The organism is Streptomyces sp. NBC_00370, from assembly GCF_036084755.1.
In the GTDB taxonomy this organism is placed as follows: domain Bacteria; phylum Actinomycetota; class Actinomycetes; order Streptomycetales; family Streptomycetaceae; genus Streptomyces.
The window spans coordinates 6,728,037-6,785,707 of the sequence record NZ_CP107968.1 but is presented as its reverse complement, the minus strand read 5'-3'; the positions used below and the strand labels follow the sequence as shown (position 1 = coordinate 6,785,707).

General features: G+C 70.7%; 47 protein-coding genes (1 of these 47 only partly in view). 24 read left to right on the top strand and 23 right to left on the bottom strand.

Going from position 1 to position 57,671, the window contains the following annotated elements:
• Positions 1 to 45 precede the first annotated feature (45 nt).
• The 5 genes from OHS57_RS30300 (at position 46) to OHS57_RS30280 (ending at position 5,187) form a co-directional block, all read left to right on the top strand.
• Positions 46 to 675 carry a nucleotidyltransferase family protein gene (locus tag OHS57_RS30300; protein WP_328583946.1) on the top strand — a complete coding sequence of 210 codons (630 nt, stop codon included), beginning with the start codon at positions 46 to 48 and terminating at the stop codon, positions 673 to 675.
• Positions 676 to 888: 213 nt separating this feature from the next.
• On the top strand, positions 889 to 2,520 hold the full coding sequence (gene aceB, locus OHS57_RS30295; RefSeq protein WP_328583945.1) for a malate synthase A: 1,632 nt from the start codon (positions 889 to 891) through the stop codon (positions 2,518 to 2,520).
• Between the two features lie 116 nt (positions 2,521 to 2,636).
• Positions 2,637 to 3,212 (top strand): TIGR03086 family metal-binding protein, encoded by a 576-nt coding sequence (locus OHS57_RS30290; protein WP_328583944.1) that lies wholly within the window; start codon positions 2,637 to 2,639, stop codon positions 3,210 to 3,212.
• A gap of 181 nt (positions 3,213 to 3,393) precedes the next feature.
• On the top strand, positions 3,394 to 4,203 hold the full coding sequence (locus tag OHS57_RS30285) for a chitosanase (RefSeq protein ID WP_041992416.1): 810 nt from the start codon (positions 3,394 to 3,396) through the stop codon (positions 4,201 to 4,203).
• Positions 4,204 to 4,413: 210 nt separating this feature from the next.
• Positions 4,414 to 5,187 (top strand): chitosanase, encoded by a 774-nt coding sequence (locus OHS57_RS30280; RefSeq protein WP_328585205.1) that lies wholly within the window; start codon positions 4,414 to 4,416, stop codon positions 5,185 to 5,187.
• 27 nt (positions 5,188 to 5,214) lie between these two features.
• On the opposite strand, the gene OHS57_RS30275 is transcribed toward OHS57_RS30280, so the two are convergent.
• The 7 genes from OHS57_RS30275 to OHS57_RS30245 all read right to left on the bottom strand — a co-directional run bounded on the left by OHS57_RS30275 (position 5,215) and on the right by OHS57_RS30245 (position 11,104).
• A complete protein-coding gene (locus OHS57_RS30275; protein WP_328583943.1) occupies positions 5,215 to 6,555 on the bottom strand; it encodes a nucleobase:cation symporter-2 family protein in 1,341 nt (446 codons plus the stop codon).
• Positions 6,556 to 6,904: 349 nt separating this feature from the next.
• On the bottom strand, positions 6,905 to 8,281 hold the full coding sequence (locus OHS57_RS30270; RefSeq protein ID WP_328583942.1) for an 8-oxoguanine deaminase: 1,377 nt from the start codon (positions 8,279 to 8,281) through the stop codon (positions 6,905 to 6,907).
• A 181-nt stretch (positions 8,282 to 8,462) separates the two neighbouring features.
• Positions 8,463 to 9,386 (bottom strand): factor-independent urate hydroxylase, encoded by a 924-nt coding sequence (pucL, locus tag OHS57_RS30265; RefSeq protein ID WP_328583941.1) that lies wholly within the window; start codon positions 9,384 to 9,386, stop codon positions 8,463 to 8,465.
• 3 nt (positions 9,387 to 9,389) lie between these two features.
• On the bottom strand, positions 9,390 to 9,797 hold the full coding sequence (gene uraH, locus OHS57_RS30260) for a hydroxyisourate hydrolase (protein WP_041992405.1): 408 nt from the start codon (positions 9,795 to 9,797) through the stop codon (positions 9,390 to 9,392).
• A gap of 4 nt (positions 9,798 to 9,801) precedes the next feature.
• The gene (uraD, locus tag OHS57_RS30255; protein ID WP_041992402.1) at positions 9,802 to 10,353 is read right to left on the bottom strand and encodes a 2-oxo-4-hydroxy-4-carboxy-5-ureidoimidazoline decarboxylase; all 552 of its coding nucleotides are present in this window, start codon (positions 10,351 to 10,353) and stop codon (positions 9,802 to 9,804) included.
• Between the two features lie 95 nt (positions 10,354 to 10,448).
• A complete protein-coding gene (locus tag OHS57_RS30250) occupies positions 10,449 to 10,823 on the bottom strand; it encodes a helix-turn-helix domain-containing protein (RefSeq protein WP_041992400.1) in 375 nt (124 codons plus the stop codon).
• On the bottom strand, positions 10,823 to 11,104 hold the full coding sequence (locus OHS57_RS30245; protein ID WP_328583940.1) for a thiamine-binding protein: 282 nt from the start codon (positions 11,102 to 11,104) through the stop codon (positions 10,823 to 10,825). The genes OHS57_RS30250 and OHS57_RS30245 overlap by 1 nt, the downstream gene beginning before the upstream one ends.
• A gap of 233 nt (positions 11,105 to 11,337) precedes the next feature.
• Here OHS57_RS30245 and rhaI point away from each other — a divergent pair, with 233 nt between their 5' ends.
• The 3 genes from rhaI to OHS57_RS30230 all read left to right on the top strand — a co-directional run bounded on the left by rhaI (position 11,338) and on the right by OHS57_RS30230 (position 16,274).
• Positions 11,338 to 12,504 carry an L-rhamnose isomerase gene (gene rhaI / locus OHS57_RS30240; RefSeq protein WP_328583939.1) on the top strand — a complete coding sequence of 389 codons (1,167 nt, stop codon included), beginning with the start codon at positions 11,338 to 11,340 and terminating at the stop codon, positions 12,502 to 12,504.
• Positions 12,505 to 12,616: 112 nt separating this feature from the next.
• On the top strand, positions 12,617 to 14,656 hold the full coding sequence (locus tag OHS57_RS30235) for a bifunctional aldolase/short-chain dehydrogenase (protein ID WP_328583938.1): 2,040 nt from the start codon (positions 12,617 to 12,619) through the stop codon (positions 14,654 to 14,656).
• Positions 14,657 to 14,846: 190 nt separating this feature from the next.
• A complete protein-coding gene (locus OHS57_RS30230) occupies positions 14,847 to 16,274 on the top strand; it encodes a rhamnulokinase (RefSeq protein WP_328585204.1) in 1,428 nt (475 codons plus the stop codon).
• Between the two features lie 48 nt (positions 16,275 to 16,322).
• Here the strand turns inward: OHS57_RS30230 and OHS57_RS30225 are convergent, their stop codons facing one another.
• Together OHS57_RS30225 and OHS57_RS30220 are read right to left on the bottom strand one after the other, a co-directional pair.
• On the bottom strand, positions 16,323 to 17,333 hold the full coding sequence (locus OHS57_RS30225; protein ID WP_041992387.1) for a LacI family DNA-binding transcriptional regulator: 1,011 nt from the start codon (positions 17,331 to 17,333) through the stop codon (positions 16,323 to 16,325).
• Positions 17,334 to 17,384: 51 nt separating this feature from the next.
• A complete protein-coding gene (locus tag OHS57_RS30220) occupies positions 17,385 to 18,887 on the bottom strand; it encodes a hypothetical protein (protein WP_328583937.1) in 1,503 nt (500 codons plus the stop codon).
• Between the two features lie 149 nt (positions 18,888 to 19,036).
• Between OHS57_RS30220 and OHS57_RS30215 the strand changes: the two genes are divergently transcribed.
• The 3 genes from OHS57_RS30215 to OHS57_RS30205 all read left to right on the top strand — a co-directional run bounded on the left by OHS57_RS30215 (position 19,037) and on the right by OHS57_RS30205 (position 22,548).
• The gene (locus tag OHS57_RS30215; RefSeq protein WP_041992381.1) at positions 19,037 to 19,876 is read left to right on the top strand and encodes a TIM barrel protein; all 840 of its coding nucleotides are present in this window, start codon (positions 19,037 to 19,039) and stop codon (positions 19,874 to 19,876) included.
• Positions 19,877 to 19,961: 85 nt separating this feature from the next.
• Positions 19,962 to 20,852 carry a 2-hydroxy-3-oxopropionate reductase gene (locus tag OHS57_RS30210; RefSeq protein WP_041992378.1) on the top strand — a complete coding sequence of 297 codons (891 nt, stop codon included), beginning with the start codon at positions 19,962 to 19,964 and terminating at the stop codon, positions 20,850 to 20,852.
• Positions 20,853 to 21,090: 238 nt separating this feature from the next.
• Complete coding sequence (locus tag OHS57_RS30205) at positions 21,091 to 22,548, top strand: catalase (protein WP_041992375.1); 1,458 nt, start codon at positions 21,091 to 21,093, stop codon at positions 22,546 to 22,548.
• Positions 22,549 to 22,871: 323 nt separating this feature from the next.
• Here the strand turns inward: OHS57_RS30205 and gcl are convergent, their stop codons facing one another.
• Positions 22,872 to 24,641 (bottom strand): glyoxylate carboligase, encoded by a 1,770-nt coding sequence (gene gcl / locus OHS57_RS30200; RefSeq protein WP_041992372.1) that lies wholly within the window; start codon positions 24,639 to 24,641, stop codon positions 22,872 to 22,874.
• Positions 24,642 to 24,882: 241 nt separating this feature from the next.
• On the opposite strand from gcl, the gene OHS57_RS30195 reads away from it, so the two are divergent.
• The 3 genes from OHS57_RS30195 (at position 24,883) to OHS57_RS30185 (ending at position 26,517) form a co-directional block, all read left to right on the top strand.
• Complete coding sequence (locus OHS57_RS30195; RefSeq protein WP_328583936.1) at positions 24,883 to 25,620, top strand: hypothetical protein; 738 nt, start codon at positions 24,883 to 24,885, stop codon at positions 25,618 to 25,620.
• 20 nt (positions 25,621 to 25,640) lie between these two features.
• On the top strand, positions 25,641 to 26,147 hold the full coding sequence (locus OHS57_RS30190) for a GNAT family N-acetyltransferase (protein ID WP_328583935.1): 507 nt from the start codon (positions 25,641 to 25,643) through the stop codon (positions 26,145 to 26,147).
• Between the two features lie 148 nt (positions 26,148 to 26,295).
• On the top strand, positions 26,296 to 26,517 hold the full coding sequence (locus OHS57_RS30185; protein WP_328583934.1) for a hypothetical protein: 222 nt from the start codon (positions 26,296 to 26,298) through the stop codon (positions 26,515 to 26,517).
• Here OHS57_RS30185 and OHS57_RS30180 read toward each other — a convergent pair.
• Positions 26,481 to 28,133 (bottom strand): AMP-binding protein, encoded by a 1,653-nt coding sequence (locus OHS57_RS30180; RefSeq protein ID WP_328583933.1) that lies wholly within the window; start codon positions 28,131 to 28,133, stop codon positions 26,481 to 26,483. The genes OHS57_RS30185 and OHS57_RS30180 overlap by 37 nt on opposite strands.
• Complete coding sequence (locus OHS57_RS30175; RefSeq protein ID WP_328583932.1) at positions 28,130 to 29,827, bottom strand: AMP-binding protein; 1,698 nt, start codon at positions 29,825 to 29,827, stop codon at positions 28,130 to 28,132. Before OHS57_RS30175 ends, OHS57_RS30180 begins: the two co-directional genes overlap by 4 nt.
• Before the next feature lie 105 nt (positions 29,828 to 29,932).
• On the opposite strand from OHS57_RS30175, the gene OHS57_RS30170 reads away from it, so the two are divergent.
• The 3 genes from OHS57_RS30170 to lysA all read left to right on the top strand — a co-directional run bounded on the left by OHS57_RS30170 (position 29,933) and on the right by lysA (position 32,643).
• The gene (locus tag OHS57_RS30170) at positions 29,933 to 30,760 is read left to right on the top strand and encodes a helix-turn-helix transcriptional regulator (RefSeq protein ID WP_328583931.1); all 828 of its coding nucleotides are present in this window, start codon (positions 29,933 to 29,935) and stop codon (positions 30,758 to 30,760) included.
• 150 nt (positions 30,761 to 30,910) lie between these two features.
• Positions 30,911 to 31,309: an SAV_915 family protein gene (locus tag OHS57_RS30165; RefSeq protein ID WP_328583930.1), complete on the top strand. Its 399-nt coding sequence runs from the start codon at positions 30,911 to 30,913 to the stop codon at positions 31,307 to 31,309.
• A complete protein-coding gene (lysA, locus tag OHS57_RS30160; RefSeq protein WP_328583929.1) occupies positions 31,306 to 32,643 on the top strand; it encodes a diaminopimelate decarboxylase in 1,338 nt (445 codons plus the stop codon). Before OHS57_RS30165 ends, lysA begins: the two co-directional genes overlap by 4 nt.
• A gap of 38 nt (positions 32,644 to 32,681) precedes the next feature.
• Here lysA and OHS57_RS30155 read toward each other — a convergent pair whose 3' ends face one another.
• From OHS57_RS30155 to OHS57_RS30135, 5 genes are all read right to left on the bottom strand, one after another.
• Positions 32,682 to 33,797: a winged helix DNA-binding domain-containing protein gene (locus OHS57_RS30155; RefSeq protein WP_328583928.1), complete on the bottom strand. Its 1,116-nt coding sequence runs from the start codon at positions 33,795 to 33,797 to the stop codon at positions 32,682 to 32,684.
• Positions 33,798 to 33,862: 65 nt separating this feature from the next.
• The gene (locus OHS57_RS30150; protein WP_328583927.1) at positions 33,863 to 34,528 is read right to left on the bottom strand and encodes a 4'-phosphopantetheinyl transferase family protein; all 666 of its coding nucleotides are present in this window, start codon (positions 34,526 to 34,528) and stop codon (positions 33,863 to 33,865) included.
• Positions 34,525 to 35,400: a metallophosphoesterase family protein gene (locus tag OHS57_RS30145; protein ID WP_443042992.1), complete on the bottom strand. Its 876-nt coding sequence runs from the start codon at positions 35,398 to 35,400 to the stop codon at positions 34,525 to 34,527. The genes OHS57_RS30150 and OHS57_RS30145 overlap by 4 nt, the downstream gene beginning before the upstream one ends.
• 207 nt (positions 35,401 to 35,607) lie before the next feature.
• Entirely contained in the window at positions 35,608 to 36,429 is an 822-nt protein-coding gene (locus OHS57_RS30140) for a hypothetical protein (protein WP_328583926.1), read from the bottom strand.
• The gene (locus OHS57_RS30135; protein ID WP_328583925.1) at positions 36,429 to 37,709 is read right to left on the bottom strand and encodes a VWA domain-containing protein; all 1,281 of its coding nucleotides are present in this window, start codon (positions 37,707 to 37,709) and stop codon (positions 36,429 to 36,431) included. Before OHS57_RS30135 ends, OHS57_RS30140 begins: the two co-directional genes overlap by 1 nt.
• Before the next feature lie 237 nt (positions 37,710 to 37,946).
• Here OHS57_RS30135 and OHS57_RS30130 point away from each other — a divergent pair, with 237 nt between their 5' ends.
• Positions 37,947 to 39,155 (top strand): lactonase family protein, encoded by a 1,209-nt coding sequence (locus OHS57_RS30130; protein WP_328583924.1) that lies wholly within the window; start codon positions 37,947 to 37,949, stop codon positions 39,153 to 39,155.
• Between the two features lie 100 nt (positions 39,156 to 39,255).
• Here the strand turns inward: OHS57_RS30130 and OHS57_RS30125 are convergent, their stop codons facing one another.
• The gene (locus tag OHS57_RS30125) at positions 39,256 to 39,735 is read right to left on the bottom strand and encodes a lamin tail domain-containing protein (protein ID WP_328583923.1); all 480 of its coding nucleotides are present in this window, start codon (positions 39,733 to 39,735) and stop codon (positions 39,256 to 39,258) included.
• A gap of 338 nt (positions 39,736 to 40,073) precedes the next feature.
• Here OHS57_RS30125 and OHS57_RS30120 point away from each other — a divergent pair, with 338 nt between their 5' ends.
• Positions 40,074 to 41,102, top strand: coding sequence for a LacI family DNA-binding transcriptional regulator (locus OHS57_RS30120; RefSeq protein WP_328583922.1), 1,029 nt, complete (start codon positions 40,074 to 40,076; stop codon positions 41,100 to 41,102).
• 298 nt (positions 41,103 to 41,400) lie between these two features.
• Here OHS57_RS30120 and OHS57_RS30115 read toward each other — a convergent pair whose 3' ends face one another.
• From OHS57_RS30115 to OHS57_RS30095, 5 genes are all read right to left on the bottom strand, one after another.
• Positions 41,401 to 42,555: an XdhC family protein gene (locus tag OHS57_RS30115; protein WP_041992338.1), complete on the bottom strand. Its 1,155-nt coding sequence runs from the start codon at positions 42,553 to 42,555 to the stop codon at positions 41,401 to 41,403.
• Between the two features lie 72 nt (positions 42,556 to 42,627).
• Positions 42,628 to 44,088 carry an NCS2 family permease gene (locus OHS57_RS30110; protein WP_328583921.1) on the bottom strand — a complete coding sequence of 487 codons (1,461 nt, stop codon included), beginning with the start codon at positions 44,086 to 44,088 and terminating at the stop codon, positions 42,628 to 42,630.
• A gap of 132 nt (positions 44,089 to 44,220) precedes the next feature.
• Positions 44,221 to 46,674: a xanthine dehydrogenase family protein molybdopterin-binding subunit gene (locus OHS57_RS30105; protein WP_328583920.1), complete on the bottom strand. Its 2,454-nt coding sequence runs from the start codon at positions 46,672 to 46,674 to the stop codon at positions 44,221 to 44,223.
• Entirely contained in the window at positions 46,674 to 47,321 is a 648-nt protein-coding gene (locus OHS57_RS30100; protein WP_328583919.1) for a (2Fe-2S)-binding protein, read from the bottom strand. The genes OHS57_RS30105 and OHS57_RS30100 overlap by 1 nt, the downstream gene beginning before the upstream one ends.
• Positions 47,322 to 47,323: 2 nt before the next feature.
• Positions 47,324 to 48,214, bottom strand: coding sequence for an FAD binding domain-containing protein (locus OHS57_RS30095; protein WP_328583918.1), 891 nt, complete (start codon positions 48,212 to 48,214; stop codon positions 47,324 to 47,326).
• A gap of 316 nt (positions 48,215 to 48,530) precedes the next feature.
• Between OHS57_RS30095 and OHS57_RS30090 the strand changes: the two genes are divergently transcribed.
• The 5 genes from OHS57_RS30090 to OHS57_RS30070 all read left to right on the top strand — a co-directional run.
• Entirely contained in the window at positions 48,531 to 50,339 is a 1,809-nt protein-coding gene (locus OHS57_RS30090) for a PucR family transcriptional regulator (RefSeq protein WP_328583917.1), read from the top strand.
• 322 nt (positions 50,340 to 50,661) lie between these two features.
• Positions 50,662 to 51,441 (top strand): hypothetical protein, encoded by a 780-nt coding sequence (locus tag OHS57_RS30085; RefSeq protein WP_328583916.1) that lies wholly within the window; start codon positions 50,662 to 50,664, stop codon positions 51,439 to 51,441.
• A gap of 467 nt (positions 51,442 to 51,908) precedes the next feature.
• On the top strand, positions 51,909 to 53,201 hold the full coding sequence (locus tag OHS57_RS30080) for an MFS transporter (protein WP_328583915.1): 1,293 nt from the start codon (positions 51,909 to 51,911) through the stop codon (positions 53,199 to 53,201).
• Positions 53,198 to 56,584 carry a non-ribosomal peptide synthetase gene (locus OHS57_RS30075; RefSeq protein ID WP_328583914.1) on the top strand — a complete coding sequence of 1,129 codons (3,387 nt, stop codon included), beginning with the start codon at positions 53,198 to 53,200 and terminating at the stop codon, positions 56,582 to 56,584. Before OHS57_RS30080 ends, OHS57_RS30075 begins: the two co-directional genes overlap by 4 nt.
• On the top strand, positions 56,581 to 57,671 hold the start of the coding sequence (locus OHS57_RS30070) for a type I polyketide synthase (protein WP_328583913.1). Its footprint extends 2,014 nt past the window's final position; 1,091 of the gene's 3,105 nt are visible here — the first part of the coding sequence; its start codon is at positions 56,581 to 56,583; its stop codon lies beyond the right edge, outside the window. Before OHS57_RS30075 ends, OHS57_RS30070 begins: the two co-directional genes overlap by 4 nt.

The window sequence follows — 57,671 nt, the reverse complement described above, 5'->3', positions numbered from 1 at the left end:
CCGAAGTTCACGGCCGGCCGGGGGCCCATGCGATAGGCAGTTCCCATGACAGAGAACAACGCCGAGGAACACCCCGCACCCGTCGCAGGACTGCTGCTGGCGGCCGGCGGCGGGCGCAGGCTGGGCGGCCGGCCCAAAGCACTGCTGACCCACCGCGGCCGGCCGCTGGTGGAGCACGGCGCGCTCGCCCTGCGCGCGGGCGGCTGCGGCCCGGTGCATGTGGTGCTGGGAGCGGCGGCCGACGAGGTGCGCGAGCGGGCCGTACTGCCCGGCAGTGTGCTGCTCGACAACCCGGACTGGGCCGACGGTATGGGCTCGTCGCTGCGCGCTGGGCTCGCCTCGCTCGCCGGTACGGGGGCGCGAGCGGCGGTCGTCCTGCTGGTGGACCAGCCGGGCATCGGCGCCGCGGCGGTGGCCCGGGTCGTCGCGGCGTACCGCTCGCCGGACTCGCTCGTGTCGGCCGCGTACGCCGGGCGGCGCGGCCATCCCGTGCTGTTCGGTGCGAACCGCTGGACGGCCGTCGCCGCGGATGCGCGGGGCGATCGCGGGGCACGCGACTATCTGCGGGCCAGGGAGAGCGAGATCGTCCTCGTCGAGTGCGGGGATGTCGCCGAGCCGTTCGACATCGACACGGAGGAAGATCTGTGGCATCTCGACCGGGACCACCATGAGTGAGGGGGCTGGCACCGAGCGCCACACTCCCTCGACCCGGAGAATCTCGACATCAACAAACCATTGAAGTTCCACCATGAGGAAACTACTATCCACTGGTCAGAAGCGCCCGACACCTCGGACGGCGCCGACGGCCGACCCCGGCGCCCCGGCACCCCGTGCCGTCCGAGCCGCCGGCCCGACCGCACGGACCGTTCGCCGAAGGAGTGACCACTCATGTCCGCACCAGCGCCGTCACCGCTGGCCATCGTCGCGACCGAGCCCCTGCCACGGCAGGACGAGGTTCTCTCCGAGGCGGCCCTCACCTTCCTTGCCGAGCTGCACCGGCGGTTCACGCCCCGCCGGGACGAGCTGCTGGCACGCCGTGTCGAGCGCCGGGCCGAGATCGCCCGTACGTCGAGCCTCGACTTCCGCCCCGAGACCGCGGCCGTCCGCGCCGACGACAGCTGGCGGGTCGCCCCCGCACCCGCCGCGCTCAACGACCGGCGGGTGGAGATCACCGGGCCGACCGACCGCAAGATGACCATCAACGCCCTCAACTCGGGCGCGAGGATCTGGCTCGCGGACTTCGAGGACGCCTCGGCGCCCACCTGGGAGAACGTGGTCACCGGGCAGCTCAACCTGATCGACGCCTACGAGCGCAGGATCGACTTCACCGACCCGTCGTCCGGCAAGTCGTACGCCCTGAAGCCGGCCGGTGAACTCGCCACCGCCGTGATGCGCCCGCGCGGCTGGCATCTCGACGAGCGCCACCTGCGGTTGGACGATGTCGCCGTGCCCGGCGCGCTGGTCGACTTCGGCCTGTACTTCTTCCACAACGCCAAGCGGCTGATCGACCTCGGCAAGGGCCCGTACTTCTACCTGCCGAAGACCGAGTCGTATCTGGAGGCCAGGCTCTGGAACGAGATCTTCGTCTTCGCCCAGGACTACATCGGCGTCCCGCAAGGCACCGTGCGCGCGACCGTGCTGATCGAGACGATCACCGCCGCGTACGAGATGGAGGAGATCCTCTACGAGCTGCGCGACCACGCGTCCGGGCTCAACGCGGGCCGCTGGGACTACCTGTTCTCGATCGTCAAGAACTTCCGTGACGGCGGCGCCAAGTTCGTCCTGCCGGACCGCAACGCGGTCACCATGACCGCCCCGTTCATGCGCGCCTACACCGAACTGCTCGTGCGCACCTGCCACAAGCGCGGGGCGCACGCCATCGGCGGCATGGCGGCGTTCATCCCGTCCCGGCGCGACGCCGAGGTCAACAAGGTGGCCTTCGAGAAGGTCAAGGCCGACAAGGACCGGGAGGCCGGCGACGGCTTCGACGGCTCCTGGGTCGCCCACCCGGACCTCGTCCCGATCGCCATGGCCTCGTTCGACGCGGTCCTCGGCGCGAAGCCCAACCAGAAGGAGCGGCTGCGCGAGGACGTCTCCGTCGCGGCCGGCGACCTGATCGCCGTCGACTCGCTCGACGCCAAACCCACGTACGACGGGCTGGTCAACGCCGTCCAGGTCGGCATCCGTTACATCGAGTCCTGGCTGCGCGGCTCGGGCGCCGTCGCGATCTTCAACCTGATGGAGGACGCGGCGACGGCCGAGATCTCCCGCTCGCAGATCTGGCAGTGGATCAACGCGGGGGTGGAGTTCGACCACGAGGGCCGGACCGTACGGGCCACCCCGGAGCTGGCCCGGGAGATCGCCGCCGCCGATCTCGCGGCGATCCGCGCCGAGGTCGGCGACGAGGCGTTCGCCGCCGGGCGCTGGCAGCAGGCGCACGACCTGCTGCTGACGGTCTCGCTCGACGAGGACTACGCGGACTTCCTCACGCTCCCCGCGTACGAGCAACTGCGCGGCTGAGCCGACCCGGCACTCAGCGAGGCTGCCCCGGTCCGGCCAGGACCGGGGCAGCCTCGCGATGAGTTTCGCCGGCTCCGCCGGTCTACCCCTGCATGGAGACGAACACCGATACGGACATGATCGACCTGAAGCCCGTGTGCGACGAGGTCGCCGGGCTGCTCGACGGCGTCACCGACGACCAGCTGGGCGGGCCCACGCCCTGTCCCGACTACGCCCTACGGGACGTGCTGACGCATCTCCTGGGGCTGACCGTCGCGTTCCGGGACGCCGCGCGGAAGGACCTCGGGCCGACGACCGACAACACGCCGGGGAACGTCCTGCCCGTGCTCGGCGCCGACTGGCGCGCCGTGCTGGCGCGGCAGCTCGACGAGCTGGCCGCGGCCTGGCAGTCGCCCGACGCCTGGCAGGGCGCGACCAGGGCCGGGGGCGTGGATCTGCCGGCCGGGGTCGCCGGGGTGGTCGCCCTCAACGAAGTGCTGATCCACGGCTGGGACGTGGCACGCAGCACGGGGCTCGGGTACGCGCCCGACGAGGCGACGCTCCAGGCGTCCCGCGCCCTGCTCACCCCCGACGACGCGATGGGACCGAACAAGAACAGCCTGTTCGGCACCCCGGTCGAGGTCCCGGCGGACGCCCCGCTGCTGGACCGCGTCGTCGGACTGAGCGGCCGCAGGCCGGACTGGAAGCCGTAACGCCGGCGGGCGGCGGGGCGGAGCGGCCGACGGCAGGGCGGGGTAACACAGTTCACTCTCCGTCCACCACTCATAACGGATGTTCATAGGTTACTCACGTACGCTCGTGGCCTGATCGGCGCGAGGGCCTGTCCGACCCTGATCCGCCGGATAGGCCCTAGGCACGCGAAAGGCACGACACGTGATCCACCCGCTCCGCCGTTTGCTGCTCCTCCTGTTCGCACTGGCGCTCACCGCGTGCGCCGCCTGCACCACCGCCTCGGGCGCGTCCGTGGGGCTCGACGACCCGGTGAAGAAGAAGACCGCGATGCAGCTGGTGTCCAGCGCGGAGAACTCGTCGCTGGACTGGCAGGCGCAGTACCGCTACATCGAGGACATCCACGACAACCGCGGCTACACCGCGGGCATCATCGGCTTCTGCACCGGCTGCGGCGATCTGCTCCAGGTCGTCCGGCGGTACACGAAGGCCGAGCCCGACAACCCGCTGAAGCCGTTCATCCCCGCGCTCACCGCGGTCAAGGGCAGCGACTCGCACGAAGGTCTCGGCGATCCCTTCGTCAGCGCCTGGCGGAAGGCGGCGGCGGATCCCGCGATGCGGGCCGCGCAGGACGCCGAGCGGGACCGGCAGTACTTCAACCCGGCCGTCGGCCAGGCGAAGGCCGACGGGCTCGGCGCGCTGGGGCAGTTCATCTACTACGACGCGTTCGTGATGCACGGCGCCGAGGACTCCCCCGGCTCGGTCGGCTTCAACACCCTGCGCGAGCGCGCCATGAAGAAGGTCAGGACCCCGCACGACGGCGGCGACCAGACGGCGTATCTGAACGCGTTCCTGGACGTACGGGTCGACGCGATCCGCCACGAGCCGACGCACGCCGACACCAGCAGGATCGACACGGCGCAGCGGGTCTTCCTGAAGCAGGGCAATCTGGATCTCGACACCCCGCTCAGCTGGAAGGTCTACGGCGACAGCTACCACATCGCCAAGCGCTGAGCCGACCGGCTCATTCACATCTCTTTACGTAGAACAGCTGTACGCCGTCTCCAAAAGTTGGTAGGAAAGCTTCCTAACAGAACAGCGGAAGCCCAACTCCCCCCACAGGAGGCACAGGTGCACACCCCCCACAGCAGCACCGCACGTCGGCTCAGGTTCCTCCCGCACATCGCGCTCGGCCTCGCGCTGGTCGCCGCCCCGGCCACCGCGATGGCGGCCACGGCGCCCGTCCCGACGGGTACCGTCACCGCTGTGACCGCAGCGAACCCGGCAGCAGCGACCGGCCTCGACGACCCCGCGAAGAAGGACATCGCGATGCGGCTCGTCTCCAGCGCCGAGAACTCGTCGCTGGACTGGCAGGCGCAGTACAGCTACATCGAGGACATCGGCGACGGCCGCGGCTACACCGCCGGCATCATCGGCTTCTGCTCGGGCACCGGCGACATGCTCGATCTGGTCGAGGCGTACACGGCGGACGAGCCGGACAACCCGCTGGCCTCCTATCTGCCGGCGCTGCGCGAGGTCGACGGCACGGACTCGCACGAAGGTCTCGACGGATTCCCCGAGGCGTGGCAACAGGCCGCCGACGACCCGGCGTTCCAGACCGCGCAGAACAACGAGCGGGACCGGGTGTACTTCGACCCGGCCGTCAGCCGGGCCAAGCAGGACGGGCTCGGCACCCTCGGTCAGTTCATCTACTACGACGCCATCGTGATGCACGGCGACGGCGGCGACGACACCAGCTTCGGCTCCATCAGGGAGCGGGCGCTGGCCCAGGCCGAGACGCCGGCGCAGGGCGGTGACGAGGTCACGTACCTCAACGCCTTCCTGGACGCCCGGGTCTGGGCGATGAAGCAGGAGGAGGCGCACTCGGACACCAGCCGGGTGGACACCGCGCAGCGCGTGTTCCTCGACGCGGGCAATCTGAATCTGGACCCGCCGCTCGACTGGAAGGTCTACGGCGAGAGCTTCCACATCGGCTGACGCCTCGTCAGCAGGCCGTCGGTGTGCTCAGCCCTGCACGGTGCTGAGCACACTGTCGGTTTCCGGTACCGGCGGTGAACTCTCCTTCGCACCAAGGTGGTTGAAGGCGAGATTGAGCGCGATGGCGACGACGCAGCCGGTGCTGATGCCCGAGTCGAAGATGACCATCAGGTCCTTCGGGAAGGCGTGGTAAAAGTCGGGGGCCGCTATCGGTATCAGTCCGATGCCCAGCGCGACGGCCACGATCAGGGCGTTCTCGCCCTTCTCCAGGGCGGCGGAGGCCAGGGTCTGTACCCCGCTCGCCGCGACCGAGCCGAACAGGACGATCCCCGCGCCGCCGAGCACCGGCAGCGGTACGAGCGCGATCACCGACGCCAGGACGGGACACAGCCCGAGCAGCACGAGAATGCCGCCGCCGGTGGCGACGACGAACCGGCTGCGCACCTTCGTCATCGCGACGAGCCCGATGTTCTGCGCGAAGGCGCTGCACATGAAGCCGTTGAACAGCGGACTGATCGCGCTGCCCACGGTGTCGGCACGCAGCCCGCCGAGGATGGTCCGCCGGCCGGCGGGCCGCTCGACTATCTTGCCGAGCGCCAGCATGTCGGCCGTCGACTCCGTCATACAGACGAGCATGACGACACACATGGAGACGATGGCGGCGGCCTCGAAGTGCGGTGCGCCGAAGTGGAACGGCGTCGGGAAGCCGACGAGGCCCGCGCCCCTGATCGCGTCGAGGTTGGTCATCCCCAGCGGTACGGCGATGAGCGTGCCGGCGACCAGACCGAGCAGGATGGCGATCTGCTGGAGGAAGCCGCGCAGCACCTTGCGCAGCACGAGCACGATCAGCAAGGTCAGCCCGGCCATGCCGAGATCACGCATCGAGCCGCGGTCGGCCCCGGCGGCCGAGCCGCCCTGCGCCCAGTCGAAGGCGACGGGCAGCAGCGAGACCCCTATCAGGGTGATGACCGTGCCGGTGACGACCGGTGGGAAGAAGCGCACGAGCTTCGAGAAGTACGGCGTGACGACGAGCCCGAGCAGGCTGGCGACGATGATCGCGCCGAAGATGACGATGAGTCCGTCGGCTCCCCTGTCCTTGCCGATGGCGACCATCGGGGTCACCCCGGCGAACGAGACGCCGTTGACGAAGGGGAGCCGGGCGCCGACCTTCCAGAACCCGAGGGTCTGGAGCAGGGTGGCGATGCCGGCGGTGAAGAGACTCGCGCCCATCAGAAAGGCGGTGTCCTTCGCGTCGAGACCCACGGCGGGCCCCACGATCATGGGCGGGGCGACGACGCCCGCGTACATCGCGGCCACGTGCTGCAGTCCGCTGGTGACCATCTTGAGCGGCGGGAGTGTTTCGTCCACCGGATGTGTCTTCGGAGGCTGTTGGTCCGCGGATGGCGCTCCGGGGGATGGTGTGTCGGGGGATGGTGTGTCGGCGGGCGGTGTTTCGACGTGCTGTGTCCGGTCTGCCACGGGGATGTTCCTCCGGTCGGTTACGCGTCGTCGGTGACGCGGGTATCAGGGAGGTGGAGACATGATGCGCGCGTACTCGCATGCGTGCGGGCATGGACGAAGACACGTTTCACCGTCCCGGGAGGCGGCCGGACCGATGTGCGGCGCGGCGCCTCCCGGGCGCGGCTGCCCGTGGACCCTGAACGGGTCCACGGCTCCGGTCGGGGGCCGTCCCCCCCGACCGGACTTCCAGGGGGGATCAGCCGTCGGCGGCGATCCTCGCGAGCCGTCGGGCCTCGCCGCGGGTCGAGCGGGCGACGGTGTCCTCGTCCACCGTGGTGAGGTGGTTGTCCTCGACGACGGTCCTGCCGCCGACGAGCGAGAGGGTGACGGGGGCCGCAGCGCCGAAGACCAGTGCGGTCACCGGGTCGGCGATGGAGGAGTGGGCGACGGTGTCCAGCTTCCAGAGCACGAGGTCGGCGAGTTTGCCGGCCTCGACGGAGCCGATCTGGTCGGCGCGGCCCAGCACTTGGGCCCCGCCGTAGGTACCGAGGCGCAGTGCCTGCCGGGCGTTGAGCGCCGCTTCGCGGTGGGCGCCGAGGCGGTTGATGAGCAGGGCGTTGCGCAGTTCGGTGTGGAGTTCGCCGGACTCGTTGGAGGCCGTGCCGTCCACCCCGAGGCCGACCGGTACACCGGCGGCGAGCATGTCAGGGACGCGCGCGATCCCGGCGGCCAGGCGGGCGTTGGACGACGGACAGTGCGCCACACCGGTGCCCGTGCGGGCGAAGGCGGCGATGTCGGAGTCGTTCATGTGGACGCAGTGCGCCATCCACACGTCGGAGCCGAGCCAGCCCGTCGACTCGAAGTAGTCGGTGGGTCCCATGCCGAACAGTTCCTTGCAGAACTGCTCCTCCTCGACGGTCTCGCTGCCGTGGGTGTGCAGCCTGACCCCCTTGCGGCGGGCCAACTCGGCGCCCTGCTTCATCAGTTCGGTGGTGACGGAGAAGGGCGAGCAGGGGGCGACGGCGATCTGGGTCATCGCGTCGAACGAGGCGTCGTGGTAGGTGTCGACGGTCTCCTCGGTCGCGGCCAGGGCGCCTTCGAGCGTCTCGACGGCGAAGTCCGGCGGCAGTCCGCCGTCCGACTCGCCGCGGTCCATGGAGCCACGGGCGAGGGTGAACCGTACGCCGGTCTCCTTGGCCGCCCCGATGATGGCGCCGGTCAGATCGCCCGAGCCGCGCGGGTAGACGTAGTGGTGGTCCATGGCGGTGGTGACACCGCCGCGGGCCAGCATCGCGAGGGAGCCCTGCGCGGCGGCGCGCACCATCGGTTCGTCGATCCGCGCCCAGGTCGGGTAGAGCGCGACGAGCCAGTTGAAGAGGTTGTGGTCGGTGGCGAGCCCGCGGGTGATCCACTGGTAGAAGTGGTGGTGCGTGTTGACCAGGCCAGGGGTGAGGAGATGACCGGTGCCGTCGATCCGGCGGACGACGTCGGCGAGGCCCTGCGGGGCGGGTCCGGCGCCGACCGACTCGACGCGGTCGCCCGCGATGACGACATGGCCCGAGGCGTACTCGGTGTCCTGGGCGTCCACGGTCGCGATGGCACAGTTCTCGATGACGATGCGCGAAGCCGTCATGGTGGTTCCTCTTCCTGAAGTCGGGCCTGCGGCCCGGATTCTTACGGGCCCGGGGGTCGAGCGGGGTGACGACCGGGTCCAGGGTGCGCAGATGCCCCCGCTCCCCCTCTGGTGGCCCCCGGGAGCGGGAAGGAACTCCCGGGGGCCGACGCCGGCGCGCGCGCCGAGGGGTGACGCTGTGTCAGAGGTTGGTCAGGTCGACCGGGATCTGCGGCTCGACGCCGTCCCGGAGGATGGTCGCCTCGATCAGGCCGTACGGCCGGTCGGCCGCGTAATACACCTCGTTCTCGTTCTTGAGCCCGAACGGCTCCAGATCCACCAGGAAATGGTGCTTGTTGGGGAGCGAGAAACGGATCTCGTCGATCTCGCTTCGGCTGTTGATGATCCGCGAGCCCATCTGGTACATCGTCTGCTGGAGCGAGAGCGAGTACGTCTCGGCGAAGGCCTGGAGCATGTGCTTCTTCGCCTGCTCGTACGACTTGTCCCAGTTGGGCATGCGCTGGTCGTCGGAGGTCCAGTTGTAGCGCCACTTGGCGGCGACCTGGGTGGCGAGTATCCGGTCGTAGGCCTCGGGCAGCGTCGTGTACTTGTCCTTGGCGTAACCCCAGAACTCGGAGTTGGTCGAGTTGAGCACCGTCAGGTCCTTGAGGCCCGAGATGATCTGCCAGGACGCACCGTCGTAGGTGATCTGGCTGACCCGGGTCTCCTGGCCCTTGCGGACGAAGGAGTGCCTGACCTCGTCGGCCCCGATGAACTGCGAGTTGCCGTCCGAGGTCGCGATGCGGTCCCAGGCGTACTCCTCGATCCTGATACGCGCCTGGTGGATCTGCTCCTGGCTGGCCACGAAGTGCCGGGCCAGATGGATGCCGAACTGCTCGGCGGACTCTATGCCGTGCTCCTTGGCGAACGCGTACACCGTGTTCTTGGTGGTGTCGGTCGGCAGGACGTTGGCGTTGGAGCCCGAGTAGTGGACGTCCTCCATCTCGCCGGAGAGGGCGACGGAGACGTTCAGGTCCTTGATGTGGTGGGTGTCGCCGTCCCGCGTGATCTTGACGACGCGGTTCTCCGCTTTGCCGTACTGGTTCTGGCCGAGAATCGTGGGCATCTGCTAGCTCCCTCTGTAAACGGAGTAGCCGAACGGGTTGAGCAGCAGCGGTACATGATAGTGCTCGCCGGGGTTGACGCTGAATGTGATCGCCACCTCCGGGAAAAACGCACCGCTGTCCCGTAGCGCGGGGGCGTCCTGCTGTGCCTCGGCTCGCCTGTCTGTGTGTTCGGTGTGTTCGGTGAAGTACGCCTCGGTCGCGAAGTCGAGTCGTACGTGCGTGGTGCCCGCCGGCAGCGCCGGCAGGTCCTTGCAGCGCCCGTCGGGGTCCGTCGCGGAGCCGCCGAGCGCCACCCAGTCGCCGGCCGCGCCGCTGCGGGCGGCGAGGTCGATCCGGACGCCGGACGCCGGGCGTCCGACGCTGGTGTCCAGGATGTGCGTGGACACCGAGGCGGTGGTGTCGGTGCTCAAGACCTCACTCCTCTTCTCCGGCCGCCACGAGACGGGTCAGCCGGATACGGTTGATCTTGCCCAGTTCGGTGCGCACGATCGCACGCTCCTGCTCGGGCGTATGACCCGACCGGGTCCGCAGCGCGTCCCGCATCTGCTCGCCGGTGGCGCCGGTCGCGCAGATCAGGAAGACATGTCCGAACCTCTCCTGGTAGGCCAGATTCAGTTCGAGCATCTCTGTCCTCAGCGCCTCGGAGGCGTCCGCCATCCCGCGCTGTTCCCTGGCCGAGGCGGGATCGCCCGGCTTGGGCCGGCCGATCGGCGGATGACCCGCCATCGCCTCGGCGAGAGAAGCGTCGGACAGGTCGGCCGTCGCCCGGTCGGCGGCGGTGAGCAGCGCGTCCACGGTGGCGTAGGGACGCTCCGCGAGCAGGCTGCTCCCCCAGGCGGGGGCGGCGCACACCTCACGCAGCGCGGCGGTGGCCGCCGCGTCGGGCAAGGTGTTGAACCGGGTGAGACCCGGCGGCTGGCGATACGTCACGGGAGCCTCCGTGGCTGTGCTGGACGGGCTCCGCATAGCTAACGCCCCGAACAACAACACGTCAACACTTTGTTGAAATCTCGCGAACCCGCGTCTTCCCGCCGGACCAGGACCCGTCCGCCGGACCGGCGCTAGTCGCTGTCGGCCGCGTTGGCCCTGTTCAGGTAGTTGTACACAGTGAAACGGCTGACGCCGAGCGCGCTCGCCACCGTCTCCACCCCGTGGCGTACCGAAAAGGCACCGCGTGCCTCCAGGGTCCGGACCGCCGACTGCTTGGACTTACGGTCGAGGTCGGCCAGCGGCATCCCGTACGTACGCTCCAGCGCCGCCAGGATGTGGTCGAGCGAGTCGGCGAGCTGCGGCAGGCGTACGGCGACGACGTCCGCGCCTTCCCAGGCCAGCACGACATCGTCGGGTCTCGCGTCGCCGGGCGCCATCAGCTCGCCGCCCATGGCGTCCACCAGCGGCTTCACCGCGGCGATGAACGGGTGATCGAGCGGCTCCATCACCGGTCACCCTCCCCGGCGGCGCCTTCGTCCGCGCCGGCGGCGTCCACCACGTTCACCTGGAGCGAGACCCGGGTGGCGCCGGCAGCGAGCGATTCGCGCAGCAGCTTCCCGACCGCCGCGAGCACCTCTTCCGCACCACCTTCGGCCGTGTTGCCGAACGGACCGACGTCGACCGCGTCAAGATCAGCCCCTTGGACGACCTCGCGCGCCACCACCGCGTGCGCGGGCGCCTCGTCGAGATCGAAGGGTTCGGTCGTGAATTCCACTCTCAGTCGCACTGTGCCTCCACCGCCATCCTCACCTGCTTCTCCGCATCAGGGAAGACAGGAACAGGTGACTATAGACGGCCCGGCCAAAACCCCACCCGTGGTGAAATGTTTCAAACCTGTCTTCACCGACAACAACCACAGGCCGAATGGGCGTGAAGCCTCCTTGACAGGCGGCTCGAACGCGACCTACCTTCGCTGTGTGAATCGATTCATCTCCTACTGCCCTCGCCTCTGGAGTGAGCATGCCTGACCTGTCGACCGTGAAGGCCGCACTGAAGTCGCAGGTGATCGAGACCCCGTCGTGGGGGTACGGCAACTCGGGCACACGGTTCAAGGTCTTCACCCAGGAGGGGGTCCCCAGGGACCCGTACGAGAAGCTGAACGACGCGGCGCAGGTGCACGCGGCGACCGGCGTCGCCCCCGTCGTGTCGCTGCACATCCCCTGGGACAAGGTCGACGACTACGGCGCGCTCAAGAAGCACGCGCAGGAGCTGGGGCTGCGGCTCGGCGGGATCAACGCCAACGTCTTCCAGGACGACGACTTCAAGCTCGGGTCCGTGACCAACCCGGACCCCAGGATCAGGCGCAAGGCCGTCGCCCATCTGCTGGAGTGCGTCGACATCATGGATGTCACGGGCTCGCACGACCTGAAGCTCTGGTTCTCCGACGGCACCAACTACCCCGGCCAGGACGACATCGTCGAGCGCCAGGACCGGCTCGCCGAGGCGCTGGCCGAGGTGTACGCGCGGCTCGGCGACGACCAGCGGATCCTGCTGGAGTACAAGCTCTTCGAACCGGCCTTCTACACCACCGACGTACCGGACTGGGGCACGTCCTACGCGCACTGCCTCACCCTCGGCGAGAAGGCACAGGTCGTGGTGGACACCGGGCACCACGCGCCCGGCACCAACATCGAGTTCATCGTGGCGTTCCTGCTGCGCCAGGGGAAGCTCGGCGGCTTCGACTTCAACTCGCGCTTCTACGCCGACGACGACCTGATGGTGGGCGCCGCCGACCCGTTCCAGCTCTTCCGGATCCTGCACGAGGTGGCCAAGAACGGCGGCTTCGCCCCGGAGACCGGCGTCGCCTTCATGCTCGACCAGTGCCACAACATCGAGGCGAAGATCCCGGCCGTCATCCGTTCGGTGATGAACGTGCAGGAGGCGACGGCCAAGGCGCTGCTGGTGGACACCGAGGCACTGCGTGCCGCACAGCGCTCCGGCGATGTGCTCGCCTCCAACGCGGTGCTGATGGACGCCTACAACACCGACGTACGCCCGCTGCTCGCCGAGGTGCGCGAGGAGCAGGGGCTGAACCCCGACCCGGTCGCCGCCTACCGCGCGAGCGGCTGGGCCGAGCGGATCGTCGCCGAGCGTGTCGGCGGCGAACAGGCCGGCTGGGGCGCCTGAGCCGTACGGTCCTTCCCGCCCCCTGTTCCGTCGCCCTCTCGCCACGTCTCCCCCTTGTTCCGTCTCCCCCTCCCGCCAAGACCTGCCGCCAGGAACCGAAGGAATCCACGCCATGACGTCCCACCCCGAGGCATCGGCGCTGCTCGCGCGTTCCAACCGCTTGGGCGCCGACCCGCGCAACACCAACTACGCGGGCGGCAACACGTCCGCCAAGGGCACGGCCACCGACCCGGTGAGCGGCACCGACACCGAGCTGATGTGGGTCAAGGGGTCCGGTGGTGACCTGGGCACGCTCGGCGAGTCCGGGCTGGCCGTGCTGCGGCTCGACCGGCTGCGCGCCCTGGTGGACGTCTATCCGGGGGTGGAGCGCGAGGACGAGATGGTCGCGGCCTTCGACTACTGCCTGCACGGCAAGGGCGGCGCGGCCCCGTCCATCGACACCGCCATGCACGGCCTGGTCGACGCGCCGCACGTGGACCACCTGCACCCCGACTCCGGCATCGCGCTGGCCTGCGCCGCCGACGGGGCAGCGCTGACCCGCGAGTGCTTCGGGGACAGCGTGGTGTGGGTGGACTGGCGCCGCCCCGGCTTCCAGCTCGGGCTGGACATCGCCGCCGTCAAGGAGGCCAACCCGGCGGCGATCGGCTGTGTCCTCGGCGGGCACGGCATCACCGCGTGGGGGCGTACCTCCGACGAGTGCGAGGCCAACTCGCTGCGCATCATCGGGGAGGCGGAGCGCTTCCTGGCGGAGCGCGGCAGGCCCGAGCCCTTCGGTCCCGCGCTGGACGGGTACGGCGCGCTGCCCGAGGCCGAGCGGCGGGAGCGGGCCGCCGCCCTCGCGCCGCTGCTGCGCGGTCTCGCTTCCACGGACCGGCCGCAGGTCGGCCACTTCACCGACACCGAGCCCGTCCTGGACTTCCTGGCGAGCGCCGAGCATCCGCGGCTCGCCGCGCTCGGCACCTCCTGCCCCGACCACTTCCTGCGCACGAAGGTCCGGCCGCTGGTCCTCGACCTGCCGCCGGGCGCGCCGGCCGACGAAGTGACCGCCAGGCTCCGGCAGTTGCACGCGGAATACCGCGCCGAGTACGCCGCGTACTACGAGCGGCACGCCACCCCTGACTCGCCCGCGATGCGCGGAGCCGACCCGGCGATCGTGCTCGTGCCCGGCGTGGGCATGTTCTCGTTCGGCAAGGACAAGCAGACGGCGCGGGTCGCCGGGGAGTTCTACCTCAACGCGATCAATGTGATGCGCGGCGCCGAGGCCGTCTCCCGCTACACCCCCATCGAGGAGTCGGAGAAGTTCCGTATCGAGTACTGGGCGCTGGAGGAGGCGAAGCTCCAGCGGATGCCGAAGCCCAAGCCGCTGGCGACCAGGGTCGCGCTGGTGACGGGGGCCGGTTCCGGCATCGGCAAGGCCGTGGCGCACCGGCTGGTCGCCGAGGGTGCGTGTGTGGTCGTCGCGGATCTGAACGGGGAGAACGCCGCCACCGTCGCCAAGGAACTGGGCGGCGCGGACAAGGCGGTGGCCGTCACCGCCGACGTGACGGACGAGGAACAGATCACCGCCGCCTTCCGGCAGGCCGTGCTGGCCTTCGGCGGGGTCGACCTGGTCGTCAACAACGCGGGCATCTCCATCTCGAAGCCGCTGCTGGAGACCACCGCGCGGGACTGGGACCTGCAGCACGACATCATGGCGCGCGGCTCGTTCCTGGTGTCACGGGAGGCGGCCCGGGTCATGACGGAGCAGGCGATGGGCGGTGACATCGTCTACATCGTCTCGAAGAACGCCGTCTTCGCCGGCCCCAACAACATCGCCTACTCGGCGACCAAGGCCGACCAGGCGCACCAGGTGCGGCTGCTGGCAGCGGAGTTGGGGGGCGAGGGGATCAGGGTAAACGGGGTCAATCCGGACGGTGTGGTGCGCGGCTCCGGGATCTTCGCGGCCGGCTGGGGCGCGCAGCGCGCCGCCGTCTACGGGGTGGAGGAGGAGAAGCTGGGCGAGTTCTACGCGCAGCGCACCTTGCTCAAGCGCGAGGTGCTGCCCGAGCATGTCGCCAACGCCGTCTTCGCGCTCACCGGCGGCGATCTGACCCACACCACCGGGCTGCACGTGCCGGTGGACGCGGGCGTGGCGGCGGCGTTCCTGCGCTGAACCCGATCGCAGGGCCGAGCTGTTCGCCCCGCCGTCTCCGTGTCCGCCGTACCCGCCGTACCCGCCGTACCCGCCGTCCGCGCCGTTTCGCACCGCCGAGGTAGCCACCGTGTCGACCCCCCACCGTTCGTCCTCCGCCGACCCCTCGGCCTTCGCCGCCGCCGACCTGGGCGCCACCAGCGGACGGGTGATGGTCGGCCGGGTGGGCCCGGCGGGCGGCGGGGGCACGCCGTACCTCGATCTCCGCGAGGTGCACCGCTTCCCCAACCGGCCGGTGCGGCTGCCCGGCGGGCTCCACTGGGACGTGCTGAGTCTCTTCCAGGGGGTGTTGGACGGCCTGGCCGAGGCCGGCCGCTCCTGCGAACTGGCCTCGATCGGCGTCGACAGCTGGGCGGTGGACTACGGACTCCTCGACGCGGAAGGGGAGTTGCTCGGCAACCCGTACCACTACCGGGACACCCGCACCGAGGGCATGGCGGCGCGGGTGTGGGCCGACGTGCCGGCCGACGAGCTGTACCGGATCAGCGGGCTGCAGCATCTGCCGTTCAACACGGTCTTCCAACTGGCCGCCGAGCGGACCGGATCGCGCCTGGCCCAGGCGCGCACGCTGCTGCTGATCCCCGATCTGATCACGCACTGGCTGACCGGCAGCGTTGGCGCCGAGGCCACCAACGCCTCCACCACCGCCCTGTTCGACGCGCGCACCGCCGACTGGTCGGGGCAGGTGCTGGACCGGCTCGCCGTCGACCGCGCGCTGCTGCCCCCGGTCCGCCACCCCGGCGATCCGGCGGGGACGCTGCTGCCCGAGGTGGCACTGGCCACCGGCCTGTCCGTCAACACCCCGGTCACGGCGGTCGCTTCGCACGACACCGCCTCCGCCGTCGTCGCCGTCCCCGCGTCCGGAGCCGACTTCGCCTACATCTCGTGCGGTACGTGGTCGCTGGCCGGCCTCGAACTGGCTGCCCCCGTGATCACCGAGGCGTCACGCGCGGCGAACTTCACCAACGAGCGCGGTGTCGACGGGTCGATCCGCTTCCTGCGCAACATCATGGGGATGTGGCTGCTGACCGAGAGCCTGCGCACCTGGGCCGCGCGGGGGCTGCCCGCCGATCTGGCGCCCCTGCTGGCCGAAGCGGCTCGCGCACCCGCCTTCGCCGCGCTCGTCGACCCCGACGCCCCCGATTTCCTCACCCCCGGCGACATGCCGGCCCGGATCGCCGCCTACTGCGAGCGGACGGAACAGCGCGCCCCCGCAGGGCAGGCGGCCGTGGTGCGCTGCGTCCTGGAAAGCCTGGCGCTGGCGCACCGCGCCACGTTGCGCGCGGCTGCCGAACTGGCGGGCCGGGACATCCGGGTGGTGCATCTGGTCGGCGGCGGCAGCCGTAACGACCTGCTCTGCCAGCTCACGGCCGACGCCACGGGACTGCCGGTGGTCGCCGGGCCCACCGAGGCGACGGCGCTCGGCAACGTCCTCGTCCAGGCACGCGCGCGGGGACTCGTCGGCGACCGCGCCGAGATGCGCCAACTGGTCGCGGCGACGCAGGACTTGCGGCACTACACACCGCGCGGTGACGAACGGGCCTGGGCGGCGGCAGCGGCGCGGGTCGGGCTCGGCTGAGCGCTGCCGTACGGGCCACCGTCGCTCCGTACGGCAGCTCTCCGCGTCTCAACGGCGGGCGCGGCTCGATCCTCTGACGACCAGTTCGGGCTGGAGCACCACATGCTGGTGCTCGTGGCCCGCCCCTTCGGCGCGGATCTCCTCCAGCAGCAGATCGGCGGCGAGCCGCCCCATCGCGGCGGCCGGCTGGCGCACCGACGTCAGCGGTACGGCGGCGGCAGCGGCGAACTCGATGTCGTCGTACCCGACGATGGCCAGATCCTGCGGCACGGCGAGGCCCGCCGCGTACACCGTCTGGAGCACGCCGAGGGCCAGCAGGTCGTTGGCGCAGAACACGGCGGTCGGACGCGGCGCGAGGCCGAGCAGCCGGGCGCCCGCGTCGCGGCCCGCCGCCACGTCGAGCCGGTCGGCGGGGATCTCCAGCAGCGCCTCGGGCGGCAGCCCCGCCTCGGCGAGGGCGAGCAGCATGCCCGCACGTCTGTCGCGCACCTGCTGGAGGTGGGGCGGGCCGCTGATGTAGGCGATGGTGCGGTGTCCTGCGCCGATGAGATGCCGTCCCGCGAGGGCGCCGCCGACCGTGTCGTCCACCGAGACCGAGCACTCCTCGGCCTCCCCCGCCACCCGGTCCACCAGCACGAAGGGGATCTCCTGCTGGCGCAGCGCGTCCAGGTTGGCGCCGGTCGAGTCGACGGGGGTGACCAGCACGCCGCGCACCCGGTGCTCCACGAACAGCGAGAGGTACGTCGCTTCCTCGGCCGGGTCCTGGGCGCTGTTGCACACCATGACGCCGAGTCCCGCGCCGCGCGCCGCCGACTCGGCGCCGCGTGCGACGTCCACGAAGAAGGGGTTGCCCATGTCCAGTACCAGCAGCGCCATGATGCGGCTGTGTCCGGCCCGGAGCTGTCTCGCGGACTCGCTGCGTACGTAGCCGAGGCGTTTGATGACGGCCTGGACCCGTTCCTTGGTCTCCTTGGACACCATCTCGGGGCGGTTGATCACATTGGACACCGTGCCGACGGAGACCCCGGCCTGCCGTGCCACATCCTTGATCCCGACCATGCCGTCCCACTCTCCGCCGGAGGCTCTACCGGCAGCCCCTATTGAAACATTTCATTTCCCCCTCGGGGCCCTGCGCCTGCGGAGAAGGACGATGCCGAACACGAGCAGCAGCAGGCCGGATCCGACACCCGCCACGCTGTAGAACGACGACGTGGCCCAGCCGGGGCCCGGCCAGATCCGTACGGCGACCCCGGCCGTGTCGTTGGCCGGCCGGTCGTCGTGGGTGGGGCGCTTCGCGTCGGCTCCCCGTACGGTGACCTGGCCGCCGCGGTCGGTGATGTCCCGGTCGATGCGCAGCGTGAAGGGGAAGAGGGTCAGCTGCCCCGCCTTCCCGCCCGGCGCCGTGCACGCGTAGCGGCGGGCGGGCGGCTGCCTTTCACTGGCCGACCCGGTGATCGGGGTGCCGTCGTCACGCAGGGCCCGGCACGGCTGGTCGAGCACCTCCTCGTCGCGCTCGGGCTCGTAGGGGGACTCCACGACGCTGGTGCCGGCCGGCACGGTGAAGCCCACCGTCACGGGGGTGTTGCGCGGGGAGCCGGGACCGCGCGTGCGGAAGCCGATCCGCGTGCTCTGCCTGCTGCCGACGGGGCCTTTGACGGTGGCTCCCACGGCGGCGAGGTCCGCGTGCGTGGCCACGGCGACGTGCAGTTCGTCGCCCGCCGGACGGGCGGACGGCGTGACCGGGACCAGCCGCAGGTCAGGGCCGGACCCCGGCATGAAGAGTGCCGCCCACTCCGGTGGGGGCGTGTAGTCCTCCGCGAGGGCGTCGGCGGAGTAGGTGACGCCGGGATACATGGCGTCGGCGGCCACCCGGACCCGCTCGGGTACGGCGAGCGCGTACGCCTCGCCGGGCGCGACGACGACCGTGGCGGCCGCCAGCCGGCACCACGCCGAGGCCCCCCGGTAGCGGCAGTTGCGATGTTTGCTGTCGAACGAGAAGCCGTCCCGCGCGTCCATCCGGAGGGCCACGCCCCGCGCGGGGACGCCACCGGTGTTACGGATGACGAGCCGGACGCCGACCGTGCCGCCGGGCGCCACCGTCGTACGGTCGGGCCGCTGTTCCACCGCGAGGGTCGGCTTGCCGACGGTGACGGTGGTCCGGCCGGTGACGTCCGGGACGCCGGGTGCGCGCACGGTGTAGCGCACGACGCCGGTGTCCCCCGCCTTGCTGCCCTTGACCGGTACGACATGGAAGGTCTGCGACGCCGCGTGCTGCTGGTCCGTGCGCATGGTGCAGCCGAAGACCGGCTGCCTGATCCGGTCGATCTCGCACCGGTCCCCGCCCCGCTTGAGCACGGCGACCCCGGCCAGCCCCCGGATGTCGAAGGTGATCGAGACGTCGGTGGGTCCCTTGCCGGTCAGTCGCTGGCCGACGTCGAGATCGTTCTCCGAGCTGAGGGCGCGGGACGGGTCCGTCGACACGTACAGAACCTCGGGCACCTGCAAGCTCAGGCGCGGCTCACCCGACAGGCCACCACAGCCGCCGAGCAGCGCGACCAGGGCCACGACCACCAGTACGACCGGCCAACGACCCCTGAGACATGTGCCGTTCATCCGACCACCCTGCCCGACGGAGATCACGGCGGGACAACGGAGTCGTCGCGGATTCCGGTGGGGACACTTGACAGCTCCCGAGCAGCGCGGGCAGTCTTCCATTAAGCAGAAAACAACTTCCGCAATACGGAAGGAGCAGCTGACCCCTCATGGGCTACGCAGACCAGCGCTTCGATGTGAACCTCTCGATCCTCTACACCGAGCTTCCGCTCCTGGAGCGCCCGGCGGCCGCCGCCGCAGCGGGCTTCACCGCGGTCGAGCTGTGGTGGCCCTGGACCGACACCCCCACCCCGCCGCAGGCCGAACTCGACGCCCTCAAGAAGGCGCTCGACGACGCGGGCACCCAGCTGGTCGGGCTGAACTTCTACGCGGGGCAGCTGCCGGGGCCCGACCGTGGCGCGCTCTCCGTGCCCGGCGAGGAGTCCGACCGCTTCCGCGCCAATATCGAGGTGGCGGCGGAGTTCGCCGCCTCCGTCGGCTGCACGGCGCTGAACGCGCTGTACGGGAACCGGATCGACGGCGTCGATCCCGAGCTCCAGGACGCACTCGCCCTGGAGAATCTGGTGCTCGCCGCGCGGGCGGCCGACCGGGTCGGCGCGACCCTGCTCGTCGAAGCCCTCAACAAGCCGGAGTCCCCGCGCTACCCGCTCGTGAGCGCGCCGTCGGCCGTCGAGGTGGTCGACAAGGTGAACGCGGCGACCGGCCTCGGCAACGCCTCGTTCCTGCTCGACCTCTACCACCTGTCGATGAACGGCGAGGACCTGGCCGAGGTCGTCGACCGCTACGCGGGCAAGGCCGGGCACGTACAGATCGCGGACAACCCGGGCCGTGGCGCGCCGGGCACCGGGGCGCTGCCGCTCCAGGAGCTGCTGGACCGGCTGCGCGACGCGGGGTACCGCGGCTGGGTCGGCCTGGAGTACAAGCCGGGCGACCGGCCGAGCGCCGAGTCCTTCGGCTGGCTGCCGGCCGAGGCGCGCGCGGCCCGCTGAATCCCGTCCTGCGGCGGCAGGTCCCTTTACGGACCGGCGGCAGGTCCCTTTACAGAAACGTCAGAAGAGTCCAGGAAGGCATCCCATGAGCACGCTCCCCAAGATCGCATGGATAGGTCTCGGCATCATGGGCTCGCCCATGTCGGAGAACCTGATCAAGGCCGGTTACCAGGTGACCGGTTACACGCTGGAGCAGGACAAGCTGGACCGGCTGGCGGCGGCGGGCGGCGCCGCCGCCGCCTCGATCGCCGAGGCGGTCGCCGACGCCGATGTCATCGTCACCATGGTGCCCGCTTCGCCGCAGGTCGAGGCCATCGCGTACGGCGACGACGGCATCCTCGCGCACGCCAGGCGCGGCGCGCTGCTCGTCGACATGTCCTCGATCACCCCGCAGACGTCGGTCGATCTGGCCAAGGCCGGTGCGGAGAAGGGCATTCGCGTCCTCGACGCGCCGGTCTCCGGCGGCGAGGCCGGTGCGATCGAGGCCGTCCTGTCCATCATGGTCGGCGGCGGCCAGGCCGACTTCGACGAGGCGAAGCCGCTGCTGGAGGCCCTGGGCAAGACCATCGTGCTCTGCGGCCCGCACGGCTCGGGACAGACGGTGAAGGCCGCCAACCAGCTGATCGTGGCCGTCAACATCCAGGCGTGCGCCGAGGCCGTGGTCTTCCTGGAGAAGTCCGGTGTGGACCTGAGCGCCGCGCTGGACGTGCTGAACGGCGGTCTGGCCGGCTCGACCGTGCTGACCCGCAAGAAGGACAACTTCCTCAACCGCGACTTCAAGCCCGGCTTCCGGATCGATCTGCACCACAAGGACATGGGCATCGTCACCGACGCGGCCCGCAATGTCGGCGCGGCGCTGCCCGTCGGCGCAGTGGTGGCCCAACTGGTCGCGTCCCTGCGCGCGCAGGGCGACGGCGGCCTCGACCACTCCGCGCTGCTGCGCTCCGTCGAGCGCCTTTCCGGCGACCAGGTCTGACCCACCGCGGCCGGGTCCGCCCGGACGCCTGAAGCCTGACCCCTGAAGTCCGGCCCCCGAACCCCGGGCGGCGGTGGCGCTGACACCTGTCCTGTCGCGCCCAGGCGCCGCCGTCGCCCGGAACCCACTCCTCCAATTTCAACAAACTGTTGACGTTTCCTTCGGTGTGAATTTACGCTCCAGAGGCTCCAGAAGCCTCTCGCCGAACCCCCTCAGCAGTCCCGCACGGAAGGTCACCATGTCGAAGCGCGTGCTTACGACCGAGTCAGGCGCCCCGGTCGCCGACAACCAGAACGCAGCGACCGCAGGCGCCGGCGGTCCCCTGCTCCTCCAGGACCAGCACCTGCTGGAGAAGCTCGCCCGCTTCAACCGCGAGCGCATCCCGGAGCGTGTCGTGCACGCACGCGGCTCCGGTGCCTACGGCTACTTCGAGGTGACCGACGACGTCACCGCGTACACCAGCGCCGACTTCCTGTCCGCCGTGGGCAGGCGCACCGAGACCTTCGCGCGCTTCTCCACCGTCGCCGACTCGCTGGGCGGCGCGGACGCGGTCCGCGACCCGCGTGGTTTCGCGCTGAAGTTCTACACCGAGCAGGGCAACTACGACCTGGTCGGCAACAACACCCCGGTGTTCTTCGTCAAGGACCCCGTCAAGTTCCCTGATTTCATCCACTCGCAGAAGCGCGACCCGTTCACGGGCCGTCAGGAGCCGGACAACGTCTGGGACTTCTGGGCGCATTCGCCCGAGGCGACCCACCAGGTGACATGGCTGATGGGCGACCGCGGTATCCCCGCCTCGTACCGGCACATGAACGGCTACGGCTCGCACACCTACCAGTGGACGAACGCGGAGGGCGAGGCCTTCTTCGTCAAGTACCACTTCAAGACCAACCAGGGCGTGCGCTCGCTGAGCGCCGAGCAGGCGGCGGAACTCGTCGGCAGGGATGCCAACTCCCACCAGACGGACCTGCTCCAGGCCATCGAGCGCGGAATGAATCCGTCCTGGACGTTGCACGTCCAGCTGATGCCGGCCGCCGACGCCGCCCACTACCGCTTCAACCCGTTCGACCTCACCAAGGTGTGGCCGCACAGCGACTATCCGCTGCGCCGGGTGGGCCGGCTGGTGCTCGACCGCAACCCCGACAACGTCTTCGCCGAGGTCGAGCAGGCGGCGTTCTCGCCGAACAACTTCGTTCCCGGCATCGGTCCTTCGCCGGACAAGATGCTCCAGGGCCGGCTGTTCGCGTACGCCGACGCCCACCGCTACCGGCTCGGCGTCAACCACACCCAGCTGGCCGTGAACGCGCCGAAGGCCGCCACCGTCGACAACTACGGCCGTGACGGTGTCATGGCCGCGCGCCGTGGCGGGCGGCACGACAAGAACTACGAGCCCAACTCGTACGCGGGGCCCGTGCAGAGCGACGCGGCGCTGTCCGCGCCGTACGCCGTGCACGGCTGGACCGGGACCCACCCGGCGCCCGCGCACACCAAGGACGACGACTTCTTCCAGGCCGGTGAGCTGTACCGGCTGATGTCGGCCGAGGAGAAGTCCCGGCTCGTCGCGAACATCGCCGGCGGGCTCTCGCAGGTCTCCCTGGACGATGTGATCGAGAAGAACCTGGCCCACTTCCACGCCGCCGACCAGGAGTACGGCAAGCGCGTCGAGGAAGCGGTACGCGCGCTGCGCGAGGAGTGAGCCTTCCTCCCTGATCGGACCGCGGCGGCTGAGTGAGCCAGTGCGGTGGTAACGGGCGCGAGCGGCCCCCTCCCGACGTGAGGGAGGGGGCCCCGCTCCCTTCGCCCACCGCCGCGGTCTGCCCGACGGAGCGCGGGGTACGGAGACAACTGGTCCCGTGCCCCGCGCTCTTGTGCGTCCGGGGCTCCCTTGTGTGTCCGGGCTGATCGAGACGTAGGACCCGAGGCCGAATTCGGTGCCGGTGCCGGTGCCGGTGCACGCGTACGGCCCCGGTCACCGGAGGTGGTCCGGTGACCGGGGCCGTACGGGGTCTGCCGCCGGGGTCAGGCCAGCGGCAGGATCGCGGTGGGCGCGTGGCCCGGTTCGGTGGCGATGTCCTCGAACTCGTTCACACTGGCGATGTCACTGCCGCTCATGGCGATGTTGGTGACGCGCTCCAGGATGGCCTCCACGACGACCGGCACCCGGAATTCGGCCGCCAGCTTCTTGGCCTCCTCGAAGGCGGGCAGCAGCTGATCGGGCTCGGTGACCCTGATCGCCTTGCAGCCGAGACCCTCGGCGACCTTCACATGGTCGACCCCGTAGACGCCCAGCTCGGGCGAGTTGAGGTTCTCGAACTCCAGGTTGACCTGGAAGTCGATGTCGAAGTTGCGCTGCGCCTGGCGGATCAGCCCCAGATAGGAGTTGTTCACCAGCACATGGACGTACGGGATGTGGTGCTGGGCGCCGACCGCCAGCTCTTCGAGCATGAACTGGAAGTCGTAGTCGCCGGACAGCGCGACGACGGTGGCCTCCGGGTCGGCCGTGGCGACGCCCAGCGCCGCGGGGACGGTCCAGCCGAGCGGGCCCGCCTGACCGCAATTGATCCAGTGGCGCGGCCGGTAGACGTGCAGCATCTGCGCGCCGGCGATCTGGGAGAGGCCGATGGTGGTCACGTACCGGGTCTCGGGCCCGAAGGCCCTGTTCATCTCCTCGTACACGCGCTGCGGCTTCAGCGGCACGTTGTCGAAGTGCGTACGCCGGTGCAGCGTGGCCTTGCGTTCCCTGGCGGACGCGGCCCAGGCGCTGCGGTCGGGCAGCCGCCCGGCCTCCTTCAGCTCCCGTGCCACCTCGACGAAGAGTTCCAACGCGGCCTTGGCGTCGGACGCGATGCCGAAGTCCGGGGCGAATATCTTGCCGAGCTGGGTGGGTTCGATGTCGACGTGGACGAACGTCCGCCCCCGCGTGTAGACATCGAGCTTGCCGGTGTGCCGGTTGGCCCACCGGTTGCCGATGCCGAGCACGAAGTCCGACTCCAGGAACGTGGCGTTGCCGTAGCGGTGCGAGGTCTGGAGCCCGACCATGCCGGCGTTCAGCTCGTGGTCGTCGGCGATGGTGCCCCAGCCCATCAGGGTGGGGATGACCGGCACCCCGGTCAGCTCGGCGAACTCGACCAGCAGCGCGGACGCTTCGGCGTTGATGATGCCGCCGCCCGCGACGATCAGCGGCCGCTCGGAGGCGGCGAGCATCGCGACGGCCTTCTCCGCCTGGGCGCGGGTCGCGGCCGGCTTGTAGGGCGTCAGCGGCTCGTACATCTCCGGGTCGAACTCGATCTCGGTGAGCTGCACGTCGATCGGCAGGTCGACGAGGACCGGGCCCGGCCGTCCCGAGCGCATCAGATGGAACGCCTGCTGCAGCACGCCGGGCACCTGGGCGGCCTCCAGCACCGTGGTGGCGGCCTTGGTGACGGGCGCGGCGATCGACGCGATGTCGACGGCCTGGAAGTCCTCCTTGTGGATCACGGCGGTGGGTGCCTGTCCCGTGATGCACAGGATCGGGATGGAGTCGCCGAGCGCGGAGTACAGCCCGGTGATCATGTCGGTGCCGGCCGGCCCCGACGTACCCACACAGACACCGATGTTGCCGTTCTCGGTGCGGGTGTAGCCCTCCGCCATGTGCGAGGCGCCCTCGACATGGCGCGCGAGTGTGTGGTGGATGCCCCCGGACGCCTTGAGGGCGGCGTAGAAGGGATTGATCGCGGCACCCGGCACACCGAAGGCGTGTGTCACGCCCTCGCGCTTGAGGATCTCAACTGCCGCTCGGGCAGCGGTCATTCGAGTCATGGGGTTACTCCTCATCCGGCAGGCGGATTCGGGCTCTGTCGCGCCACCTGAGAGCGCCAATTCCGTAATGTGGAAGTACTGTTCTGCTATACGGAAACAATCTAGGGTCGATACGACACCCCGTCAAGGGAGGGATCCCGGCGGCCCCTCCCCAATACCTCGCTCTTGGTGGACGATGGGCCACGCAGCGCAGTCGATCAGGCATATGCGAACGTGGTTGATGGGGGTCGTGATGGGAGAGAGCGTTCCGGTGAGCTGCCCGACCTGCAGCCGTCGGCACACCTTCGTGGTGTCGGTGTACCCGTGCGCCTGTGGCGCGCCGGTGGCCCCGCCGCTGGCGCGGGACGCACCTGCGCAACCGATCACCCACCGCACCTGGACCGACGAGTGGGTCATGGTCCGCTGCGCCGCCTGCGGCCGGCAGGGGCACTGGCCGCAGCCCGAACTCGGCTGCCCCTGCGGGGCGGTGCTGCGCATCCCGGTACGGCCGGTGAATCCGGCGGGACCGCCCCGGGAGCCGCAGGAGTCGCACGAGCCGCAGGACACGGCGCGGGTCCGGCCGACGCTGTCGCGCAGGCCGGCGGCGCCCCGGCCGTCCTTCCATCCGCTGACGATCCGCACGGCGCGCGACGTGGTGACGGCCGCCGCGCTCTATCTGCGCTGGCTCGGCTTCCACGGCATCGTCCAGGCCGAGGAGCAGCCGGCGTCCGGCATCGACCTGCGCGGCCCCGAGGTCGTCGCCCAGGTCGACCCGACGACCAGCCCGGCGTCGCTCCGCTCGGTGGAGACGCTGTGGCTGCACGGGCTGAGCGCTTCGGCGGTGAGCGTCTTCTTCTCGCTCGCCGGGTACGCGGACGACGCGCGCGCCCGCGCCGACGACCTCGGGGTGCCGCTGTTCGTCATGGACCTCACGGGCGCCCCGCAGCCGGTCAACACCCCGGCGACGGAATTGGTGTCGTCCGGAGCGTGAGGGCGCGCCATAATCGGCCGATGCGCATACGCCCCGCCACCTCAGCGGATCTGCCGCTGCTCCAGGACATCGAGGTCGCGGCGGGCGAGCCGTTCCGCACGGTCGGGATGGCGCTCGTCGCCGACGACACTCCCCCGTCGCTCCACATGCTGGAGCGCTACCGCGCGGACGGCCTGCTGTGGGTGACGGACGACGGCAGCGGCGCGCCCGTCGCCTATGTGATCCATGAGGAGGTCGACGGCGCCGGGCATGTGGAGCAGGTCTCGGTCCACCCGGCGGCGGCACACCGCCGGCTCGGCAGCGCCCTCATCGACCACGTCGGACAGCTCGCCAGGGACGCCGGGCTGCCCGCGCTCACGCTCACGACCTTCGCCGAGGTCCCGTGGAACGCCCCGTACTACGCGCGGCTCGGCTTCCGCACCCTCGGCGAGGACGAACTCACCGACGGGTTGCGGGAGATCAGGCGCGCGGAGGCGGAACACGGCCTGGATGCCTGGCCGCGGGTGTGCATGCGCCGCGAACTCTGATCCTGGGCCGCCGACTTCTCACCGCCGCGTACCCGCGCATCGACGTGCTCGCCAACAACGCCGGCGGTGTCTTCGGCGACCCCGCCACGTCGCCCACCACCCCGGCAATGTCGCGTCGAGCTTCGGCACCCGCTCCGAGAGCCGGCTGATGAAGTTCATCACCACCAACCCAATCACCCGTGGCATGTTGATCTCCCCGGAGAAGGGCGCGGAGCAGCTGGTCCGGTTCGCCGAGAGCCGCCCCGGCACCGACTGGGAGCCGGGGCGCTACTACGAGAAGCGCAAGCCCGCCAAGCGGGTCAACCCGCAGGCGCGGGACGCCGAGCTGGCCCGTCAACTCTGTGAGCGCTCGGAGGAGTTGCCGGCCTGAGCGCCGAACCGCTCGCGCAGTTCGATCTTTCTGACCTTGCCGCTCACCGTCATCGGGAAGGCGTCCACGATCTCCACCCGGCGCGGGATCTTGTAGTGCGCGAGCCGGTCGCGGCAGTACGCGGCGATGTCGTCCTGGGTGGGCGGGTCGGCCGGGTCGCGCGGGATGACACAGGCCAGGATCTCCTCGCCGTACTTCGCGTCGGCGACACCGACGACCTGCACATCGGCGACCTTGGGGTGGGTGTACAGGAACTCCTCGATCTCCCGGGGATAGACGTTCTCACCGCCCCTGATGATCATGTCCTTGATCCGGCCCACGATCTGCGCGTAGCCGTCCTCCCTGATCACCGCGAGATCGCCGGTGTGCATCCAGCGCCCCGCGTCGATGACCTCGGCCGTGCGCTCGGGCTCGTCCCAGTAGCCCAGCATCACGCTGTAGCCCCGGGTGCACAGCTCGCCCGACTCGCCGCGCGGCAGGGTCACCCCGGTCACCGGGTCGATCACCTTGACCTCGATGTGCGGCAGCGCCCGGCCGGCGGTGCCGGTGCGCCGCTCCAGGTCGTCGTCGCGGCGGGTCTGGGTGGAGACCGGCGAGGTCTCCGTCATGCCGTAACAGATGGACACCTCGGCCATGTTCATCTCGGCGACGACCCGCTTCATCACCTCGACCGGGCAGGGCGAGCCCGCCATGATGCCGGTGCGCAGCGACGACAGGTCGTACCCGGCGAAACCGGGGAGGTTCAACTCGGCGATGAACATGGTCGGTACGCCGTACAGGGAGGTGCAGCGCTCGGCCTCGACCGCGCGCAGGGTCGTGTCGGCGTCGAAGGCTCCGGCGGGGATGACGATGCACGCGCCGTGCGAGGTGGCGGCGAGGTTGCCCATGACCATGCCGAAGCAGTGGTAGAAGGGGACCGGCAGACAGATCCGGTCCTGCTCGGTGTAGCCGACCGTCTCCCCCACGAAGTAGCCGTTGTTGAGGATGTTGTGGTGCGACAGCGTGGCGCCCTTGGGGAAGCCGGTGGTTCCTGAGGTGTACTGGATGTTGATCGGGTCGTCGCAGGACAGCTCGGCCTCGCGCGCCCTCAGTTGATCCCCGCTGACGCCGCCGGCCGCTTCGTGCAGTTCGTGCCAGCTCGGGTCGCCGATGTAGTGGACGGCGCGCAGGGCCGGGCAGTTGGCGCGCACCTGCTCCACCATGGCCCGGTAGTCGCTGGTGCGGTGGGCGACGGACGCGACCAGCAGGGAGATCCCGGACTGCTTGAGTACGAACTCCAACTCGTAGGCGCGATAGGCCGGGTTGATGTTGACCATGATGGCGCCGACCCGGGCGGTCGCGTACTGCACGAGCACCCACTCGGGGCAGTTGACCGCCCAGATGCCGACCCGGTCGCCCTTCGCGATGCCGCTGCCGAGCAGCGCACGCGCGAGTTCGTCGACGGCCGTCCCGAACTCCCCGTACGTCCAGCGCCGTCCGGACGGTACGTCGACCAGGGCCTCGCGGTCGGGGAACGCCTCGATCGCCCGGTCGAGATTGGCACCGATGGTGTCGCCGAGCAGCGGGGTCTCCCCCGTGCCGTGGGTGTACGACGCAGCCGTGACCGGTGTGCTCATCGCAGGTCTCCTTCGTCGTATTCGGCGTCCGAACCGTTGGCGGTCAGCTCGCGCAGCTCGATGCGGCGGATCTTCCCCGAGACGGTCTTGGGCAGCGGGGCGAACTCCAGCCGGCGCAGCCGCTTGTACGGAGCGAGGACGGACCGCGAGTGCTCAAAGATCACCTTGGCCGTGTCGGGCCCCGGCTCCCAGCCTTCGGCGAGGACGATGTACGCCTTCGGCACGGCGAGCCGCAGCGGATCGGGGGCGGGCACGACGGCGGCCTCGGCCACTGCCTCGTGCTCCAACAGGGCGCTCTCCAGCTCGAAGGGAGAGATCTTGTAGTCACTGGCCTTGAACACGTCGTCACTTCGGCCGATGTAGGTGATGTAGCCGTCGGCGTCACGTGCGCCGATGTCACCCGTCCGGTAGTAGCCGCCCGCCATCGCCTCGGCCGTACGCTCCGGGTCGCCGTGGTAGCCGGTCATCAACCCGACCGGAAGCGTGGACAGATCGAGCGAGATCTCGCCCTCGTCCACCCCCGCCTCACCCGTCACCGGGTCGACCAGCACCACCCGGTAGCCGGGGGTCGGCCGGCCCATGGAGCCCGCCTTGACCAGCTGTCCCGGCGAGTTGGCGACCTGCACCGCCGTCTCCGTCTGGCCGAACCCGTCCCGGATCGTCAGGCCCCACTCGCGGCGTACGGTCTCGATCACCTCGGGGTTGAGCGGTTCGCCCGCGGCGACGACCTCACGCGGCCGGGTGCGCAGCTGCGACAGATCGGCCTGGATCAGCATCCGCCACACGGTGGGCGGGGCACAGAAGCTGGTGACCCCGGCGCCGTCCATCTCCGCCATCAGCCGCGCCGGGTCGAAGCGGGTGTAGTTGTGGATGAAGACGGTCGCCTCGGCGTTCCACGGCCCGAAGAGGTTCGACCAGGCGTGCTTGGCCCATCCGGGTGAGGCGATGTTGAGATGGACGTCGCCCGGCTTGAGACCGATCCAGTACATCGTGGCCAGATGGCCGATCGGGTACGAGACGTGGGTGTGCTCGACGAGTTTGGGCCGCGCGGTGGTGCCCGAGGTGAAATACAGCATCAGCGGATCGTCCGCACGGGTGACCCCGTCGGGTTCGAAGGTCTCGGGCTCGGCGTACGCGTGCTCGTACGGCAGCCAGCCGCCGGTCTCCGCACCGCGCTCCGCCCCGACCACGACGCGGGTGAAGTCGCCGGGCACCGAGTCGAACTTCGCGGTGTCGTCGGCCCTGACGATCACATGGCGGGCCCGGCCGCGGTCGACACGGTCGCGCAGGTCGACCGGGCCGAGCAGCGGGGTCGCGGGGATGACGACGGCCCGCAGCTTCATCGCCGCCAGCGCGGTCTCCCACAGCTCGACCTGGTTGCCGAGCATGACGATGATCCGGTCCCCCGCCCGCACCCCCCGCGCGCGCAGCCAGTTGGCCGCCTGGTTGGAGCGGGCCGCCATCTCGGCGAAGGTGACCCGGGTGCGGGCGCCGTCCTCCTCGACGATGTGCAGGGCGAGCCGGTCGTTGCCTTCGGCGATGCGGTCGAACCAGTCCAGCGCCCAGTTGAACAGCTCGGGCCTCGGCCACTCGAACCCCGCGTAGGCCGCCGCGTAGTCCTCGCGGTGCGCCAGGAGGAAGTCCCGCGCGGCCCTGAACTGCTCGGTCGGGCCGGTCGGAATGGATTCCGTCATGTGTCCTCCTCATTGCGGGGTCGTGCACTGCCACTGTGTAATCGTGACGCAGGTCTCACCACCCCCGAACGGGGGTGGCCGGGCGGGGCGAGAGGAACGAGCGGCGTGGCCGAAGCGGTGGAGGCGGTGGAGATGCGCGCGGCGCTGCTGCGGCTGCGCCGTACGACGGGGCTGCCGGTCGCCTTCGGCGGCCTGCTGCACGACCCGGGTCAGGTCAGACTCGCCGAGCTGACAGGGGCGGCGACGAGCGCCCTGCGCGGCCTGCTGATCTCCTCGGGCAACGGCCTCGGCGGCAAGTCGATCGCGCTGCGCCGGCCGTTCGCCGTGACCGACTACCAAGAGGCGCGCCACATCAGCCACGAGTACGACGCGGCGGTCGCCGCCGAGGGGCTGCGCTCGGTGCTCGCCGTGCCCGTGGTCGTACGGCGCAAGGTGCGCGGCGTGCTGTACGGGGCGCTGCGCACGGCGCTGCCGATAGGCGACCGCACCTTCGACGCGGCGGTCGCCGCCGCGAAGGACGTGGAGCAGTCGCTGGCAGTACACGACGAGGTGCAGCGGCTGCTGTCACTGACCCGCGAGCCGGCGGCCGGATCGGCGGCGTGGGAGGAGGTACGCGCAGCCCACAGCGAACTGCGCGCCCTGGCCCCCCGGGTCCCCGACGCCGGGCTGCGCGACGAACTCCTCGCCGTCTGCGGCCGGCTGGCGGGCGCGACGGCGACGGACGGCACCCTGATGCCGATCGGCCTCGCACCCCGCGAACTGGACGTCCTGAGCTGCGTCTCGGCCGGCGCGACCAACGCGGCGGCGGCCGAACTGCTCGGCCTGCGCCCCGAGACGGTGAAGGGCTACCTCCGCTCGGCCATGCGGAAGCTGGGCGCCCACACCCGCCTCGAAGCGGTCGTGGCAGCCCGCCGCGCGGGCCTGCTGCCCTGAGTGAATGCGCAGGTCAGGGCTGATCAGCGCCAGGGGGGCGTCAAGATGTGGGGCATGGTGATCAATGGTGCGTCATGGGACCCCAGGGAGGGTTCCCCGCGGGCATAGCTTCCAGGTGTCAGGCAGTGAACTACTCCTCCGGAGGACACCATGGAGCGCATTTCCGACGACGAGGCCGCGGACCCCGACCCGGCCGACCTGCCGTGCGGTGCGGGCATGCTCTACGTACCCGTGCGGCGCGGCCCCTCGGGCGACTGCCAGCTGCGTTTCGCGCGCACACCGCTCGGGGCACGGACCGCTGTCGGGTTCACCAGCAAGGGGCGGCTGGCCGCCGTGTTCGGTGAGCGGCAGCCCTGGATCCTGCTCGCCGAACCGGCCCTGCGCGCGCTCGGCGCGCCGCTCGGGGCGCTGGTGGTGACGGTCGACCCGCAGCTCACCGCCGTCCCGTCCGCTCCCCCCTCGCCGGCCGGGCGGCGTCCCGCACCGGTCATGAGCTGCGCGCGCCGCACCCTGGGCCCGCTGGACGTCCCGGAGGCGATGGCCGTATGACCACCGAACCGCAGCCGCTGCTGCGCATCGACGAGCTGAGTACGGCGACGGTGTGGCCCACGTCCGCCGTGGTGGCCCCCGGCGGTGACATCGCCGTGGCGGGCGTGTCCCTGGCCGAGCTGGCCGAGCGGTACGGCACACCGGCGTACGTCCTGGACGAGGGCGAGGTCAGATCCCGTGCCCGGGCCTGGCGTGCCGCGCTGCCGCAGGCCGATGTGGTGTACGCGGCCAAGGCGTTCCTGTGCCGTGCCGTGGTCGACTGGGTCGAGCAGGAGGGCCTGGGGCTCGACGTCTGCTCCGCCGGTGAACTGGAGCTGGCGGCCACCCGCGGCTTCCCGCCGGAGCACATCGTGCTGCACGGCAACGCGAAGTCGCCGGAGGATCTACGGGCGGCGCTGCGGCTCGGCGTCGGCCGGATCGTCATCGATTCGGACAACGAGATCGCCCGGCTCGCCGCGCAGGTCGCGGGGCCCGACCCGCAGCAGGTGATGGTGCGGGTGGTGCCCGGTGTGGCGGCGGGCGCGCATCACAAGGTGCGTACGGGTGTGGCCGGCCAGAAGTTCGGCATGTCGATCGCGGACGGTGACGCACTGGACGCCGTCGGCCGGATCCTCGGCCAGCACCGTCTGCGACTGGTCGGTCTGCACTGCCACTTGGGCTCGCAGATCACCCGGGCCGAGCCGTTCGCCGAGGCCGTGCGGCGGGTGGTCGCCTTCATGGCGCTGATCCGGGAGCGGTTCGGGGTGACCCTTCCCGAGCTGGACATGGGCGGCGGCTTCGCCGTGGCGTATCTGCCGGGAGATCCCGCGCCCGCGCCTTCGGTGTACGGGCGGCTGATCACCGAAACACTGGCGGAGGCCTGCGCCGCGCACGACCTGCCGGTGCCGAGGCTGACCGTCGAGCCGGGCCGGTCGATCATGGCACCGGCCGGGATCGCCCTCTACCGGGTGCTGTCGGTCAAACACACCGGCGGCCGGGCCTTCGTCGCCGTCGACGGCGGGATGAGCGACAACCCGCGCCCGGCGCTGTACGGCGCGCGCTACACCGTACGCAGGGTGGGCCGGGCGTCGGACGCGCCCATGCGGACGGCGACCGTCGTGGGGCGGCACTGCGAGGCGGGCGATGTGCTCGCCGAGTCGGTCGAGCTGCCCGACGACATCAGGGCGGGTGACGTGCTGGCCGTACCGGCGGCGGGCGCCTACCAGGTGTCGATGGCGTCCGGCTACAACATGACGGGCCGCCCGCCGGTGGTCGCGGTGTCGGAGGGCCGGTCCCGGCTGCTGGTCCGGCGGGAGAGCTTCGACGATCTGCGGATGCGGGACGTCGGGCTGTGAGGTGACGGCGCGTCAGGAAGCTGTGTGGGGCGCGGGCGTCAGGAGCCGGTGAAGTTCGCGTAGCGGACTCCACCGGCCGCACCGCCGTACATGGTGGTGAGCAGCCGCTCGCCCTCCTCCGTCACCGCGCCGCGCTGTTCGCGGCCGATGCCGGCGAAGAGTTCGACGGTGAGCGGCGCGCCGTCGCCGCCTTCCGGCGGCTGCCAGACGCCCGCGAGGAAACCGTCCACGAGGAGCGTGCGGTATCCGGTGTTCCCCCGCCAGGAGCGGCCCCGGTAGGCCGGCGGGACGATCCGGCTCCGGTCGGCGTGCGAGAGCAGCAGGTTGTCGAACTCCGGCAGGAAGCGCGGCGGCGCCGGGGTAGCGGGGTCGGGCCTCGGCGCTTCGGGCAGGTCGAAGAGTTCGACGCCGTTCTCGTCCTGGAAGGTGCGCAGCCGGGGCCGTAGCCGCTCGAAGACGGCCCGCAGCCGGGTAAGACCCGCCCAGGTCTGCATGTCCTTGACGGAGGCTGGTCCGAAGGCCGCGAGATAGCGCAGTACGGTCCCGTCGGCGGCGGGCGCGGGCTCGGCGGGCCTGCCGAACCAGTGTTCCGCGGTGGTGAGGGTGACCTGCGCGCTGGTGTCCCACAGTCCGCGCGGGGTGGTCTGCACGAGCGGCAGCAGGCAGCGGGCGGCGACGGTCAGCGCCTGCGGATCGGCGTCCGGCCACTGCTTCAGCAGTGCCTCGCGCAACTCCTTGACCGGGCGCGGCTGTTCCTCGACGAACGCGCGGCTGTACGCGGCGAGCCGGTCGAGGTCCACGCCGGGCAGCCCCTTGCGGAAGAGTCCCAGTTCGCGGTCGCGGGCGGCCTGGACGAGCGGGCGCAGGGTGAGGCAGTCGTCGGCGGTGTGCGTATGGATCGTGGAGCGCATGGTCACGAGCCGGGCCACGGCGCGGGAGGCCATCAGGCTGGACAGGTCCTCGGGGACGAACCCCGCCAGCCGGGCGGCGAGCTGGAAGTACGGGGGTTTCACGTTCTGCGCCTGCAGCCCCAGGAGATGCGCGACCGCGTCCTCGGCCGGCCTGGTGTCGCGGCGCAGGAGCAGTTGCCGCTCCAGGGTCGCCCGGTTGAGGGCGCGTACCCCGAGCACGGGGGCGGTCGTCTTCGAGGCCATGCCCGAACCGTACCGAGCCCTGCGGACAGCTTCGGTCCGCAGCGCCCGCCGACGAGGGGGGCCGGTTACCGCAGCGCCGCGAGGACGACGGACGTCATGATGACGCCGTCCCGCACCGCCCAGCGTCCGGTGAAGCCCTTGAGGGTGCCGTGGCCCGGCAGTTCGGGTCCCGGGACGAGCAGCCGCGCCGTGAAGCCCCCGTTCGCCGGGTCGATCTCGAACTCCGCCTCGGTGAAGTCCAGCCAGCGTCCGGTGATCGGGTACCACGCCTTGTACACGGACTCCTTGGCGCTGAACAGCAGCCGGTCCCAGTGGACTTCGGGCCGGGTGTGGATGAGTTTCCCGATCCTGGCGGGCTCGTCCCCGACCGTGATGGTCTCCAGCACGCCTTCGGGTATCCGGGCGTGCGGTTCGGCGTCGATGCCGAGGGTGACGATGTCACTCTTCCTGGCGACGGCGGCGGCGCGGAAGCCGTCGCAGTGGGTCATGCTGCCGACCGTCCCGGCCGGCCAGCCGGGGGCGCCGCGCCGGTCGCGCAGGATGGGCGCGCGTGCCACACCCAGCTGCGCGAGCGCGCTGCGGGCGCAGTGCCGGGTCGTGCCGAACTCGCGCACCCGCTTGGGCACGGCCTTCTCCACCAGGGCCGCCTCTTCGGGGAAGAGGTCGGGCGCGGCGACGTCGTCGGTCGTGGCCACGGACACCACCACGGGGGGCAGTATCTCGCCGATCATGACGCGGCCCCGGGCACGGGCAGGATCTGGCGCAGCGCGGGGTCGGGGTGCCGCTGACGCTGCCATTCGCGGGGGTAGCCGACGGACACCTCCTCGAACCGCACCCCGTCCTCGTAGGTGGTGCGCGGGATGTGCAGATGGCCGTAGACGACCGTCTTGGCCTCGTAGCGCACATGCCAGTCGGCCGTCGCTTCCGTGCCGCACCACAGCGCGAACTCGGGATAGGTGAGGACGCGGGTGGGGTGGCGGGTCAGCGGCCAGTGGTTGACCAGAATGGTCGGCAGACCGGGTGGCCTGTCTTCGAGCCGCTTCTCGGTGATCCTGACCCGCTCGGCGCTCCAGGCCTCGCGGCTCTGGTACGGGTCGGGGTGGAGCACCATCTCGTCCGTGCACACCACACCCGACTCGTGCGCGACGGCCAGCGCCTCCTCCTTGGTCGTGGTGCCCGCGGGGCGGAACGTGTAGTCGTAGAGGACGAAGAGGGGTGCCACGGTGACAGGGCCGCCGGGGCCCCGCCAGACGGGGTACGGGTCCTCGGGCGTCGACACGCCCAACTCCCGGCACCGCGCCACCAGATGCTGGTAGCGTGCGTCGCCCCGCAGCTGGACCGGGTCCTGTTTGTGGGTCCACAGCTCGTGGTTGCCCGGTGTCCACACGACTTTCGCGAACCGGCCGGCGAGGGTGCGCAGCGCCCATTCGACGTCCGCGACCTTCTCCGCGGTGTCGCCGGCGACGATGAGCCAGTCGTCCGGGGACTCCGGCCGCAGCGATTCGACGATGTCGCGGTTCTCGGTGTAGGCGACGTGGAGGTCACTGATCGCGAAGAGTTTCGGCGTCCGGTCAGAGGCGTCGGAGGCGCTGGGCACAGTCACGCGCGCCAGGCTATCGCGGGGGCTTCCGGCGCTGCGAGGGTGCGTGTCCCGTGAGCGGCCTTCCGTGAGCGGACTCCGCGCGAGCCGGCTTTCGTCAGCGGGCCCTCTTCACGCGGGCCCCTGTACGCGGGTGCCCCGCACGCGCACGGCTCCGGGGGCCTGTGGGTGAACAGGCCCCCGGGGCCGACTGTTTGGGCGCTTCCGCGCTCAGTACTGCGCCGGCGGGGGCGGCGAGGCCACCCGGCGCCGCGAGGGCCGGGCCAGGGTGTAGCCGGCGATGGCGGCGAGCGCGCCGAGCACGCCGCCGCCGACCGTCCACAGCCAGCGGTCGGACCAACGGCCCGACGACCAGCCGTCCTCGGGCGCTGTCGCCGCTTTGTCGTCGGCGACGCCGGGCGTCAGCGGTGCGGCGAGCTTGCCGCCGACGGCATGCGCACCGCCCTCGCCGGACGTCCGTACCCCGATGGCCGCCTTCATCGGCAGTCCGAGGTCCTGCTCCTGCGCGTCGACGGCCGTCAGCCGGATGTAATAGCTGCCCGGCAGCGGGTCGTTGGACCACGGCTCGGCCCAGGCCCGTACGGTGCGCAGCGTGCAGCGCAGTTCGACCGTGCCCGCGCCGCCCGCGACCGCTCGGGTCTGCGCGCCGTAGACGCACGGCTGGCGGCGGCGCAGCCCGTCGTACACGTCGACCTGCCAGGTCGAACTCGACTTCCTGGCCGAGGAGTCGGGGAAGGTGACCTCGGCGGTCACGGTGGCCCGCTGCCCCACGTCGACGGGGAACATCCAGTACAGGTAGTCGCCGGTCGACGCGTCGGCCGTGGGCCGCTGCCCCGGCCGGAAGGCCGTCGCCGTACGGAACGACGTGCCGGCCTCGGTCGGCGCCGCCGAGCCGTCGTCGCCCGTGGCGGCCGTGGACGTGTCGGACGGGGTGGGGCTGTCGGCGGAGGCAGCTCCCGCCGCGCCGGCGAACACCGCGCCCGCCAGGGCGCCCGTCAGGAGAACGCTTGTGAACACACCTGTGGTACGCATCAGTTGCTCCTCCAGACAGCGACACGCCAGCGGGAGATCCAGCCCCACAGCAGACCTGCGACCAAACCGGTGAGGGTCAGCAGACCGAGCAGCCACCAGCCGCGGCCGAGGCCGAAGGAGGCGACGTCGGACGGATCGTCGGGCGAGTCCACCAGGGCGACGGTCAGCTCGACCGGCAGTCCCGGGGTGGTCTTGACCGAGTCGGGCGCCGCGAAGGCGTTGCCGACCTCAAGACACACCGCCTCGGCGGGCGGTGGCGTGCCGTCGTCGCTCTCGTCCTCCGGCGGCTTCGGGTAGCGCAGACCGGTGGAGATCACATCGGTGCGTCCGGCGCCCGCCTCCGAGCCACGGACGATCTCCCTGCCGTGCACGGTCACGGCCCGCAGCAGGACGCCGTAGTCGGGGTCGACGGCGCGGTCGGCGGAGACGCTCACCGAGGCGCGCAGCTCCTGTCCCGGCCGGACGTCGACGCGGTACCAGCGGTGTTCGGAGAACCGCTCACGGTCGCTGTAGAGACCGGGCTTGAGTTCGGGGGCCTGCGCGCACCGCGCGGCGCCCTCGGTGGCCACGGGCGTGACCACGGGATCGGCGGCCCGGTCGACCAACTGGGTCACCCGGCCGGACAGTTCGTCGGTGTGCCGTACGGACGTGTAGGTGCCGCCGGTGGCCTCGGCGATACAGGTGAGCTGCTTGCGCGTCTTGTCGTCGGGGACGAGACCCAGCGTGTCGATGACGAGGTGGATGCCCTTGGCCGCGATGTCGCGCGCCACCTCGCAGGGGTCGAGCGGCGCACAGGTGTCCTCGCCGTCGGTGATGAGGACGATACGGCGGGTGGCCTCACCGCCTTCGAGGTCGTCGGCCGCGCGCAGCAGCGCGGGGCCGATGGGCGTCCAGCCGGTGGGGGCGAGGGTGGCGACGGCGGTCTTCGCCTCGGTACGGTCCAGCGGGCCGACCTTGTAGAGCTGCTCGGTGTCCTTGCAGCCCACCTTGGTGTCCTTGCCCGGGTAGTTGGCCCCGAGGGTACGGATCCCGAGCTCCACCCCCTGCGGTACCGAGTCCAGGACTTCGTTGAACGCCTGCTTGGCCGCCGTCATCCGGGTCTGGCCGTCGATGTCGCGGGTCCGCATCGAACCGCTGACGTCCAGCACGAGATCGACCTTGGGCGCGGGCTGCGCGGCGGGTTCGTCGTCGGCTGCCGCGGTGGAGGGAGCGAGGAGCCCGAAGGACAGTGCGGCCAGCAGACCGCACGCGGCGACCGCCGACCGTTTACTTATGATCATCGCCGGATGATATGGAGAATCAGCCACCGGGGCCAAATAAGGACTGACGCCCCGTCATATCGGGTGCGGACTTGTCGGGATGAACGGATCAGGCCACTGTGGTGGGCGCGTTCACGGCCCCCGCGGTGAGCGCGTCCGCCCCGTCCGTCCGCCCCGGCACGACCCCACGACCGGCACGACCCCCATCCGTCACAACCCCCCACCCGTCACAACCCCCCACACGCAGAGGTGACCGGTATGAGCAGCAGCGCAGGACAGGAAGCACGACCGACCGGCGGTCCCGGCAGGCGCCGGGTGCTGGGCGCGTTCGCGGCGGCGGCGGCGCTGGCCGCCGTTCCGACGTCGGCCGTCGCGAACACCGCGCCGATAAGCCGGAGTCCGGTGCCCGCGGGACCGCGCGCCGCCGGCCGGCCGCTGTACCTCGGGACGTACACCTCCCAGCAGGGCGGCGGAACGGGCGTCGGCCTCGCGACGTACGACGGGACGACCGGCGCCGTCACGGCGGGCGGGACGCTCACCGGCGTCGCCAACCCCTCGTATCTGGCGGTCCATCCGGACGGTACGACGCTCTACGCGGTCGACGAACAGCAGGACGGCGCGGTGACGGCCATCGCCCTGCCTACTGACGGCGGCAGCCCCTCGGTGCTGGGCAGCAGGAGCGCGGGCGGGGCGGGGCCGACCCATCTGTCGGTCCATCCGAGCGGCCGGTGGCTGCTGAGCGCCGACTACACCTCGGGCAGTGTGGCCGTGCACCCCATCGACACGACGGGCGCGCTGGGCGAGGCGACGGACGTGGTCCAGCACTCGGCTCCCGCGCCGGGTCCGGGACAGGACGGGCCGCACGCCCATCAGATCGTCACCAGCCCGGACGGCGGCCATGTCCTCGCCGTCGACCTGGGCAACGACACCGTCTACACGTACCGCCTCGACGAGTCGGCCGGCACCCTCAGCCAGGTCTCCTACGCGACGCTGCGGCCGGGCGCGGGCCCCCGGCACCTCACCTTCCACCCGTCGGGCGCGTACGCGTACCTGGCCAACGAACTCGACAACACCGTGGTCGTCTGCGGCTACGACCCGCAGAGCGGTGAACTCACCCCGGGGGAACCGCAGTCCACGGGGGCGGGCGGCGCGGGCAGCAGCTTCCCCGCCGAGCTGCTGGTCACGGCCGACGGCGCCTTCGCGTATCTCGCCAACCGGGGCCACAACAGCCTGACCCGGTACGCGGTCGAGGCGGACGGCGCCGAGCTGCGGCTGCTGGACACCGTGCCCGTCGGGGGCGACTACCCCCGGCAGATCGCCTTCTCGCCGGACGGCGGGCTGCTGTTCGCCGCCAACCAGAACTCCGGCACGGTGACGGTGTTCCACGTCGACCTCGCGACCGGCGAACTCGCCTCCGCCGGGGACCCGTTCCCCTCGCCGGTGGCCGTCTGCGCACTGCCGCTGTAGCGGCTGTCCGCACACACCACTGTGCGCCACGGGCCGGCCGACCCGTGGCGCACAGTGGTGTGTCAGTGTGAGTGTGAGTCCCCTACCGCTGCCGGACGGCTCAGCGGTGGCGCTTCGGCGCCCAGTGCTTCGAGGCGACCACGTGGTGGTGGTTGTCGCGCAGCGTCGCGGTGTCGTCGTTGTCCCAGATGTAGAAGCGGCTGCCCTGGTAGAGGTCACGCGACGTGTTGCGGCCCACGCCGGTGTGCACCCGCAGCGACTGCTTGGCGGCCAGCCGCACGTTCTTGAAGTGGTAGACGTGCCGGCTGTCCTTGGCCAGCGTGTAGCCGTTGAGGTTCACCGCGCGCTTGCCGGTGTTCTTGACCGTGACCCACTCCTCGTTGAGGCTCCTGTTGGACCGGTCGTCGCGTCCGGGGCTGTCGTACTGGACGGCGCCCAGGGTGACGGTCGAATGCGGGGCCGGCGCGCCGTGACCGTGGCCGTGCCCGTGGTCGGCGGCGACGGCGGGGAGCACAGCACCGGCCGCCAGCGCGGCCGAGCCCAGGATGACCGCTGCGGTACGGGATACGGAGTTGGACATGTGAACCTCCTGCATACGGCACCCGTCCCTGGGTGCCGCTGGTGCCTGTGCCCGGTCGGTCGCCGGGCGCTTTCACACTGTGGCGGTCCGTCGGCCAACGGTGAAGAAAATGCGGTTACGGGTTACAAAACACGGACATTTGCACACCCGCTTCACGCCAGGCGCGTACGCCCCGGCGCTCACCGGACGCCACACGACACCCCCTACACCGATCCGGACGGCACAAGGCCGCCATGTGCATGGGAGCGCTCCCAGTGGTTGGATGGCCGGGAGTGATGGCGGCAGTCCGTTCCCCCACGCACCGGACGGCGTACAGATGCAGACCGGAGGTCGCACAGATGGTGGCGAAGGGACGTACGGGTCAGCCGACCCTGGAAGAGGTCGCGGCGCTCGCGGGGGTCGGCCGGGGCACCGTCTCCCGGGTCATCAACAACTCGCCGCGGGTCAAGGACAGCACCAGGGCGCTGGTCGAGCAGGCGATCAGCGAGCTCGGCTACGTACCGAACCGGGCGGCCAGGGCGCTGGCGGGCAGCAGGACCGACGCGGTCGCGCTGGTCATCCCGGAGAACGAGAAACGGTTCTTCGCCGAGCCGTACTTCTCCGACATCGTGCACGGCGTGGCCGACGGGTTCGCCGACACCGACATGCAGCTGCTGCTCACCTTCCTGCGCACCGAGAGCGAGCGGAAGCGGTTCCTGCAGTACGCGGGGGCCCGCCGCGTGGACGGCGTACTGCTGGTCTCCGTGCACGGCAGCGACCCGCTGCCCGACCTGCTCGCCCAGATCGGCCTGCCGACGGTGCTCGGCGGCCGGCGCTCCGCCGACGAGCCCGTGGCGTACGTGGACGCCGACAACGCGGGCGGCGCCCGCTCGGCCGTGGCCCATCTGGCCGGCTCGGGGCGGCGGGCCATCGCGACGGTCACCGGACCGCCGGACATGTACGTGGCGCAGTCCCGGCTGCGCGGGTACGAGGACGCGGTGCGTGACGTCTCGGGCGCCGCACCCGATTCGTCGTGGATCGCCAACGGCGACTTCACCGAGGAGGGCGGCCGGCGCGCGACGGCCGAGCTGCTGGACCGTCACCCGGAGCTGGACGCGGTGTTCGCGGCCTCCGACGTGATGGCGGCGGGCGCCCTGCACACGCTGCGCGCGGCGGGCCGCCGGATCCCGCAGGACGTGGCGGTGGTGGGATTCGACGACTCCCCCATCGCCCGCCACACGGACCCGGGGCTGACCTCGGTGCGCCAGCCGGTGGAGGAGATGGGGCGCACGATGGCGCGGGTGCTGCTGACGGCGCTCGGCGCGCCCGGGGCCGCGCGCGAGCATGTGGTGCTGCCGACGGAGCTGGTACAGCGGGCGTCGGGCTGAGCCCGCCGTACAAGCCGGTCGCGCAGGCCCCAGGACAGGCCGCAGGACACAGAGAACGTCACCGCCCTTGACAGCGACAGGGCGCAGGAGAAGTCTTTCGGGAGCGCTCCCATTACCGCGAGAGGGCCTGTCTCCCGTCCACGCCACCCCGCACGGACTGCCGCTCCGGTTCCGGGCGCGCCGCTGCCTCACCGGTCGCACGGGCAGGTAGCCGCGCCGTTCCGTGCCGCGCCCGTGGGGGGTCGCGGCACGGGGCGGCGCACCTGACTTCGGCCCCGCCGGATCGCTCGTGCCGGGCTCAGGCGACCGAGCCGATGCGCCTGCCCGGTCCCCGGCGGGATCCGTCGTGGTGGATCGGCGTATGGGCCCCCGTCAGCGAGACGCCGGTACCGCCGCGCCGGGAAGCGACGATCTCGGCGGCGATCGACAGCGCGGTCTCCTCGGGCGTACGCGCCCCCAGGTCGAGCCCGATCGGCGAGTGCAGCCTGGCCAGTTCGAGCTCGGTCACGCCGACCTCGCGCAGCCGCCGGTTGCGGTCCTCATGGGTGCGGCGCGAGCCCATCGCGCCGACGAAGGCGACGGGGAGCCGCAGCGCCACCTCCAGGAGCGGTACGTCGAACTTGGCGTCGTGCGTGAGCACGCACAGCACCGTACGGCCGTCGGTCTCCGTGGACTCCACGTACCGGTGCGGCCAGTCGACGACGATCTCGTCGGCGTCCGGGAAGCGCACCCGGGTGGCGAAGACGGGGCGCGCGTCGCACACCGTCACCCGGTACCCGAGGAACTTGCCGACCCGTACCAGCGCCGCGGCGAAATCTATGGCGCCGAAGACGATCATGCGCGGGGGCGGGACGCTCGACTCGACCAGCAGGGTCACCGGCCGGCCGCACCGCGAGCCGCCCGCGCCGATCACCACGGTGCCGGTCCGGCCGGCGTCCAGCATCGCGCGTGCCTCACCCACCGCCGTACGGTCCAGCGCCGGGTGGCCGCCGATGCTCCCCTCGTACGAGCCGTCCGGCCGTACCAGCAGGGCCTGTTCGCGCAGGTCGTCCGGGCCTTCCGTGATCCGTGCGAGCGCCGCCGCGCCGCCGCCCGCCGCGGTGGCGAGGGCGGCGGCGAACACCTCACGGCGGGCGGCGCCCGCGCGCACCGGTGTGACGAGGATGTCGATGACACCGCCGCAGGTGAGTCCCACGGCGAAGGCGTCCTCGTCGCTGTAGCCGAAGCGCTCCAGCACCACGGCGCCGTCGGCGAGCACCTGTTGGCACAGCTCGTACACCGCGCCCTCCACGCAGCCGCCCGAGACCGAACCGATCGCGGTGCCCTCGCTGTCGACGGCGAGCGCGGCACCCGGCTGCCGGGGCGCGCTGCCGCCGACAGCCACGACGGTGGCGACGGCGAAGTCCCGGCCCTGCCCGACCCACCGGTTGAGCTCTTCGGCGATGTCCAGCATGACGGTCTCCTCAAAGGTCCGGTACGGCCAAGTGACTTGGACGTGGTGTGTGTTGACTCGTGTGCGGGCAGCTCAGGAGACGCCCAGCCACGCCTCGATCGGGTGCAGCGCGTAGAAGACGAGGAAGACCACGGTGAGGCCCCACATGAAGGCCCCGATCTCCCGTGCCCTGCCCTGGGCGATCTTGATGGCGACGTAGGCGATGACGCCCGCGGCGACGCCCGCGGTGATGGAGTACGTGAACGGCATCAGCACCACGGTGAGGAACACCGGAATGGCGACCGACCGGTCGCTCCAGTCCACATGCCTGGCGTTCTGCATCATCATCGCGCCGATGACGACCAGGGCCGCCGCCGCGACCTCGCCCGGCACGATCTGGGTGATCGGTGTGAAGAACAGGCAGGCGGCGAAGAACAGGCCGGTGATGACGGCGGAGAAGCCGGTACGCGCTCCCTCGCCGACGCCGGTCGCCGACTCGACGAAGACGGTCTGTCCCGAGCCGCCGACCACACCGCCGACCGCGCCGCCCGCGCCGTCGATGAACAGCGCCTTGGAGAGGCCCGGCATCCGCCCGTTGGCGTCGGCCAGCTTGGCCTCGGTGCCGACCCCGATGATGGTGGCCATCGCGTCGAAGAAGCCGGCCAGCACGAGGGTGAAGACGATCATGCCGACCGTCATGGCGCCGACCTGGCCCCAGCCGCCGAACTCGACCTTCCCGAACAGCGAGAAGTCCGGCATGGAGACCGCGCTGCCCTTCAGCTCGGGCGGCCCGCTGCCCCACGCCTTGGGGCTGATGTTGCCCACGGCGTTGAGCACGACGGCGATGACCGTGCCGATCACGATCCCGATGAGGATCGCGCCGGGCACGTTGCGCGCCTGGAGCATGAAGATCAGCAGCAGGGTGACGCAGAAGATCAGCACGGGCCAGCCGGCGAGCTGTCCCGCCGGGCCGAGGGTGACGGGGCCGCCGCCGGTGGAGGCGTGCACGAAGCCCGCCTTCACCAGGCCGATCAGGGCGACGAACATCCCGATGCCCATGGTGATCGCGTGTTTCAGCGCGAGCGGGATCGCGTTCATGATCATCTCGCGTAGCCCGGTGACCACCAGCAGCATGATCACAACGCCGTACATCACACACATGCCCATGGCCTGCGGCCAGGTCATCACGGGCACGACCTGGCTGGACAGCACACCGGACACGGAAAGCCCGGCGGCGAGCGCCAGCGGCACCTTGCCGACGAACCCCATGAGCAGGGTGGTGAGGGCGGCGGCGAACGCCGTCGCAGTGATGAGCGCGGAGCGGCTGAGGCTGTCGCCCGCCGCGTCCTTGCCCGACAGGATCAGCGGGTTGAGCAGCAGGATGTACGCCATCGCCATGAAGGTCGTGACGCCGCCGCGCAGTTCGCGCGAGACGGTGGACCCTCGGTGCGTTATGTGGAAATACCGGTCGAGCCACGAACGGCCCGCCGGGGGACGTGAGCCTGAGCCGGCGTCCTCGGCTGTGATCTTCGGCTCTGTTGACGACTGGGTCATGGTGCCTACTCCCAAGGTTCACAGGGGCACCCGCGTGGTACTGGGATTGCGGGATTTGGGATGGTGCGTGGGCTGCACGACCCGGGGGACGGCCCGAGGCGAACTGGTTGCGGAACGAGTTCCGTCGGCCGGTTACGTACCGGTCAGGTGCTCGGGACGTACCGGCGTCCGGTTGAGCTCCAGCCCCGTCGCGTTCCTGATGGCCGCGAGGACAGCGGGAGTTGACGACAGGGTGGGCGCCTCGCCGATGCCGCGCAGCCCGTAGGGCGCGTGGTCGTCGGCGAGTTCGAGCACATCGACCGGGATGGTCGGTGTGTCGAGAATGGTGGGGATGAGATAGTCCGTGAAGGACGGGTTGCGCACCTTCGCGGTCTTGGGGTCGACGATGATCTCCTCCATGACCGCGACGCCGAGCCCCTGGGTGGTACCACCCTGGATCTGGCCGACGACGGACAGCGGGTTGAGCGCCTTGCCGACGTCCTGCGCCACGGCCAGTTCGATGACCTTGACCAGGCCGAGTTCGGTGTCGACCTCGACGACGGCGCGGTGCGCGGCGAAGGAGTACTGGACATGGCCGTTGCCCTGCCCGGTACGGAGGTCGAACGCCTCGGTCGGCCGGTGGCGCCACTCCAGCTCCAGATCGACCACCTCGTCGCCGAGCACGTCCACCAGGCTGGCCAGCACCTCACCGCCGTCGGTGACGACCTTGCCGCTTTCGAGCAGCAACTCGGCGGTGGCCCAGGCCGGATGGTAGGTGCCGAGCTTGCGCCGGCCCATCTCCAGGACCTGTTCGCGTACGTGCTCGCAGGTGTTCTTCACCGCGCCGCCGGTCACGTACGTCTGCCGCGAGGCGGACGTCGATCCGGCCGAACCGACCTGTGTGTCGGCGGGGTTGATGGTGACCTGGGTGACGCCCAGCTCGCTGCGGGCGATCTGCGCGTGCACGGTCACACCGCCCTGGCCGACCTCGGCCATGGCCGTGTGCACGACGGCGACCGGCTCCCCGTTGATGACTTCGAGCCGCACCCGCGCGGTGGAGTAGTCGTCGAAGCCCTCGGAGAAGCCGACGTTCTTGAGGCCGACCGCGTAGCCGATGCCCCGTACCACCCCTTCGCCGTGGGTGGTGTTGGACAGCCCGCCGGGCAGTGCCCGCACATCGGCGGCCTCACCCGCGGTGAGCCACTGCTGCTCCGGCGGCAGCGGCCTGGCCTTGACGCGGCGCAGCAGCTCGGCGACGGGCGCAGGTGAGTCGACGCGCTGACCCGTGGGCAGCAGTGTGCCCTGCTCCATGGCGTTGAGCTGGCGGAACTCGACCGGGTCCAGGCCCAGTCGCTTCGCGAGCTTGTCCATCTGCGCCTCGTAGGCGAAGCACGCCTGGACGGCGCCGAAACCGCGCATCGCGCCGCAGGGCGGGTTGTTGGTGTAGAGGGCGATGGCCTCGATGTCGACGTCCTCGATGACGTAAGGACCGACCGAAAGCGACGAGGCGTTGCCGACGACGGCCGGGGACGCCGAGGCGTAGGCGCCGCCGTCGAGGACGATCCGGCACTTCATGTGGGTGAGCTTGCCGTCGCGGGTGGCGCCGTGCTCGTACCAGAGCTTCGCCGGATGCCGGTGGACATGGCCGAAGAACGACTCGAACCGGTTGTAGACGATCTTGACCGGCTTGCCGGTGCGCAGCGCCAGCAGGCAGGCGTGGATCTGCATCGACAGGTCTTCCCTGCCGCCGAAGGCGCCGCCGACGCCGGACAGGGTCATCCGGACCTTGTCCTCGGGCAGGCCGAGTACGGGCGCGATCTGCCGCAGGTCGGAGTGGAGCCACTGCGTCGCGACGTACAGATCGACGCCGCCGTCCTCGCCGGGGACCGCCATACCGGACTCGGGGCCGAGGAACGCCTGGTCCTGCATGCCGAAGACGTACTCCCCCGACACGATCACATCGGCGCGCTTGGCGGCCTCGTCGGCGTCGCCGCGTACGACGGGCTGGCGGTGCACGATGTTCGGGTGCGGGACGTGGCCGATGTGGTGGTCGTCGCGGCCCTCGTGGATCAGCAGCGCGTCGGGCGCCGTCGCGGACGCCTCGTCGGTGATGACGGGCAGTTCGGCGTAGTCGATCACGATCTTCGCCGCCGCCCGGCGCGCGGTCTCCGGGTGGTCGGCCGCGATGATCGCGACCGGCTCGCCGTGGTGGCGTACCTTGCCGTGCGCGAGGACGGGGGTGTCCTGGATCTCCAGGCCGTAGTTCTTCACGTCGGTGGGCAGGTCGTCGTAGGTGAGGACGGCGTAGACACCCGGCGTGGCGAGGGCTTCGGCGGTGTCGATGGACCGGATCTCGGCGTGCGCGACGGTGGAGCGCAGGGTGTGGCCCCAGAGCATGTCCTCGTGCCACAGGTCGGAGGAGTACGCGAACTCGCCGGTGACCTTGAGGGTGCCGTCGGGGCGGAGGGTGGACTCGCCGATGCCGCCCTTGGTCGTCGAGCCCTGGGTGAGGCTGGTGGGGGTACCGGTGGTGGGGCGGGCGGCGCGGGCCGTTGCGTTGCCGGTGGCCGTCGGGCCGTTGGCCGTCGTCGGGACTTGGGTCGTCATCAGACCGCCTCTTCCTGCCGGGCGGCGGCGAGGCGCACCGCGTCGAGGATCTTCTCGTAACCGGTGCAGCGGCAGAGGTTGCCGGACAGCGCCTCGCGGATGTCCGCGTCGGTGGGCGAAGGGGTCCGCTCCAGCATCTCGTCGGCCGCGACGAGCAGGCCGGGGGTGCAGAAGCCGCACTGCACGGCGCCGGCGTCGATGAACGCCTGCTGGATGGGGGACAGCGCGCCGCCCTCGCCGGTCTGCGAGTCGGTGCCCTGCGCGGGCGGGCGGGCCTGCCACTGCTGGGCGCGCTGGACGCTGGTGCCGGGGGTGTCGTTCGTCCGGTCGCCATGGCTCTGATCGCCGTGGTTCTGGTCGCCATGGTTCTGGTCGCCGCAGCCGCGGTCCTCACGCTGCTTGGCGTAGTCGGCAAGGCCCTCGACGGTGATCACCTCGCGGCCCTCGACCTGGCCGGCCGCGACCAGGCAGGAGCAGACCGGGACGCCGTCGAGCCGTACCGTACAGCTGCCGCACTCCCCCTGCTCGCACGCGTTCTTGGAGCCCGGCAGGCCCATGCGCTCGCGCAGGACGTACAGCAGGCTCTCGCCCTCCCAGACGTCGTCGGCCTCGTGCTTGCGTCCGTTGACGGTGAAATTGACGCGCATGGTTATGCAGCTCCTTCCAGCGTGCGGCCGGTGCCGCGGTACTGCTCCCAGGTCCAGCCGAGCTGGCGGCGAGCCATGATCCCGACGGCGTGCCTGCGGTAGGCGGCGGTGCCGCGCACGTCGTCGATGGGGTTGCAGGCGGCCGCCACCAGCGTGGCGAACTGCTTGGCGATCGACGGGGTGATGATCTTGCCGCTCTCCCAGAAGCCGCCCTCTTCGAGCGCCGCGTTCAGGAACTCCTCGGCCGTCGCGGCCCGTACGGGGGTCGGCGCGGCGGATCCGATGCCGGTCCTGACCGTGCGGGTACGGGGGTGCAGCGCGAGCCCGAAGGCGCAGACGGCGATGACCATCGCGTTGCGGGTGCCCACCTTCGAGTACTGCTGCGGGCCTTCGGCCTTCTTGATGTGCACCCACTTGATCAGCTCGTCCGCTTCGAGCGCGTTGCGCTTGACCCCGGTGTAGAACGCGTCGATCGGGATGCGCCGACTGCCGCGTACGGACTCGGCCTCGACCTCGGCGCCCGCGGCGAGCAGGGCCGGGTGGGCGTCCCCCGCGGGGGACGCGGTGCCGAGGTTGCCGCCGACGCCGCCGCGGTTACGGATCTGGGGGGAAGCGACGGTGTGGGAGGCGAGCGCGAGACCCGGCAGCTCGGTCCTGAGCTGCTCCATGATGTGGGTGTACGGCACGGAGGCGCCCAGCTGGACGCTCTCCTCGCCGACGGCCCAGTCGCGCAGCTCGTCGATGCGGTTCAGGTCCAGCAGGTACTCCGGCCGCCGGTGGTCGAAATTGATCTCGACCATGACGTCCGTGCCACCCGCGATGGGCACAGCCGTGGGGTGCTCGGCCTTCGCGGCGAGCGCCTCCTCCCAGCTGGCGGGACGAAGGAAGTCCATCAGTGGCTCTCTTCATTCGTGATCGGTCGTGATCGACGTGATCGACGTGCTCGGTCGTGCGCTGAAGCCCGGAGACGGCCGGAGATTCGACAGGTTATTCATCAGCTGTTAACGCTGTGTGGCCCTAGTACACCGGGCCGTGCTCCGTCCGGTGCAGTCACCGAAACCATGAAGGAGTTGGCTGGGCGGGTTCGCGGTCTTGTAGATTCGAACAAAAGACGAGGCGGACGGTGCGTGTCCTGCGGCTGTACCCCACCCCTGCGTCCCGACCCTGTGTTCCACCCCTGAAGCGACGAGAAAGATCGGCGGCGACGAGATGCGGCTGCGCGCACTGCTGGAAACCGAGGCGCTGGGCCTGCGCCTCCTCGGCGGCGCCGACGAACTCGACCGGCCGGTGCGGGGTGTGATGACCACCGACCTGCGCGACCCGAGCCGCTATCTGACGGGCGGCGAACTGGTGCTCACGGGTCTCGCCTGGCGGCATGAGGCGGCCGACTCCGAACCGTTCGTACGGATCCTCGCGGCCGCCGGTGTCACCGGGCTCGCGGCCGGTGACGCGGGGCTCAACGGCATCCCGGACGATCTGGTGGAGGCGTGCGTACGGCACCGGCTGCCGCTGTTCGCCGTGAACGAGGACGTTGCCTTCGCGACGATCACCGAGCATGTGGTGCGGCAGGTGTCCGGGGAGCGTGCCGGGGATCTGGCCGCCGTCGTCGACCGGCACCGCAGGCTGATGACGGCGGGTCCTGCGGGCGGCGGCCCCGATGTCGTCCTCGACCTGCTGGGCTCGGACCTCGACCTGCGGGCCTGGGTACTTTCCCCGGCCGGCCGCCAGATCGCGGGCTCCGGCGAACCGCTGTCGGCGGCGCGGGCGGCCCGGCTCGCGGGCGAACACATGGCGGCGACACGCACAGGACGACGGGGGCCTTACCGGGTGACGCTGGACGGTACGGCGTATTCACTCTTCGCGGTACGCAACACCGGGCGTGTCGAGACGTCGCTGGGGGCGGGGGCAGTGGGTGCGGGCGCGGCGGGTTCTTCGGGGCCGTCGGTCTCGCCGGGAGCGATTTCCTCAGGGGCGGTGCGGGATCCGCGCGAGGCGGTGCTCTCCGAGTGGCTGCTCGCCGTCGAGGCGGACGCCGGCGAATGGCCGACGGCCCGGCTCGATCTGCTGCAGGGCGTCACGCAGCTGATCGCGGTGGAAAGGGACCGGCGCGACGCCGCCCGTACGGTACGGCGCAGGCTCGCGCAAGAAGTCCTCGAACTCGTCCAGGCGGGCGCGCCGCCCGCCGAGATCGCCGCGCGGCTGCGGGTCGCCGCGCCGGTACTGCTGCCGGGTCTCGGCACGGCGCCACACTGGCAGGTCGTGGTGGCGAGGGTCGAGTGGACGCGGGGCGGTACGGACGGGGCGGTGGCGGGCCACGGTCCGGTGGCGCAGTCGCTGCTGGAGGAGATCCTGGCCGATCCGACGATCGCGGGGGCCGACCCGTCGGACCGTATCGCGGTGGCGCAGGTGGGCGACGAGGCGGTCGCGCTGGTGCCGCTGGTACCGCCGGCGGTGACGGAGGAGCCGGACGGCGCGAGCGGCCCGGGCGAGGCTCCTGAGGAGGAGGCGGCGGACGCAGGGCCCGGGTTGCGGGCGGATGTGCTCCTGGCCGCCGTACAGGCACCACTCTCCGCCGGCCTGGCGGACGACGGACGGCTGACACTCGGGGTGAGCGCGGCCGTCCACTCGGCCGAGGGGCTCCGCGGCGCCCTGGAGGAGGCGCGTCATGCCCGCCGGGTGGCGGCGGCGCGGCCGGGCCGGGTGTGCGCCGCGGGCCATCACGAGCTGGCCTCGCACGTCCTGCTGCTGCCGTTCGTCCCCGACGACGTACGCCGGGCCTTCACCGCCAGGCTGCTCGACCCGCTGCGGGACTACGACCGCCGGCACCGCGCGGAGCTGATCCCCACGCTTGAGGCGTTCCTGGACTGCGACGGCTCATGGACGCGCTGCGCGGCGCGACTGCATCTGCATGTGAACACGCTGCGGTACCGGATCGGCCGGATCGAGCAGCTGACGGGCCGTGATCTCTCGCGCCTGGAAGACAAGTTGGACTTCTTCCTGGCGCTGCGGATGAGTTGAGGGACGGCCTCCGAGCTCGCATGCGCGGCGCCACGTCACCGCGTGCCATGTTGACCGCCGTCACCCGAAGAGGTCACGTGGAGATCCAACCGGTCGGCCACGGCGGGGTCATGACAGACATGGACGATCTCCGTCACGCGGGTCCCACCGCAGGTGAGGGGCGTGCGCGAGGCGCGACTCCAAGATCGGGGCCGGGTCGGCGCCCGCGTTGACGACCAAGAGATTGTGAAAAGTTTCACCTAACCTATTGGCCCGGCGTGCCTATCCGTGTTGAGATGCGTCTCACACTCAACAGCACAATGGCGCGCTAGGGGAGGGCAATGTGGCGCATACCGCCATGTCTGGTACCGGAACCACTGCCGGGGACGACCCACTCCAGACCGCGGTATGGCGGCTGCGCTCGCGCGGCTGTTGGACCGACGCAGCAGCCCTGCTCGCACCGCACACCGGCACGGCGGCCCCCGCGCTCCAACGGGCCGCGCTCCTCGTCGAGCGGTGCCTGTACACCGGAAGCGGCTGGGCCGACGCGGAGGACGCCCTGCGTACGGCGGAGGCCATCGCCCACGAGGACGACGAACGCGGCGCCGCCGCCTGCGAACGCGGTCACCTCGCCTACGCCTCGACCTGGCTCGGCGTCCGCGACCGCGCGGACGAAGCCCGCGCCGCGCTCGGCCGCGCAGCGGCACTGCTCGACCCGACGGCGCCGGGCCGCGGACTGCTCGACTTCCGCCGCGGCCTGATCGCCGAACACCTCTCCGACTCCCCCCAGTCGGCCCGCGCGGCCTACAGCCGCGCCCACGCGTCGGCGACGGCGCAGGGCGACCAGCTGCTGCTCTCGCTCACTTGGCGCCACCTGGCGGGACTGTCACTCAGGGACGGCGAACTGGCCGAAGCGAGACACGGCTTCACCGAGTCGCTGCGACTGAGCGAGGAGCTGGGCTACCTGGTAGGCACAGCCCCGGCCTTGGCGGCCCTGGCAGAGGCAGAACCAGAACCGGAAGCCACCCGCCTACGCACGGAAGCCACCCGTTTGGTCCGCCTCCTGGACGGCGTCCCGACATGGTTGGCGGAGCAACTGACACCCCCGACGGCAGCGGTCTGAGGACCGAGGGCTGCACGGACCCGCCGAAGGCTTCTGAGTCGACGCTCAGAAGCCTTTTGCTTTGCGTGGGGCGTTGCGTCACACGCGCTCCAGCCGGTACCCGGCCTGGTGACGGAGGCGGTATTTCTTATTCCGCTTTGTCGTCGACTCATGGTCTTGGTTAATCAACCAGCCGATCTCCGCGCGATACTCAAGGGAACCTCAGATATCTCAGAAATTCATTGCTCCGCCATCAGCCACCGGTGCATAGTTCTGTCCACGAGGCCACCGGAGAGGAAGTCGGCGGCGTTACCAACCATGGGCTCCGGCCCGGAACGCACCATTCTTTGCCTGATCGTGGTTCTCGATATAACTCCTCTTTTCCCAGCGGTGCTTAGGGTGTCCGGCCTGCCGTGACCAGCCGGTACGGGCCCCCGGGAGCCGACGCAACCTTTTACCTTGATACCTCTACCGGGGAGGTGTGTCCCGTGCGGCGCTTCACAGATATCCTGCCGCCTCCAGGACCGGTCCGCGTCCTTCAGACGAATAACCTCATCGCGACAATCGGCTATGGTCTGTACACCTCTGGCAGCGCCATCTTCTTCGTGAAAGAGAGCGGAATATCCCCGTCCATGGTCGGACTGGGTTTTTCGGCGGCCGGCTTAGCCGGCGTGCTGCTCAGTATGCCCATAGGCCGCCTGGCCGACCGCTGGAACTCCCGCGACGTGTCGATCGCGTGCTCCACAGTGCTCGCATTACTGCTGATCGCCGCCGTGTTCGTGCACTCGTTCTGGGAGTACCTCCCGGTGATCACCGGGATCGGAATCGTCGAGGCCGGGGGCAACGTCGCACGCGGCTCCCTCCTTGCCGAACTGGTGCCGAAGGAACAGCGCGTGCGGACGGCCGCGTACAGCAGAGTGGTGACCAACATCGGATTCTCGCTGGGCGCGCTCTGCGCCGGCGTGGTGCTCGGCGTCAACACCAGAGCGGCGTACGCCTCGTTGATCCTGGGCATGGCGGTGGCCGCACTGGCCGCCGCGGCCTTGAGTCTGCGCCTGCCGCGCCCGCGTAGCGATCGGATGGGCGCGGGAAAGGAAACCAGCGGTACCCGGACATACGACCTCCCCTACATCGCCGTGTCGGTGGTGAGCAGCACCACCCTGATCGGCAACACGGTCCTGACCGTCGGGCTGCCCTTGTGGATCATCACCCACACCGCTGTGCCCCCACCGCTGGCCGCGTGGATGATTCTGGGCAACACACTCCTGGTGATCGCCCTCCAGGTGCGGATGTCCCGAGGGAGCGACACCGTCGCCGGCGCCCGGCGTATGCAGCGCGGTGCGTTCGCCGTCCTCGCCCTCGCCTGTGCGAGCGCCGCCGCCGTGGCGGAGCTCAGCACCCTCGCAGCGACCGGCGTCCTGTTGGTCACCGTCGCCCTGCTGACCCTGGGCGAGTTGTGGGGCGAGAGCGCCAACTGGTCGTTCCGCTACGGCCTGGCGCCGGACAACGCCCATGGTGCTTACGGCGGCATGTACGCGCTGGGCGGGTCGCTGCCGAACATCGTCGGACCGGTGGTGGTGACCTTCTGCACCGCGCGGTTCGTACCGGGCGGATGGTTCATCCTCGCTTCGATCTTCGTGGCCGGCTTGCTGGCAAACGGGCCGGTCATCTCCTGGGCCGAGCGCACCAGGACACCCGAGGACGCGACCTCGTCGGCGGGGCAGCAGGCCGGGACCGACACCGTCAGCTCATTGATGACACCGAATCGAGAGAGTGGATGAGTACTGAAACACAGGCCCCCGCGATGTCAGCGCTGACATCGGTCGCGGCGCTGGTCCTCGGACGTGAGCCGGCCGATGTGCGGGTCGCAGCGCAGAAGAGTTCGTTCGTGACCTTAGGAGGCACGTCGCTCAGTGCGGTCGACCTCGTCGCCCGCGCCGAGCGGCTGGGTCTCGCGCTCGACCTGTCCGGCCTGCTGGGCGGCGACCCGCTGGCCGTGAGCCTGACCGCGACCCGACCGCTGCCGGAACGGGCGGAGAGCCACGCACCGTCGAGCCGCCTCGACCGCCCGGCGACCGCGGGCGAGACCACGATGCTGCTGAGCGAGGGGCTGGACGCGGGCGCGCCTTGGCGACTGCTTTTCAGCGTGGATCTGTACGGTGAACTCGACCGGGAGGCGTTATTGGACGCGGTCCAGACCCTGACGGATCGTCATGAGGCCCTGCGCACCGTCTACTTCGAAGCACCAGACGGGCCGCGCGCACGCGTCGTCCCCCGATGGCGGGCCCGGGTGCGCTTCAACGAGTGGGAACTCGCCGAAGGCGAAGCCGGGGTGGACACGGTCCACACGATGCTCAGCGCGGCTTCGGCCTCCTTGCTGTCACCGTTCGCATGCCCACCTGTCGTCTTCACCCTGACCAAGGCCGGCAGCGCCCGCCATGTGCTGAGTCTGTTGATTCACCATGTGGTGGCCGACGGTTGGAGTGTCGGGCTGTTGTGGCGCGAGCTGTTCGACCACTACCGGGCGGCCGGTCCTGCGGGTACGGCACCCGGCCCCGCGGACCGGCCGGCAATCGTCGCGGAACACATCGTCGTCCGCCGGATCGGCGAGCTGTCCGGAACACCGACCGTACTGGAACTGCCCAGTGACCTTCGCCGGCCCGAGGTCTTCGACGGCCGTGGCGTACGCGTCCCCGTCCGTCTCGACGCCCACCTCAGCGAGCGATGCGTCGAGTTGGCGCAAGCCTGTGGTGTCACGCGCAACGTGCTGCTGTTCGCTGCCTGGTCGGCTGCGATTGCCCGCAGGGCCGGTGTTTCCGAGCTGCTGGTCGGCCTCTCCTGGGTCGGCCGTTCGACGCTGGCGGAACAGGCGACGGTCCAACTGGCCACGTCGGTGCTGCCGGTGCGGTGCGAGCTTGCCGGCGGACAGACCGTCCGTAGCTACGTCGAGGCTGTCGGCCGGGATGTCCGCGCCGCGATCGACGCCAGGGACGTGCCGCGCAAGCGCCTCGCGAACGCTCTGGGCGTCCGGACCGACGCACGGCGCACGCCCTTGACCCAGGTGGGCTTCGCCGCGCATGACGAGATGGTGCCCGAGCGGCTCGATGTCGCGGGCCTTGAAGCCCGGCTGTACGAGGGACACTGCGGCGGCGCGACGTTCGATGCCCTGCTGTATGTGCAGCGGTGGGGTGAACAGCCCCGACTGTGCGTGGAGTACGCGTCCTCTGTCCTCACGCCCGGAGACGCCTCGCTGCTCGTCGCGGATTTCCTGACGGTGCTGCGGCAGATGACCGAGAACCACGAGGGCGAGATCACAGCTGTCGGGGCCACGCCGGCCGACGTGAGTGCCCCCGGGACCGCACCGGCTTCGCCGGGTGGTCTGTGGCAGCTTGTCGAGCAGCTCGCAGGACAGAACCCGCTCGCGCCGGCAGCAGTGGTCCCCGATCGTGAGACCTTGTCCTACGCCGGACTGGTGCGCGCGGTGGAGGCCCAGTCCGCCGAGTTGTACGAGGCAGGTGTCCGGGACGGCGACCGTGTGGTCATCGCCGTACCGCGCTCGGCCGAGGAGATCGTCGCGGTGCTGGCCGCACTTCGGATCGGCGCCGCCTATATCGGCCTGGAGCCGGGAGCACCGGCCGCCGTCGTGCGTCGCGTCACCGAACTGGCCCGGCCCGCAGCGGTTTTGGCCGATCCGCAGCGGGCGGCCGAGCTGGCCTCCGCCGGGCTCGCGGTGCGCCATGTCGAGCCGGTTGATTCCTGGGCGCCTCCGCTCATGGCAGCGGCCGTACCGCCTCCCGCCGCGCCCGACCCGGAGCGCGTCGCGTACATCGCGTTCACCTCGGGCTCCACCGGCAAGCCGAAGGCGGTCCGTATCCCCCATCGCGCCGTGCTGCGACTGATCCTCGCCACCGACGTGGTCCGCCCCAAGGCGCTCGAACGCTTCCTCAGACTCGCCCCGCTGTCCTTCGACGCGTCGACGCTGGAGATCTTCGCCCCGCTGGCCGCCGGGGGCTCGATCGCTGTCTACCCGAACCGGCAGCCGACGACCGGGGAGTTGGCGCGGTTCCTGGGCGCCCAGGCGGTGACAGGGCTCTGGCTGACCGCCGGACTCTTCCGACTCGTGGCGGATCACGAGCCCGAAGCCTTCAGCGCGGTCGACCACCTGTTGACCGGCGGAGACGTCGTGCCCGCCGCCCAGGTCCGTCGGGTGTTGGAGCGCTGCCCCGGCCTGCGGATCACCAACGGCTACGGCCCGACGGAGAACACGACCTTCACAACGGTCCACCATGTGGACGACCCCGCAGCCGTCGGCGACACCGTTCCGATCGGCCGGCCGATCGCCGGAACGGACGTTCTGGTCGTCGACGGTACCGGGCGGCCGGTGCCACAAGGAGCGATCGGGGAGCTCTACACGTCGGGGCGGGGGCTGGCGATCGACTATTTGAACGATCCCCCGGAGACGGAGCGACGCTTCGTGCTCGGGCCGGGGCGGCGCCGTTATTACCGCACCGGGGATCTGGTGCGCTGGGACGAAGACGCGAACCTGCGGATTCTGGGCCGCCGGGATCACCAGGTCAAAATCCGGGGCTTCCGGGTCGAACTCGAAGAAGTGGCCACGGTCCTGCGCGGTCTGCCGGATGTGACGGACGCCGTGGCTGTGGCCGCCACCGGCGGGGCCGAGACCCGGATCGTGGCAGGGATCGTCACCGGCCGGAGCGCCCTTGATCCACTGCGGTTGCGGGCTCTGGCGGCCGAGCAGCTGCCGGACTTCGCAGTTCCCGCACTCTGGGCCGTCACCGAACGCCTTCCGGTGACCGCGAACGGCAAAGTGGACGTACCGGCCTTGACAGCCATTGCGCTTGCCATGTCGTCCGGCGCATCCGGGCCGGGCAACGAGGGCATCGAAGCGCCCGACGAGATCGGCGAGGTCGAAGAGATCGAGGACAAGATCGCCGAGGTCTGGGAGCGGATCCTGGGGTCGGCCGACTTCGGTTACAGCGACCGGTTCTTCGACGTGGGCGGAGACTCCCTGCAAATCCCCTTGGTCCGCAACGAGTTGCTTGCCACCTTCCCCGGCTGCGAGATCAAGCTCGCGGAGATGTTCAGATACTCGACCGTGGGACAGCTCGCCGCCTTCCTGCACGCGAAGGTGAGTGTCACATGAAGTCCGAACCCACCACTGCCCAAGGCCCCGACCTGTCAACGGCCATCGCTGTCATCGGTCTCGCCGGACGGTTCCCCGGCGCGGACGGCGTCGAACAGCTGTGGACCAACCTCCTGGCCGGCGAAGAGTCGCTGACCCGCTTCACCGCCGAACAGCTCGCCGCCGCAGGGGTGCTCGCGGCCGAATACGAGGACCCCGATTACGTACCGGTGCGCGGAGTCCTCAGAGATGTGGAACTCTTCGACGCGAACTTCTTCGGATACTCGGCGCGCGAGGCGGAGCTGACGGACCCGCAGCAGCGGCTGCTCCTCGAATGCGCGTGGCAGGCGATGGACACCGCCGGATACGGCGGCTTCCACGGCAAGGGCGGGGTGTTCGTCGGCACCGGAGTCAACAGCTATCTCCTGCGTCATCTGCTGGCCGACCCGCGCCGCGCTGACGAGGCCGACCTCCTGCAACTCGTCCTGGGCAACGAGAAGGACCACGCCGCTGCCCGGATCGCGTACAAACTCGGCCTGCGAGGGCCCGCCGTGGCGGTCCAGACCGCGTGCTCCACGTCGCTGGTCGCAGTGCACATGGCGAGACAGAGCCTGCTGCGGGGCGAATGCGACATCGCCCTCGCCGGCGGGGCCTCGGTCCAGCCTCCCCAGCAGGCAGGGTACGTCTACGCCCGCAACGGGATCCTTTCGCCCGACGGCCACTGCCGGCCGTTCGACCGGGACGCGCACGGGACGGTGGTCGGCCACGGCGCCGCGCTGGTGGCCCTCAAGCGGGCCCAGGACGCGTACGCCGACGGCGACACCGTGCACGCGCTGATCCGCGGATCAGCCATCAACAACGACGGCGGACGAAAGGTGGGGTACACGGCGCCAAGTGCCGAGGGGCAGGCCGAGGTGATCGGCGCCGCGCTGTCCTCAGCGGGGATCGCCGCGGAGAGCATCGGCTACGTCGAGGCACACGGCACCGGCACCGAACTCGGTGACGGCATCGAGATCGCGGCCCTGACCGAGGCGTACCGGGAGCACACGGACAGGACCGGATTCTGCGCCGTCGGCAGCGTCAAGGCGAACCTGGGGCACCTCGACGC

Coding starts and splice junctions, on each gene's coding strand:
- lysA (WP_328583929.1), top strand. CDS start 31,306: ATGACCACCGAACCGCAGCCGCTGCTGCGCATCGACGAGCTGAGTACG.
- gcl (WP_041992372.1), bottom strand. CDS start 24,641: ATGACCGCTGCCCGAGCGGCAGTTGAGATCCTCAAGCGCGAGGGCGTG.
- OHS57_RS30300 (WP_328583946.1), top strand. CDS start 46: ATGACAGAGAACAACGCCGAGGAACACCCCGCACCCGTCGCAGGACTG.
- OHS57_RS30290 (WP_328583944.1), top strand. CDS start 2,637: ATGATCGACCTGAAGCCCGTGTGCGACGAGGTCGCCGGGCTGCTCGAC.
- OHS57_RS30205 (WP_041992375.1), top strand. CDS start 21,091: ATGTCGAAGCGCGTGCTTACGACCGAGTCAGGCGCCCCGGTCGCCGAC.
- OHS57_RS30210 (WP_041992378.1), top strand. CDS start 19,962: ATGAGCACGCTCCCCAAGATCGCATGGATAGGTCTCGGCATCATGGGC.
- OHS57_RS30115 (WP_041992338.1), bottom strand. CDS start 42,555: ATGCTGGACATCGCCGAAGAGCTCAACCGGTGGGTCGGGCAGGGCCGG.
- OHS57_RS30190 (WP_328583935.1), top strand. CDS start 25,641: ATGCGCATACGCCCCGCCACCTCAGCGGATCTGCCGCTGCTCCAGGAC.
- OHS57_RS30075 (WP_328583914.1), top strand. CDS start 53,198: ATGAGTACTGAAACACAGGCCCCCGCGATGTCAGCGCTGACATCGGTC.
- OHS57_RS30120 (WP_328583922.1), top strand. CDS start 40,074: ATGGTGGCGAAGGGACGTACGGGTCAGCCGACCCTGGAAGAGGTCGCG.
- OHS57_RS30130 (WP_328583924.1), top strand. CDS start 37,947: ATGAGCAGCAGCGCAGGACAGGAAGCACGACCGACCGGCGGTCCCGGC.
- OHS57_RS30155 (WP_328583928.1), bottom strand. CDS start 33,797: ATGGCCTCGAAGACGACCGCCCCCGTGCTCGGGGTACGCGCCCTCAAC.
- uraD (WP_041992402.1), bottom strand. CDS start 10,353: ATGCGGAGCCCGTCCAGCACAGCCACGGAGGCTCCCGTGACGTATCGC.
- OHS57_RS30280 (WP_328585205.1), top strand. CDS start 4,414: ATGGCGGCCACGGCGCCCGTCCCGACGGGTACCGTCACCGCTGTGACC.
- OHS57_RS30175 (WP_328583932.1), bottom strand. CDS start 29,827: ATGACGGAATCCATTCCGACCGGCCCGACCGAGCAGTTCAGGGCCGCG.
- OHS57_RS30110 (WP_328583921.1), bottom strand. CDS start 44,088: ATGACCCAGTCGTCAACAGAGCCGAAGATCACAGCCGAGGACGCCGGC.
- OHS57_RS30235 (WP_328583938.1), top strand. CDS start 12,617: ATGACGTCCCACCCCGAGGCATCGGCGCTGCTCGCGCGTTCCAACCGC.
- OHS57_RS30180 (WP_328583933.1), bottom strand. CDS start 28,133: ATGAGCACACCGGTCACGGCTGCGTCGTACACCCACGGCACGGGGGAG.
- OHS57_RS30125 (WP_328583923.1), bottom strand. CDS start 39,735: ATGTCCAACTCCGTATCCCGTACCGCAGCGGTCATCCTGGGCTCGGCC.
- OHS57_RS30105 (WP_328583920.1), bottom strand. CDS start 46,674: ATGACGACCCAAGTCCCGACGACGGCCAACGGCCCGACGGCCACCGGC.
- OHS57_RS30140 (WP_328583926.1), bottom strand. CDS start 36,429: ATGCGTACCACAGGTGTGTTCACAAGCGTTCTCCTGACGGGCGCCCTG.
- aceB (WP_328583945.1), top strand. CDS start 889: ATGTCCGCACCAGCGCCGTCACCGCTGGCCATCGTCGCGACCGAGCCC.
- OHS57_RS30135 (WP_328583925.1), bottom strand. CDS start 37,709: ATGATCATAAGTAAACGGTCGGCGGTCGCCGCGTGCGGTCTGCTGGCC.
- OHS57_RS30095 (WP_328583918.1), bottom strand. CDS start 48,214: ATGGACTTCCTTCGTCCCGCCAGCTGGGAGGAGGCGCTCGCCGCGAAG.
- OHS57_RS30195 (WP_328583936.1), top strand. CDS start 24,883: ATGGGAGAGAGCGTTCCGGTGAGCTGCCCGACCTGCAGCCGTCGGCAC.
- OHS57_RS30230 (WP_328585204.1), top strand. CDS start 14,847: ATGGTCGGCCGGGTGGGCCCGGCGGGCGGCGGGGGCACGCCGTACCTC.
- OHS57_RS30090 (WP_328583917.1), top strand. CDS start 48,531: ATGCGGCTGCGCGCACTGCTGGAAACCGAGGCGCTGGGCCTGCGCCTC.
- OHS57_RS30100 (WP_328583919.1), bottom strand. CDS start 47,321: ATGCGCGTCAATTTCACCGTCAACGGACGCAAGCACGAGGCCGACGAC.
- OHS57_RS30225 (WP_041992387.1), bottom strand. CDS start 17,333: ATGGTCGGGATCAAGGATGTGGCACGGCAGGCCGGGGTCTCCGTCGGC.
- OHS57_RS30165 (WP_328583930.1), top strand. CDS start 30,911: ATGGAGCGCATTTCCGACGACGAGGCCGCGGACCCCGACCCGGCCGAC.
- pucL (WP_328583941.1), bottom strand. CDS start 9,386: ATGCCCACGATTCTCGGCCAGAACCAGTACGGCAAAGCGGAGAACCGC.
- OHS57_RS30250 (WP_041992400.1), bottom strand. CDS start 10,823: ATGGAGCCGCTCGATCACCCGTTCATCGCCGCGGTGAAGCCGCTGGTG.
- rhaI (WP_328583939.1), top strand. CDS start 11,338: ATGCCTGACCTGTCGACCGTGAAGGCCGCACTGAAGTCGCAGGTGATC.
- OHS57_RS30270 (WP_328583942.1), bottom strand. CDS start 8,281: ATGACGGCTTCGCGCATCGTCATCGAGAACTGTGCCATCGCGACCGTG.
- OHS57_RS30185 (WP_328583934.1), top strand. CDS start 26,296: ATGAAGTTCATCACCACCAACCCAATCACCCGTGGCATGTTGATCTCC.
- OHS57_RS30215 (WP_041992381.1), top strand. CDS start 19,037: ATGGGCTACGCAGACCAGCGCTTCGATGTGAACCTCTCGATCCTCTAC.
- OHS57_RS30150 (WP_328583927.1), bottom strand. CDS start 34,528: ATGATCGGCGAGATACTGCCCCCCGTGGTGGTGTCCGTGGCCACGACC.
- OHS57_RS30220 (WP_328583937.1), bottom strand. CDS start 18,887: ATGAACGGCACATGTCTCAGGGGTCGTTGGCCGGTCGTACTGGTGGTC.